Annotated in this window: 50 protein-coding genes and 1 tRNA gene (1 of these 51 running past the window's edge); 27 read left to right on the top strand and 24 right to left on the bottom strand. The window is 43.5% G+C overall.

The window, feature by feature from the left end:
* Nucleotides 1-249: the 5' portion of an LPP20 family lipoprotein gene (locus tag L2729_RS07305; protein ID WP_248987689.1), read on the bottom strand. Its footprint begins 207 nt before the window's first position; only the first 249 of its 456 coding nucleotides appear in the window; the start codon lies at nucleotides 247-249; its stop codon lies beyond the left edge, outside the window.
* The gene (locus L2729_RS07300) at nucleotides 250-879 is read right to left on the bottom strand and encodes a FlgO family outer membrane protein (protein ID WP_248987688.1); all 630 of its coding nucleotides are present in this window, start codon (nucleotides 877-879) and stop codon (nucleotides 250-252) included.
* Between the two features lie 502 nt (nucleotides 880-1,381).
* On the opposite strand from L2729_RS07300, the gene L2729_RS07295 reads away from it, so the two are divergent.
* The 13 genes from L2729_RS07295 (at nucleotide 1,382) to L2729_RS07235 (ending at nucleotide 14,922) form a co-directional block, all read left to right on the top strand.
* Nucleotides 1,382-2,548 (top strand): flagellar assembly protein FlgT, encoded by a 1,167-nt coding sequence (locus L2729_RS07295; protein ID WP_248987687.1) that lies wholly within the window; start codon nucleotides 1,382-1,384, stop codon nucleotides 2,546-2,548.
* Nucleotides 2,549-2,631: 83 nt separating this feature from the next.
* Nucleotides 2,632-2,707: transfer RNA gene (locus L2729_RS07290), tRNA-Arg, on the top strand.
* A 338-nt stretch (nucleotides 2,708-3,045) separates the two neighbouring features.
* Nucleotides 3,046-4,236 carry a UDP-N-acetylglucosamine 4,6-dehydratase gene (locus tag L2729_RS07285; protein WP_248987686.1) on the top strand — a complete coding sequence of 397 codons (1,191 nt, stop codon included), beginning with the start codon at nucleotides 3,046-3,048 and terminating at the stop codon, nucleotides 4,234-4,236.
* Nucleotides 4,237-4,260: 24 nt separating this feature from the next.
* Nucleotides 4,261-5,424 (top strand): LegC family aminotransferase, encoded by a 1,164-nt coding sequence (locus L2729_RS07280; RefSeq protein WP_248987685.1) that lies wholly within the window; start codon nucleotides 4,261-4,263, stop codon nucleotides 5,422-5,424.
* Nucleotides 5,417-6,580 (top strand): UDP-N-acetylglucosamine 2-epimerase, encoded by a 1,164-nt coding sequence (gene neuC / locus L2729_RS07275; protein ID WP_248987684.1) that lies wholly within the window; start codon nucleotides 5,417-5,419, stop codon nucleotides 6,578-6,580. The genes L2729_RS07280 and neuC overlap by 8 nt, the downstream gene beginning before the upstream one ends.
* 1 nt (nucleotide 6,581) lies before the next feature.
* Complete coding sequence (gene neuB / locus L2729_RS07270) at nucleotides 6,582-7,655, top strand: N-acetylneuraminate synthase (RefSeq protein WP_248987683.1); 1,074 nt, start codon at nucleotides 6,582-6,584, stop codon at nucleotides 7,653-7,655.
* Entirely contained in the window at nucleotides 7,648-8,298 is a 651-nt protein-coding gene (locus L2729_RS07265; protein WP_248987682.1) for an acetyltransferase, read from the top strand. The genes neuB and L2729_RS07265 overlap by 8 nt, the downstream gene beginning before the upstream one ends.
* Nucleotides 8,299-9,351, top strand: a complete 1,053-nt coding sequence (locus L2729_RS07260; RefSeq protein WP_248987681.1) for a nucleotidyltransferase family protein — start codon at nucleotides 8,299-8,301, stop codon at nucleotides 9,349-9,351. It abuts the gene before it with no gap.
* Between the two features lie 2 nt (nucleotides 9,352-9,353).
* A complete protein-coding gene (locus tag L2729_RS07255; protein WP_248987680.1) occupies nucleotides 9,354-10,334 on the top strand; it encodes a Gfo/Idh/MocA family protein in 981 nt (326 codons plus the stop codon).
* On the top strand, nucleotides 10,331-11,029 hold the full coding sequence (locus L2729_RS07250; protein ID WP_248987679.1) for an acylneuraminate cytidylyltransferase family protein: 699 nt from the start codon (nucleotides 10,331-10,333) through the stop codon (nucleotides 11,027-11,029). The genes L2729_RS07255 and L2729_RS07250 overlap by 4 nt, the downstream gene beginning before the upstream one ends.
* The gene (locus L2729_RS07245) at nucleotides 11,023-11,781 is read left to right on the top strand and encodes an oxidoreductase (protein ID WP_248987678.1); all 759 of its coding nucleotides are present in this window, start codon (nucleotides 11,023-11,025) and stop codon (nucleotides 11,779-11,781) included. Before L2729_RS07250 ends, L2729_RS07245 begins: the two co-directional genes overlap by 7 nt.
* 252 nt (nucleotides 11,782-12,033) lie before the next feature.
* The gene (locus tag L2729_RS07240) at nucleotides 12,034-12,351 is read left to right on the top strand and encodes an acyltransferase (protein WP_248987677.1); all 318 of its coding nucleotides are present in this window, start codon (nucleotides 12,034-12,036) and stop codon (nucleotides 12,349-12,351) included.
* A gap of 87 nt (nucleotides 12,352-12,438) precedes the next feature.
* The gene (locus L2729_RS07235; protein WP_248987676.1) at nucleotides 12,439-14,922 is read left to right on the top strand and encodes a 6-hydroxymethylpterin diphosphokinase MptE-like protein; all 2,484 of its coding nucleotides are present in this window, start codon (nucleotides 12,439-12,441) and stop codon (nucleotides 14,920-14,922) included.
* A 585-nt stretch (nucleotides 14,923-15,507) separates the two neighbouring features.
* On the opposite strand, the gene L2729_RS21815 is transcribed toward L2729_RS07235, so the two are convergent.
* The 4 genes from L2729_RS21815 to L2729_RS07225 all read right to left on the bottom strand — a co-directional run bounded on the left by L2729_RS21815 (nucleotide 15,508) and on the right by L2729_RS07225 (nucleotide 19,188).
* Nucleotides 15,508-15,657, bottom strand: a complete 150-nt coding sequence (locus L2729_RS21815; protein WP_428848232.1) for a methyl-accepting chemotaxis protein — start codon at nucleotides 15,655-15,657, stop codon at nucleotides 15,508-15,510.
* A 173-nt stretch (nucleotides 15,658-15,830) separates the two neighbouring features.
* A complete protein-coding gene (locus L2729_RS21655) occupies nucleotides 15,831-15,956 on the bottom strand; it encodes a hypothetical protein (protein ID WP_283104171.1) in 126 nt (41 codons plus the stop codon).
* A gap of 428 nt (nucleotides 15,957-16,384) precedes the next feature.
* Nucleotides 16,385-18,337 (bottom strand): FUSC family protein, encoded by a 1,953-nt coding sequence (locus L2729_RS07230; RefSeq protein WP_248987675.1) that lies wholly within the window; start codon nucleotides 18,335-18,337, stop codon nucleotides 16,385-16,387.
* 2 nt (nucleotides 18,338-18,339) lie between these two features.
* Nucleotides 18,340-19,188 carry an efflux RND transporter periplasmic adaptor subunit gene (locus L2729_RS07225; RefSeq protein WP_248987674.1) on the bottom strand — a complete coding sequence of 283 codons (849 nt, stop codon included), beginning with the start codon at nucleotides 19,186-19,188 and terminating at the stop codon, nucleotides 18,340-18,342.
* A 430-nt stretch (nucleotides 19,189-19,618) separates the two neighbouring features.
* Here L2729_RS07225 and L2729_RS07220 point away from each other — a divergent pair, with 430 nt between their 5' ends.
* Nucleotides 19,619-19,858 carry a hypothetical protein gene (locus tag L2729_RS07220; RefSeq protein ID WP_248987673.1) on the top strand — a complete coding sequence of 80 codons (240 nt, stop codon included), beginning with the start codon at nucleotides 19,619-19,621 and terminating at the stop codon, nucleotides 19,856-19,858.
* A gap of 253 nt (nucleotides 19,859-20,111) precedes the next feature.
* Complete coding sequence (locus L2729_RS07215; protein ID WP_248987672.1) at nucleotides 20,112-21,104, top strand: putative porin; 993 nt, start codon at nucleotides 20,112-20,114, stop codon at nucleotides 21,102-21,104.
* A 166-nt stretch (nucleotides 21,105-21,270) separates the two neighbouring features.
* Here the strand turns inward: L2729_RS07215 and L2729_RS07210 are convergent, their stop codons facing one another.
* Nucleotides 21,271-21,408 (bottom strand): hypothetical protein, encoded by a 138-nt coding sequence (locus tag L2729_RS07210; protein WP_248987671.1) that lies wholly within the window; start codon nucleotides 21,406-21,408, stop codon nucleotides 21,271-21,273.
* Nucleotides 21,409-21,482: 74 nt separating this feature from the next.
* Between L2729_RS07210 and L2729_RS07205 the strand changes: the two genes are divergently transcribed.
* Nucleotides 21,483-22,301, top strand: a complete 819-nt coding sequence (locus L2729_RS07205) for a DUF2797 domain-containing protein (protein WP_248987670.1) — start codon at nucleotides 21,483-21,485, stop codon at nucleotides 22,299-22,301.
* 244 nt (nucleotides 22,302-22,545) lie between these two features.
* Here L2729_RS07205 and L2729_RS07200 read toward each other — a convergent pair whose 3' ends face one another.
* Entirely contained in the window at nucleotides 22,546-23,112 is a 567-nt protein-coding gene (locus L2729_RS07200) for a DUF4136 domain-containing protein (RefSeq protein ID WP_248987669.1), read from the bottom strand.
* A 241-nt stretch (nucleotides 23,113-23,353) separates the two neighbouring features.
* Nucleotides 23,354-26,269 carry a M9 family metallopeptidase gene (locus L2729_RS07195; protein WP_248987668.1) on the bottom strand — a complete coding sequence of 972 codons (2,916 nt, stop codon included), beginning with the start codon at nucleotides 26,267-26,269 and terminating at the stop codon, nucleotides 23,354-23,356.
* Between the two features lie 754 nt (nucleotides 26,270-27,023).
* Here L2729_RS07195 and L2729_RS07190 point away from each other — a divergent pair.
* The 8 genes from L2729_RS07190 (at nucleotide 27,024) to L2729_RS07155 (ending at nucleotide 36,611) form a co-directional block, all read left to right on the top strand.
* Nucleotides 27,024-27,617, top strand: a complete 594-nt coding sequence (locus tag L2729_RS07190) for a LysE family translocator (protein WP_248987667.1) — start codon at nucleotides 27,024-27,026, stop codon at nucleotides 27,615-27,617.
* A gap of 20 nt (nucleotides 27,618-27,637) precedes the next feature.
* Nucleotides 27,638-28,201 (top strand): DUF1415 domain-containing protein, encoded by a 564-nt coding sequence (locus L2729_RS07185; protein ID WP_248987666.1) that lies wholly within the window; start codon nucleotides 27,638-27,640, stop codon nucleotides 28,199-28,201.
* Nucleotides 28,202-28,243: 42 nt separating this feature from the next.
* A complete protein-coding gene (locus L2729_RS07180) occupies nucleotides 28,244-29,008 on the top strand; it encodes a ribonuclease H family protein (protein WP_248987665.1) in 765 nt (254 codons plus the stop codon).
* 105 nt (nucleotides 29,009-29,113) lie between these two features.
* The gene (locus L2729_RS07175) at nucleotides 29,114-29,533 is read left to right on the top strand and encodes a hypothetical protein (RefSeq protein WP_248987664.1); all 420 of its coding nucleotides are present in this window, start codon (nucleotides 29,114-29,116) and stop codon (nucleotides 29,531-29,533) included.
* A gap of 138 nt (nucleotides 29,534-29,671) precedes the next feature.
* Entirely contained in the window at nucleotides 29,672-31,045 is a 1,374-nt protein-coding gene (locus L2729_RS07170; protein ID WP_248987663.1) for a leucyl aminopeptidase family protein, read from the top strand.
* A gap of 520 nt (nucleotides 31,046-31,565) precedes the next feature.
* The gene (locus tag L2729_RS07165; RefSeq protein WP_248987662.1) at nucleotides 31,566-32,000 is read left to right on the top strand and encodes a hypothetical protein; all 435 of its coding nucleotides are present in this window, start codon (nucleotides 31,566-31,568) and stop codon (nucleotides 31,998-32,000) included.
* Nucleotides 32,001-32,142: 142 nt separating this feature from the next.
* Entirely contained in the window at nucleotides 32,143-33,015 is an 873-nt protein-coding gene (locus L2729_RS07160) for a hypothetical protein (RefSeq protein ID WP_248987661.1), read from the top strand.
* 23 nt (nucleotides 33,016-33,038) lie between these two features.
* Complete coding sequence (locus L2729_RS07155; RefSeq protein ID WP_248987660.1) at nucleotides 33,039-36,611, top strand: zinc-dependent metalloprotease; 3,573 nt, start codon at nucleotides 33,039-33,041, stop codon at nucleotides 36,609-36,611.
* A 186-nt stretch (nucleotides 36,612-36,797) separates the two neighbouring features.
* Here L2729_RS07155 and L2729_RS07150 read toward each other — a convergent pair whose 3' ends face one another.
* Entirely contained in the window at nucleotides 36,798-38,390 is a 1,593-nt protein-coding gene (locus tag L2729_RS07150; protein WP_248987659.1) for an ABC-F family ATPase, read from the bottom strand.
* Nucleotides 38,391-38,916: 526 nt separating this feature from the next.
* A complete protein-coding gene (locus tag L2729_RS07145) occupies nucleotides 38,917-41,160 on the bottom strand; it encodes a heavy metal translocating P-type ATPase (RefSeq protein WP_248987658.1) in 2,244 nt (747 codons plus the stop codon).
* Nucleotides 41,161-41,269: 109 nt separating this feature from the next.
* Between L2729_RS07145 and cueR the strand changes: the two genes are divergently transcribed.
* A complete protein-coding gene (gene cueR, locus L2729_RS07140; protein WP_248987657.1) occupies nucleotides 41,270-41,659 on the top strand; it encodes a Cu(I)-responsive transcriptional regulator in 390 nt (129 codons plus the stop codon).
* Between the two features lie 22 nt (nucleotides 41,660-41,681).
* On the opposite strand, the gene L2729_RS07135 is transcribed toward cueR, so the two are convergent.
* The 9 genes from L2729_RS07135 to L2729_RS07095 form a co-directional block, all read right to left on the bottom strand.
* Nucleotides 41,682-43,718: a S9 family peptidase gene (locus L2729_RS07135; RefSeq protein ID WP_248987656.1), complete on the bottom strand. Its 2,037-nt coding sequence runs from the start codon at nucleotides 43,716-43,718 to the stop codon at nucleotides 41,682-41,684.
* A gap of 277 nt (nucleotides 43,719-43,995) precedes the next feature.
* A complete protein-coding gene (locus L2729_RS07130) occupies nucleotides 43,996-44,223 on the bottom strand; it encodes a hypothetical protein (protein WP_248987655.1) in 228 nt (75 codons plus the stop codon).
* A gap of 148 nt (nucleotides 44,224-44,371) precedes the next feature.
* Nucleotides 44,372-45,130: an SDR family oxidoreductase gene (locus tag L2729_RS07125; RefSeq protein WP_248987654.1), complete on the bottom strand. Its 759-nt coding sequence runs from the start codon at nucleotides 45,128-45,130 to the stop codon at nucleotides 44,372-44,374.
* Nucleotides 45,131-45,134: 4 nt separating this feature from the next.
* The gene (mmsB, locus tag L2729_RS07120) at nucleotides 45,135-46,052 is read right to left on the bottom strand and encodes a 3-hydroxyisobutyrate dehydrogenase (protein WP_248987653.1); all 918 of its coding nucleotides are present in this window, start codon (nucleotides 46,050-46,052) and stop codon (nucleotides 45,135-45,137) included.
* Nucleotides 46,053-46,113: 61 nt separating this feature from the next.
* On the bottom strand, nucleotides 46,114-47,265 hold the full coding sequence (locus L2729_RS07115; RefSeq protein ID WP_248987652.1) for an enoyl-CoA hydratase/isomerase family protein: 1,152 nt from the start codon (nucleotides 47,263-47,265) through the stop codon (nucleotides 46,114-46,116).
* The gene (locus tag L2729_RS07110; protein WP_101092267.1) at nucleotides 47,265-48,038 is read right to left on the bottom strand and encodes an enoyl-CoA hydratase; all 774 of its coding nucleotides are present in this window, start codon (nucleotides 48,036-48,038) and stop codon (nucleotides 47,265-47,267) included. The genes L2729_RS07115 and L2729_RS07110 overlap by 1 nt, the downstream gene beginning before the upstream one ends.
* Nucleotides 48,039-48,095: 57 nt before the next feature.
* Complete coding sequence (locus L2729_RS07105; protein ID WP_248987651.1) at nucleotides 48,096-49,253, bottom strand: acyl-CoA dehydrogenase family protein; 1,158 nt, start codon at nucleotides 49,251-49,253, stop codon at nucleotides 48,096-48,098.
* Nucleotides 49,254-49,457: 204 nt separating this feature from the next.
* The gene (locus tag L2729_RS07100) at nucleotides 49,458-50,957 is read right to left on the bottom strand and encodes a CoA-acylating methylmalonate-semialdehyde dehydrogenase (RefSeq protein ID WP_248987650.1); all 1,500 of its coding nucleotides are present in this window, start codon (nucleotides 50,955-50,957) and stop codon (nucleotides 49,458-49,460) included.
* A gap of 167 nt (nucleotides 50,958-51,124) precedes the next feature.
* Complete coding sequence (locus tag L2729_RS07095) at nucleotides 51,125-52,315, bottom strand: thiolase family protein (protein ID WP_248987649.1); 1,191 nt, start codon at nucleotides 52,313-52,315, stop codon at nucleotides 51,125-51,127.
* Nucleotides 52,316-52,829: 514 nt separating this feature from the next.
* Between L2729_RS07095 and L2729_RS07090 the strand changes: the two genes are divergently transcribed.
* Nucleotides 52,830-53,240: a DUF3568 domain-containing protein gene (locus tag L2729_RS07090; RefSeq protein WP_248987648.1), complete on the top strand. Its 411-nt coding sequence runs from the start codon at nucleotides 52,830-52,832 to the stop codon at nucleotides 53,238-53,240.
* 24 nt (nucleotides 53,241-53,264) lie between these two features.
* Here L2729_RS07090 and metA read toward each other — a convergent pair whose 3' ends face one another.
* Entirely contained in the window at nucleotides 53,265-54,209 is a 945-nt protein-coding gene (gene metA, locus L2729_RS07085; RefSeq protein ID WP_248987647.1) for a homoserine O-acetyltransferase MetA, read from the bottom strand.
* Between the two features lie 69 nt (nucleotides 54,210-54,278).
* Nucleotides 54,279-54,680 (bottom strand): YbaY family lipoprotein, encoded by a 402-nt coding sequence (locus L2729_RS07080; protein WP_248987646.1) that lies wholly within the window; start codon nucleotides 54,678-54,680, stop codon nucleotides 54,279-54,281.
* Between the two features lie 215 nt (nucleotides 54,681-54,895).
* Here L2729_RS07080 and L2729_RS07075 point away from each other — a divergent pair, with 215 nt between their 5' ends.
* Nucleotides 54,896-55,663 (top strand): SDR family NAD(P)-dependent oxidoreductase, encoded by a 768-nt coding sequence (locus tag L2729_RS07075; protein WP_248987788.1) that lies wholly within the window; start codon nucleotides 54,896-54,898, stop codon nucleotides 55,661-55,663.
* A gap of 86 nt (nucleotides 55,664-55,749) precedes the next feature.
* Here L2729_RS07075 and ompW read toward each other — a convergent pair whose 3' ends face one another.
* The gene (gene ompW / locus L2729_RS07070; protein ID WP_101092275.1) at nucleotides 55,750-56,430 is read right to left on the bottom strand and encodes an outer membrane protein OmpW; all 681 of its coding nucleotides are present in this window, start codon (nucleotides 56,428-56,430) and stop codon (nucleotides 55,750-55,752) included.
* A gap of 458 nt (nucleotides 56,431-56,888) precedes the next feature.
* On the bottom strand, nucleotides 56,889-57,476 hold the full coding sequence (locus L2729_RS07065; protein WP_248987645.1) for a nucleotidyltransferase family protein: 588 nt from the start codon (nucleotides 57,474-57,476) through the stop codon (nucleotides 56,889-56,891).
* Nucleotides 57,477-57,671 lie beyond the last annotated feature (195 nt).

Raw genomic sequence — 57,671 nt, 5'->3', positions numbered from 1 at the left:
TGCCAGGTGTTGTCCGTAGACCTGCTCGGCCAACTCGCGATACGCCGCAATTTTTGAAGCTTGCATCGCCATCAACACCCGTTGAGCGGGGTCGCTTGAGGGTTGATTCGCCAGCGTGGCATAACCAATAGCCGTTAATGTCGGAAAAGACTCTGGCGCTTCAGTCTCGTACTGCACATAACGGTCCTGCGCTGAGCAGCCACCTAATACAACCAGCAATAACGCCGCACATACCATAATTGCTTTCATCTACTGGCCTCCTTCAATCGTTACCGTACGTTGCCCTGCACTTTCAGACCGATACAACAAACCGTTTTCAGACACCACTTTTTGCGAGTGGGTTAACATGCCCGGCATCGCGGCAATGGGGACAAAGCTCTGCGCCACAGACACCACACGGTTATTACTCACATCAACAATGCGGCTATAGATAGCCACACCCTCTTTGTCTGGGCTCATGGTGGTCACTACTACATGCCTAACGTCGATATCAGCGGGTAACTGCTGCCAATCTCGGCTCAGGATAAACTCACCGGCGGGCGTCACTCGTAATGTTTTAGCTACGTTCATGTCGACCAAATTAAACTGATGGTCATGCAATGCCGCAATCAGTCCTTGTTGATACTGTAAACCCAATTCATTGGTGGTCGCTAAATCTGACAGCATCACTGGCGTGGCCACTAATAACGGCTCTGTGGGCTTTAAACTATCATTTTGCCTAACTAACTCGTTCACCATCTGCTGTGACAGATAGTTAATCGATGCTAAGTGCGGCAAGCCATTGCCGCTCACGAGCATCTGCTGCTCAGATGCCGCAGGCTGCATATTTTCACACCCAAACAACAGCAGTAACGGTAGCAAGATTAATGTCTTATACATCTTTTTATTCCTGTTATACAGACACAGAGATTGGCCTATTCAACCCAAAGCGCTTTGCTTTAAGTCAGTAGAACGTACTTTGCTCAAACGGCGGCCAATCGAAACTAATATGTTTATCTAAAGCTGTTATCGGCGCTCGCATCAATAACTTTATGGCTAATACTCATTGCATTCGCTATCGCTTTATTCATTTCGAATCACTCAAGTATTGCACTGCTAGTGACATCGCCTTAAAGCAGACTCGCCATTATCTCGTTGATGCACCTTGAACTGAAAAACCTGTGCCTTTCTCAATTGACGACCAGTTTAATGCAATCGCTATCTATTTAGTCTAATGGCCGTGAATCTAGTACCATCAGCAATAAAGGGCATAGATATTGCTTGTTAGAAGCCTATCGATTCAGACTGTCATTTTGTCGGCAAACCATTGCTTCCTCTTTTTGGCAAACAGTCACCTTTATAATTGCGCCTTAATGTTGGCGTAAAGACTTGGAAGATTAATATGAAACTTGGCTCATGCATCATCAAGGTTATTCTCGCTTGCTCTTTGGTTCTCACCGCGCCCGTGCAAGCAAAGTGGACCCAAGCAAGCGGCCAAGCCAAGATTGTAGACAATAACCTCGCTAAAGCCCGAGAAGATGCCATAGAGCAAGCTGTAAGCTATGCCACATTAAAAACAGGCGCACACTTTTCAAGTGAACAGACCGTCAGTAATGGTCAACTCGTGAATGACAGCTTCACCCTAAGCCGCAATGCACAAAGCCAACAGATTGAGATGGTCAGCGAGCTGGTAGAAGGCGGCTACATAACCGTTAATATTCGCATCGACATGATTGAACCGTTTGAGCAGGCTTGCCAAGCCAGCAATCTAAAAGCCTCTATTCTGGTACCGCAAGCCTCAATAAAAGACCGTTCGCAACTGAGGTACGGCAACCTAGGCTTATTCGAGCAAAACTTGTCGGAACAACTCGCTCAAGTGATTGAAGCAAACTCAAGCAGCAGCTTTACCCACCTGCACGCAAACGAGCGCTTAGATGTAGACCAGACGTTAGTGGATGTTCGCGGTTATAGGCTGCCAAGCTGGTTAGGTGAAATCACCGACAGCCAATACATACTGCTGCCAGAAATCATCGATATATCACCCGAGCCATCAACCCGTACTTTTGGCTTATGGGAAAACGACCCCATGCGAGTATTTCAGTTTAAGTTATCGCTGTTTCATGCGATTAGCGGGGAAAAGGTCTGGAGTAAGCAATACTCGAAATCTGCTGAATGGGAGTTTTCACTGCAGCAAACTGTAAACTCCAATAGCGACCAATTCTGGCGTTCTGAATATGGCGCCATGATTAGCACTGTATTGCTCGACGCTAGCCAAGATATTGACCAAGCCCTTAACTGTCGCCCGCTGTTAGGCCAAGTCGTTGCTAAGCAGGCTAATAGGATCATTCTCAACATCGGTCGCCGCAACGGTATTCGTGTCGGCGATACACTGCAATTGGTACTACAACAGAATATGCCCGACAGACTGGATAACATGCGTGCTGTAGCAGGAAAGAGCAAAGCGACTATCACTATCGACCAAGTCACTGAAGAAAGTGCCACGGCTGTGCTTAAAGGCATCAGCGCGTCACTTAATATTCAGATCAATGATCTGGCCATAAAACTCTAACCGAACAATAAACAAGCAAATGAATTCAAAGACTTTATATGCACTCTGTTCATCTGGAGTAAAACCAGTATAATCACTAACGTCTCCCTATAGCTCAACAGGATAGAGCAGTCGCCTCCTAAGCGATCGATCGGGGTTCGAGTCCCTGTGGGGAGACCATATAAATTCGACTAAATTTACATATAAAGCAAACCTAGCGCCAAATTTACGACACTATATCCTACAAAATTACTGCGATTCATTCAGAAGCCTTATCTAAATTCATTTTTTCATCAGTTTTATTTCTATAACACGTTGATAATATAACTATTATACCTTTCCGCTTTAATCTTAAAGAATAATACTTTTTGGATCGCTGTTTTGGCTCAATTATTGCTAGTCAAGTAATAGATTAAAATCATTTCTAGCTAAGAATAATATAGAATCAAAGCCATATTTATTTAAAGTATGACGACACTCTATTTGCTGTTGAAATACAAAGGTTAGTGAGAAATATTATGACAAACACCTTGAAACTGATAGGCAGAGAAAAGCCTTTGTTTTCATCCGACATTAGCGACAATGGACTAGCGCTTTTACAAGCGGTGAGTCAATCACGCTTTCTTGTGCTAGGTGGCGCAGGCTCTATTGGGCAAGCAGTCACAAAAGAGATCTTTAAACGCTCTCCTCTAAAACTGCATGTTGTCGACCTCAGTGAAAACAACTTAGCTGAACTGGTTAGAGATATAAGAAGTTCATATGGCTATATTCAAGGTGACTTTCAAACCTTTGCATTGGACATCAACTCTATCGAATATGACGCTTTGATAGCATTCGATGGTCAATATGATTATGTGTTAAACCTGTCAGCACTAAAACATGTCCGCAGTGAAAAAGACCCTTTCACTTTGATGCGTTTAGTTGATGTTAATGTGCTAAATACTGATAAAACTATTGAGCAGTCTATCGCTTCAGGTGTAAAAAAATATTTCTGTGTTTCGACGGATAAAGCAGCCAACCCTGTCAATATGATGGGCGCCTCCAAACGGATCATGGAAATGTTTTTAATGAGACGCAGCAAAGACATTAATATTTCTACCGCACGATTCGCTAATGTTGCTTTTTCTGATGGTTCATTGCTGCACAGTTTTAGGCAACGTCTCAGCAAACAACAACCAATTGTCGCTCCTAACGATATTCGTCGATATTTTGTCACGGCAAAAGAGTCAGGAGAGTTATGTTTGATGTCATGTATCTTCGGCGATAATAGAGATATTTTCTTCCCCAAATTGGATGAGTCACTTCATCTAATATCTTTTGCCGATATAGCAAAAAGATTCCTTATCGCTCAAGGCTACCAACCCATTGAATGTCAAAGTGAGGAAGAGTCAAGAACCTTAGTTAAATCACTGCCTGCATTAGGGAAGTGGCCTTGTTATTTCAGTGCTAGCGATACCTCTGGTGAAAAAGATATTGAAGAGTTCTTCACCGATAGAGAAACACTAGATATGGAACGCTTTAAAGAGCTGGGAATAATTAAAAACACGCTTCAATATGAGCAAGCATTACTTGAACAATTTACCTCTGAAATTCAATCGATGAAAAATAAAAAAGCTTGGGATAAAGCCCAATTAGTTACTCTATTTCAGCAAGTGCTACCTGAATTTGGACATAAAGAAACCGGGAAGTCCCTTGATGAAAAAATGTAACTTAACGCCATTATGGATACTCAAATGTTAAGCCAGTCGCTAATCGCTTTTATTCGGGATACTTACCAAACCAATGAGTTTATCCCTCTGCATGCACCACAGTTTACTGGCAATGAACAAGCTTACGTTGCCGATACTATCGCAAGCACTTTCGTGTCTAGTGTCGGTATATATGTCAATAAATTTGAAAGTGAGATCGAATCTTTTACTGGTTGTACAAAAGCGACAGCGACCAGCAGCGGTAGCAGCGCTCTACATACCGCACTCTATATGGCAAATGTGCAAAGTAGCAACTTAGTGATTACCCAAGCGCTTACCTTCGTGGCAACCTGTAATAGTCTTTATCACATGGGTGCAGAGCCTATTTTTGTAGATATTTCTCCAAAGAGCTTGGGGCTTTGCCCTGTCGCTACTCTGGCCTATCTTGAGCAGCATGCCTATATCAATGCTCTCGGACTGTGTGTCCATAAAAAGACCAAGCAGATTATTAAGGCCGTTTTACCTATGCATACATTTGGACACCCCGTAGAGCTAGATGAACTAAAAGCTATTTGCCTTCGTTGGAATCTTTGTTTAATTGAAGATGCAGCTGAGAGCCTTGGCTCTTATTATAAAGGCCACCATACTGGAACCTTTGGTGACTTTGCCGCACTGAGTTTTAATGGTAATAAAATTATCACCACTGGTGGCGGTGGTATGTTGCTGGCGAATAATCAAGTTAATGGTGAGCGGGCTAAACACATTACCACTACCGCCAAAGTCCCTCACCCTTATGAGTTTTATCACGATGAAGCAGGGTTTAATTACCGGATGCCAAACCTCAATGCTGCGCTTGGTTGTGCTCAGCTTGAATCGCTACCACTATTTTTGAAGCAAAAACGCAAACTTGCCGAGCATTATCGAGACTTTTTTAGTGGCAGCGATCTGCAATTTGTACAAGAGCCTGATTATGCCCGCGCTAACTACTGGTTAAATGCGGTGATCTGCCCCGATAAGCACAGCCGTGAACAGTTGCTGAAAGCCACCAACGAAGAAAACGTAATGACCCGCCCAGTGTGGCAGCTTATGCATCGTTTGCCTATGTTCAAAAATGCGATGAGAGGCCCATTAAGTCACTCTGAAATGATAGAGTCTAGACTCATCAACTTACCGAGTTCACCAACCTCAATAGGGAGCAATAATGGCTAAGAAAATAGCAGTTTTTAGCGGCACACGTGCCGACTATGGGTTACTTTATTGGCTGTTAAAATCCATTGAAGCCGATCCCGAACTGCAGTTACAGTTAATTGTTTCTGGCAGCCATTTATCACCTGAGTTTGGCGAAACCTATCAGCAAATTGAGGCTGATGGGTTTAATATCGACGAGAAAGTAGAGATCTTATTATCGTCCAACTCTGCCGTAGGCACCGCTAAAAGCATGGGGCTGGGGATGATAAGTTTTGCTGAATCGCTGAGTCGATTACAGCCAAGTGCATTAGTGGTATTAGGCGACCGTTTTGAAGCCTTAGCCATTGCCCAAACTGCAACGGTATTAACTATTCCGATAGTGCATATCCATGGCGGCGAAATTACCGAAGGCGCTTATGATGATGCCATTCGCCATGCGATCACCAAACTTAGCCACGTGCACTGCACCTCAACAGAGATCTATCGAAAGCGCGTAATTCAAATGGGTGAACAGCCAAAGCAGGTTCATAATATTGGTGCTATTGGCTTAGACCATATTCATCGCAGTACATTGTTAAGCGTTGAAGCCTTAGCCAGTTCAATTAACTTTGCGCTGACGCAGCCTTATTTTGTTGTGACCTATCATCCTGTTACGTTAGCCTCTGAACCTGCTGAAGCAACCTTTAACGCCTTGCTTGAGGCATTGAACCAGTTTCCGTCGCACCAAGTGATCCTCACTTATCCTAATGCTGACAATGGTGGCAGAGGGCTTATACCGCTATTAGAAGCTTATGCCGACCAGTCTAATGGCCGAGTATTGGCGATCCCATCGCTTGGACAGATCCGCTACCTCAGTGCGGTAAAACATGCTGCGGTAGTCATTGGTAACTCATCTAGCGGTGTTATTGAGGTTCCTTCTTTTAATGTGCCCAGTGTTGATATTGGTGAACGCCAAAAAGGCCGACTGGCTGCGAGTAGCGTGATTAATGCAAAGCCCAACACTGAGGCTATCAGTGATGCTATTGCGCAAACCTTAAACATGGGTGCCGCTTTAAAAATACAACCTGTCGATAACCCTTATCGGCAAGGTGATGCCAGTGGCAGCATAAAAGAGATTATAAAGTCGATGACAACAAGCTCGGCTAAGTCCTTCTTTGATATCGAGGTAACTGACTAAGATGCCCCTAATTATTGCTGAAGCTGGCGTTAACCATAATGGCGATGAATTATTAGCGATGGCGTTGATCAACGCTGCGCATCGTGCGGGCGCTGACATCGTCAAGTTTCAAACCTTCAACGCCAAAAGCTTAGTGACGGCAGATGCTAAACAAGCTGAGTATCAGGTGACGAATACCAATAAGGTTGAGTCACAGTTGTCGATGCTAAGTCGGCTCGAACTTAGCTATGATGCTCACCTGCGTTTAATCGCCCATTGCCATCGTCTTGGCATCGAATTTATGTCGACCGCTTTTGATTTTCAAAGCTTAGATTTTTTAGTGCAGCAACTTAAACTACCGCGGTTAAAGATTGCCTCGGGCGAGATCACCAATGCGCCCTTTATACTGGCGCACGCCCGCACTAGCTGCGAATTGATTTTATCAACGGGTATGTCAACGCTTGCGGAAGTGCAATCGGCACTGAGCGTGATTGCGTTTGGGCTGGTGTCTAACGCCAATGCACAACCCAATAATGCCGCTTTCAACGCCGCGTTTAACTCAGCTGAAGGCCAACTGGCGTTAAAAGCCAAAGTCACCCTGCTGCACTGTACCACTGAGTATCCCGCACCTTTTAATGAAATTAATTTGCGCGCCATGAGTACTCTGGCCAACGCTTTTCAATTAGCGGTTGGCTATTCGGATCACTCTCAGGGCTTAACCATTCCGATTGCAGCCACTGTACTGGGCGCTTGTGTTATCGAAAAGCATTTCACCCTCGATAACACCCTGCCCGGCCCTGACCATAAAGCGTCGTTAGAGCCTGATGAGTTGACCGATATGGTAGATGCGATTCGCGCTGTAGCATTGGCACTGGGTGATGGCATTAAGCAGCCACAAGCATCTGAGCTTAAAAATATAACCGTGGCCAGAAAGAGTTTGGTGACCAGCAAAACGATTAGTAAAGGCGAGCGCTTTTGTGCAGACAATATCGAGATAAAACGCCCTGGCACAGGCATGAGCCCACATAGGTATTGGCAGCTAATGAACTGCATCGCCGATAAAGATTACGCTGCGGGTGAGGTTATTTATGACTAAATCGATTGTGCTACTGGGTGCCGGTGGCCACGCTTGTGTGCTTGCCGACATGTTACTGCAACAACAGCGGGAAATAATCGCTGTCATTAGCCCAACGGCAAGCCCGTACCCGTTGCTTAGCAGTATTGACCTGCTCAGCAATGACAATGATGTTTTGCAGTTTGATATCGCTGAAGTTGTATTAGTCAATGGTATTGGCTCGTTACCACAAGCCAACAAAGCGGCGTTACTACGTCAGCGTCTTTTTAACGAATTTAGCCAGCTTGGTTATGAGTTTGACACGACCCTTAGCGGCTCGGCTATGGTGTCGCCCTACGCAACGCTTGAGTCTGGCGCGCAAGTGTTTAACGGCGCCATTGTACAAACCTATGCACAGATCGGCGCTAACAGCATTATTAATTCCGGCGCGATTATCGAACATGACTGCCAAATTGGTTGCCATAACCATATCGCTCCTGGTGCAACGCTCTCTGGCAGTGTGCACACTGGCAACAATGTGCACATCGGCACTGGTGCCAGCATCATTCAAGGGGTGTGCATCGGCGCGAATAGTGTGATTGCCGCGGGCGCCATTGTCACCAAAGATGTTCCTGAAAATTCAATTGTCTATGGTCAGCGTTCACACACCAAGAGTAGGTTTTAAATGAGTGATATTCTAAGCAAGGTCATCCTATCGCCGCAGCAGTCATTAAGAGACGCATTAGCGTTAATAAACTCACAAGCGCTGCAAGTGGCCCTCGTTACCGATGCGAAACTACACCTGCTTGGTGTGATCACCGATGGCGATATACGCCGTGGTTTACTGGACAATTTGTCACTCGACGCCAAGGTGACACTGGTAATGAATACTGAGCCAAGAACCGCCTCACCGATGGTGTCAAAAAAGCAATTGCTGGCGCTGATGCAACAACACAGCATTTTGGCGATACCGATCGTTAAAGATGGGATTCTGATAGATTTAGAAACCTTAAAAAGTGTCCAACAACAAACCCAATTTGAAAACCGAGTACTGATCATGGCAGGAGGCTTTGGCACACGCTTAAAGCCATTAACCGACTGTTGTCCAAAACCTATGCTAAAAGTCGGTGATAAGCCGTTACTTGAGATCGCAATCAGCAACTTTATTCAGGCTGGGTTTTCCAATTTTTATCTGTCGACGCATTATATGCCAGAGCAGATAAGGGACTACTTTGGCGACGGCAGCAAATGGAACATTAACATCACCTATCTGCATGAAGATACGCCATTAGGGACTGGCGGCGCAGTGGGCATGCTGCCTAAAGAGACACCTGCGCTACCGACAATTGTGATGAATGGCGATATCCTCACCAAGGTCGATTTTCAGCTGTTACTCAAGTTTCATGACGAAAACCAATCTGATGCCACCATGTGCGTGCGCGAGTACGACTATCAGATCCCCTACGGTGTCATTAATGGAGAAGGCAATAGGATCACACAGATGACCGAAAAACCTATTCAGCGCTTTTTTGTTAATGCGGGGATTTATGTTATCAATCCAGAGCTTATCGGTAACGTTGAGCCGAATGTGTATGTCGACATGCCAAGCTTATTAGAGAGTAAAATAGCCGATAATGGCAATGTACTTATGTATCCTATTCATGAATATTGGCTCGATATTGGCCGTATGGATGACTTTAAACAGGCGCAAGTTGATGTTTGTACCTTGGGCTTTTAAGCATGAATAACATTGCAGTTATTGGCCTTGGCAACATTGCACTGCGCCACAGAAAAAACCTAAAACACCTCTACCCTGAGGCGACAATTATTGCCGTGTCAGCCAGTGGCCGCACACCCAATATACCCGTTGAGTGCGCCGACTTTTTTTGCAATGACATTGACACCCTGTTAGGTCTTGCTCCCGACTTAGTCGTAATTGCCTCTCCTGCGTCTTGCCATTTAGCACACGCAATGATCTTTATCGAGGCTAATATTGCGGTTGTCGTCGAAAAACCATTAAGTGATAGCTTGGATGGTGCGCAGCTGTTACTGGATCTTGCCTTACAGCAGCAAAGCCCTGTCCATATCGGCTATTGCTTACGCTATTTAAGCTCGGCTATTGAGCTTAAAAAGCACTTAGGCAACAAGATTATTGGCGAGATCTACCACTGCTCAGCCAGTGTTGGCCAATACTTGCCTGACTGGCGGCCAAATAAGCATTATTCAGCATCTGTATCGGCTAATTCTCAGCTTGGTGGCGGCGCTTTATTAGAGTTAAGTCACGAGCTCGATTATCTGCAATGGTTTTTAGGGCCGTTAACCTGCCAATATGCGCAGCTCAGAACCAGCAAAGAGCTGGCCTTAGACGTTGAAGAGATTGCCGATTTAGTGCTGACCAATACCCAAGGCACTGTGTGTAACGTGCACTTAGACTTTTTGCAGAAACAACCTCAGCGTGAGTGTACCTTTATTGGCTCAACGGGGCGACTGCATTGGAACTTAATCAGTAACACACTCACCCTCTACAGCGCAGCTGAAACAAAAATACTTTATCAAGCCGCAGACTGGGACAAGAATAAGATGTATATCAATATGCTGAATGACTTCACCTCTCGCATTGCGCGCAATGACGCCAACCTAGACTCAGTCAAAGACGCCCATCAAACGCTTAGACTTATTAGCCAAATAAAACAGCAAGCAACTTGGGGGAAAGTGCAATGAAACAGTACGCATTCATCTTTGCCCGTGGTGGTTCTAAAGGGCTACCTAGAAAAAACATTAAGCCACTGTGTGGTAAACCGCTTATCGTTTTCTCCATCGAAACAGCGCTGCAAGTACCTGGCATATCTAAGGTCTTTATTTCCACCGACGATGCAGAGATTGCTGACATCGGCGCGCGCGCTGGCGCAGAGATCATCCATCGACCTGCGGAGTTAGCCCGTGACGACTCGCAAGAATGGTTAGCATGGCAACATGCAGTTAAATGGGTCACTGAACGCTACGGCGAGTTTAACCAGTTTGTTAGCTTGCCCGCCACCAGTCCACTGCGAAGTGTGGCGGATGTCGAGGCGGCAATCACTAAACTGCAAGACAGCGGCGCTGATATCTGTATCTCTACGACACCTGCAAACCGCAGCCCCTATTTCAACATGGTAAAAGAGACAGCATCCGGCGGCGTAGAGCTTGTCAACAAGAGTGCATCAGGCGTGTTTCGCCGCCAAGATGCCCCTACGATTTACGATATCACCACCGTGGTTTATGCGGTAAAACCCGCCTACATCTTGCAGCAAACCGCACTCTTCGCAGGTGATGTGGTACACACTATTGTGCCAAAAGAGCGCGCCATCGACATTGATGATATCTATGACTTTAAACTTGCAGAAGCAGTATTGAGTACCCCTGGAGCCTTATGTTAGAAAATACAACCATTTTAGTCACAGGTGCAGGCGGGCTGTTGGGCTCGCAAGTGACGGCGGCCATTCTGGCGCAAGGCGCTCAAGTCATCGCCACCGACCTGAATTTAGCTGCAATGTCAGCTCGGTTAGCACCACTCACCAACATTGATGAGCCATCGTTGTCATTGGTTGAACTGGATTCAACCGATGAACAAGCGATGCAGCAATTTTTTGTGCAACAACAAAAAATTTGCGGCGCGGTAAACTGCACCTACCCCAGAAACAAACAGTATGGCGCCCATTTCTTAGACGTGAGTTTAGCGAGCTTTAATGACAATCTATCGCTGCACTTAGGTTCTTCGTTTTTGTTTATCCAACAATGTGCAGCCCAGTTTATCAAACAGCAGTCTCCACTGTCTGTTGTTAACATATCGTCGATCTACGGCGTTTGTGCGCCGAAGTTCTCTATCTATGAAAAAACTCCGATGACGATGCCAGTAGAGTATGCCGCAATTAAATCAGCACTGTTGCACCTCGGAAAATATGCGACCTCTTATGTTAAAGACAGTCGCTTTAGAGTCAATAGTGTCAGCCCTGGCGGTATTCTTGATGGCCAGCCTGAAGCCTTTATAGCTGCCTATAGAGAGAAAACTCATGGGCAAGGCATGCTGTCGCCAAAGGATATCAATGGCGCTATCGTGTTTTTGTTATCAGCGCAGGCACAATATGTCACTGGGCAAAATATTGTCATTGATGACGGATTTACACTTTAAATTATGTTTAAGAAAATACGCTACTGGCTAACCGCCAAACGCCTTGGCCCAGATATTCCGCTAACACACCCGCTATTGCATTCTCAGCGTTTAGGGGCAAAGTTATGCCGCCGAAAGTTTGCCCACTTTGGCACCAACAGCACTATGAGACCAGGAAGTTACGCCATAAGTACCGATCGAATAAGCATTGGGGATAGCGTAGTCATAAGACCGGCCACGATGTTATTTGCATCTCCGCACGGGGAAAATATAGTGAATATTACAATTGAAGACTTTGTCTCCATCGGCTCCGGAGTGCATATATATACATCCAATCATGAGTTTAGTGATACTACTCGGCCAATTTTCGAACAAGGTCATAGGGAAGTGCAGCCCGTTGTTGTTGAAAAGGGGGCTTGGATTGGAGCTAATGCAATTATTCTCCCCGGTGTTACCGTCGGCATGAATAGCGTTGTGGGTGCAGGCAGTGTAGTCACCAAAGATGTAGTGGCTTTTACTGTAGTCGCAGGCCAACCTTCAAGAGTTATAAAACAGCTAAAACAATACCGTTACCCTGTCACAATAGTGTGATTATTACATCTTATAAATTAGAAAAAATAGTGCTTTCCCGACAAATAATTGGCCATGAACGGTTGTGAAATACATAACGAGGAAGATATGCAGTTAGCTGAATCCAATATTCAAAATACTTTTTCAATTAGCCCTTTTAATGAGTATTACTTACCTAGTGTTAATAGGAATATGTTTGAAAACATTGACTCTAAAACTCAATTCAACAAACGCTTTAAAGCAGATTTCAACTTGGAAGACAAGTTAAATATCGTTGTTGGTATGGATTCTGGTTTATTGGTTAATTACCTTCTAGATCAAGGTATCCCTAACGGTAGTATCTTTATTTTCATTGAACTCAACGCCGTCATTGACTTATTAAAAATCGATATCCCTAAGGATCTTAGAGACAAACTATTTGTTTGTACACTAGAGGAATTCCAGCAAAACATCCCTTCCGATACGTATTCGCTTTATATATTAAAAAGTGCTTTCAAGCATCACCGGAGTATAGCGGCTACCAATAGCCACCTTCCTGAATACAGTATTTTAAACACAGAAGTTATTAGAATACTTGAGGCTGAATATACTGTTCTTAAATTAAATTCTTCAAGAAAAAAATACTACGAAGAACAATTTAGAAATATATCTGAAAACATCTCCCCTGCATCATTGTTGAACAATCTTTTTAACGGTCAAAGCTGCCTAATTATCGCAGGTGGCCCTTCGTTAGATGAAAGTATTGGATGGATAAAAAACAATTACAACAACCTAATTTTAATAGCTGTTTCACGTGTTGCGGGAAAATTACTCCAAGAGGGAATAATTCCTCATATCATTGTCTCTGTAGACCCCTTTGATTTCAGCTTTGAAGTCAACCGAGACATGATGCAGTTAGCCCCTGTTAGTTTATTCGTTAACTCATATCACGTCAATTCTAGGCTGCTTGGACAATGGCAAGGTAAAAGCCTGTTTATGGATAATAAATATCCATGGCAAATAGAGCCAACTGATAATGTATCAACAAGAGGCCCTACAGTAACAAATGCCTCTGTCCATTTAGCAACCAAGATGGGGTTTTCACAAATTCTACTCACTGGAGTGGACTTATGCTTTAGCGATAACGGCCACACACACGCGAAAAACTCCGTTGAGGCTAAAATAGGGCCCAATCTAGGGATTATGGGTGAATGGATTGAAACCTATTCTGGGAAAAAAGCCGAAACAGTTATCCCACTAAAAATGGCAATCGAGGCTCTTGCCCAAGAAGCCGAAAATAGCCCAAGTATTGACTTTATAAACTTATCCTCCAATGCTGCCAAAGTCCCTTTTATATACTACAAAAAGACCAGCGACATCAAACTCAAGCTAATAAACTGTTCGCCAAAGCAGTTGCTTGACTTGATTCCCACTCTAAGTAATAGTGCGAGAAAGAATGATATTTTAACATCAAGAAAGGGATGTCAAGAATTATCTAACACGCTAGAAAAAATTATAAAACTTGCAAAAACTGCAAAAAATATTAATTCAAAAATTCAAAATAAATCTAGACACAATGCTGAACACAGCAAAAGATTAGATCAAATCGAACAGCAAATTAATCATAAATATGCTCACACAGCTAAGCTAATTAAAACTTATGGTTTAGCCGAATTTTCAACATTCCTGACAACCAAAAAAACGGTTGACTGGGATGAACCCCATATGCGCCTGATGACTAGAAAGTACTATGAAGCATTTATTAATGTCAGCGAACGGTTAAACTTACTAACTAAAGAAACGCTACGAAGGTTAAATCACAGACTCTCCGAAATAACAGTCAATACTAACTTTAGTGATTTAGCTCATTATTGGAGGAAAGAGCAACAGCATGGCCGTGTCAATATTTGGCTAAAAAATCATCCTCACTGGGAAAGATATTATGACAATGCTCTGCAAATCGAAGAGACACAGCAACTATTGACGAACCTGTTGGCGGAATATGCTGAGCAACTCACTATTATGCCTAAACTGTACATAGATACCGTAAAAAAATCAGCCTCTATGCATAATGTATTTGAAAAAATCATGGTACTGATCCGCGATGAAAGTTACGACGGTCTAGTGAAAATGGCAAAAAACCTCAGACTACAAGCAGCAAATGATGATTATGTAAAAGTACTTTATCATCTTGCTTTTTGTCATCAATTACGATTAGAAGGTAATGATGTAGAGGCCTTAGACACTTTACTAGCTTTGAAGGTAGAGTTGCGAACCGAAATTATTTTAAAGCAGATTTGCACTCTAGCACTGAAGTTAAGTCAAATTGATCTTGCACAGAGCGCTTTGGATAGCTTATGTCAATTCAGTGATGACTACACTCCTCAGCATGCGCATATATTAAGGCTACAGGGTAAATACCAAGAATCGCTTAATCTATATCTGGATTATCTAGAAAAGTACCCAGAAGATGTATCAGTTTGGCTAAAGCTAGGTATTTTCATGATAAAAGTCGAAGAGTTAGACAGTGCCAAAGCGACTTTTCAGCGGGTTCTAGAAATTGACCCTAGCAATCAAGTAGCACTGCTACATCTTAATAAACTCACATTGTAGATAAAGCCGTCATAGTAAGGGGACTCACGCTATTTCAAATGATAATAGTGATTCCTTTTAGTTTTCGCAATTGATTGTATTCAATAATCATCTTAACTATTATTCTTGAATACTTGTATGGATAGAGCTGTTAATAATAGCCAAACCTATCGATAATGTGTCTTCAATACGTTAACTTTTTATCTTAAACTGCGCTGTAAGCGAGTTGAGTTGTGGTGACAACTGTTCACTGGTGGCTGCAACTTGCTCAGCACTGGCGGCGCTTTGTAATCCAGTGTCATTAATCGCAGTGATGTTTCGGCTTATCTCTTGCGTTACTAACGATTACTGCACCGTTGCGGTGGCAATCTGTTTAGCGTTGGCTGGAATGCGCTACATCTCTTCGATCGCGAGGATAATTGACTCTTACAGAGCCCTGCCGTCTTGATCGTCTTTTATGTCTACTCATTACTATGCTTCATTATTGTGATCGCATTTTCAGCTCTAGCTGCTCAATCATCTTTTCGATGTCCACCGTTGACAACTGAGTTTTTTTAACGAATTACCAACCTCATGGGCGACGACGGCAAAGCCTCAGCCCTGATTTCAAGCTCTGACGACTTCAATCGCGACCATGAGCGCTAACAAATTAGTTTGCTCTGATATGCCTCTAATCACCTCTAGAATATAGCCTATGACCTGACTCTTTGATTCAATCTCAGCAATAACCTCGGTAGTCTTTCTTAATTCTTCGATCAGAACATGTGCATCATTAATTGTATTTGCAACACTGCCACTAGCATGCGATGAAGTTTCAGCGGCCTTTTCGGTAATTTTGCCACCAATCCTGCGTTTGTAGAGACACTTTCAATTATCTCCGTCATTTCGTAAATGGCTAAAAACACACCTTAGATACTTGCTTACTACTCTTACAGACTGATATTGGCTTGTAAACAGATACTGCGGATTTGTTCTGCTGTACTCGACAGTTCAATAGTCGCGTGGCTCAAGGTGGTTATCATTTTCGTCAAGTTCTTACTCATCGCTATCGTCATTCCAAAACGCCATATGACCTAAATCAAACGAACCTTATTACTGCTTACTGATCGATAACCTCTCAGTCGCCTAGCGATAGCTATCTCTTGCTCTGTATCTAATTCGCAAGCAATACCGGATATCAGCAAACAAACTTGCGTCAGTTTAAGCATTGATGAATACCATTACACACTCACCAGCAGTCAAGAGTGAGTAAGCCTTAAGCCAGGAAACCGATAGTCATTAGCTAGAAGCGCATGTAAACAGAACAGGGCCACAATTATTAGATGAGCTAATGACACGATTCAGAGACATTGTGTGTTTAGGGGGGAGCGTTATTAGAATCCATTGTTGAGTACGTTAATGGTCTATTATATTGATTAAGTTAAAAATTTAGCTAACTTGAACCTCTGCAATTATAGTTATCAATAAATGACTAGCCTTCAAATTAATCATCTGCCGTGGCATCCAAACTCGCCGGTTCAGTCAAAAAATCAGTAGCCGAATTTAACCAGTACCAGCCTAATAACAATTCTATATTTTCCTCTGACTTCGCTTCATAACGGATCATTTCTTGTTTCGAAAACTCCCTCACGACACTCTGTAGCTCAATATAGTCGCTATTTTTATACATTTTAATCCACTTTTTAAATTGAACACCTAAATCGTCATCGGGTTGTAGAATAAGTAATTTATCACTGGTACGTACAAGCTCATTTAAAAAAATCACTTTCTTTAACTCAGGGCTAAATTCACCATCCATATCAATATACGGTAAATAAGCAAAGAGTATCCCTCTTTCTAAGGCACTATTGTCATCATTAATACACCTGATGATTTTCCTCTCTGCGGCTTTTATAGCACGAGTTTCAATATAGATTGGAGAAGAAGGTTTAATCAATGAAAAGAACACTAATGGGACAAACATACCGACAAATGTACTCATAACAACATTTAAATATTTTAAAAAATCGTAACTAGGAATATTATTAACACTTATGTAACTTGTCCAAAAGAACAAGAAAAACATCATGATAATCTTTAATTTTGGATCTTTAAAAAAAACGTAACTTGCAATATACATATAAGATGAAAACAAAATAAAGATGACTAATGGACTATCAATTTGTGGCATCAAAAAATACTGAGTGACAAAACCTAACAATATTACATAAAGAGTCCCTTTCGCTTGAAGGATGATAGTGTAAGATGCTGGCATAGGTATGGTAGGTAGCATTACAGCAAGGATTGATGCATTTAACAGAGCATTAAAACCATAATCCCAGTTAGTACCTATCACAAAAGCAAAGAGTGTCAGTAAAACAAATAGAGTTCTAATACCATTATTTAACCCTTTTACAAAACTACCAGGTTCAAATGTTGGCAATCTATCAATCGTATTACTTCTTTTAACTGAGTTCCCATTAACAAGCTCATAATATTGATTAAGTATCAACTCTATTTGATTTAAAAGAAGTCTCCAGTTTTGACTTGTTTGTTGTATCTTTAAAGGTTGAATAAATTTAAGACTAAATGGTCTATCATGATCTATGTTATTCACTTGTTCGATAAAATCATCAGTGAAAAGTGACATATCAATGTCTTTATTTCGACATAAACGATATAAAAGTGCAGAGTCGAATACTAAATCAATGAGGTCAAAAAATGAATAATCTTCAGTTTGTTTTTTATCAAAGAAAGGGTCCAAGGCCATCACTTTTTTTAAATCAACGTACGCCTTTAACGACTTAGCATAGGATTTAAAAAATGCAGCGGTGCCACCAGTAGATGAATCCGTTACAGAAGATAATATAAAAGCTCTTATTTCATCTGTTTTTCCTGATATCAATCCTTCAAGGTGTTTACCCGTAGATTCATGGGGAAATATAACAATGGCCATTTCACAACAAATAATACTAATGAAAATAGCGCTACCACGAGATTGAGCCAAACTAAATATTTGAAATTCAGATAAATTATTAAGTGCAGGAAAGGAAATAATGGCAATGGTTAAACCAACAACCGCCCACATATAGGCCATGTAGCCATTTGCGACGGTGGAAAGAAAAGAACATAACGATAAAATAAAAATCAATATGAATATAAAAACATTGGCGTCGCTGATAAAAAAGGGGGCTATCGTGACGACTAAAATACAACCAATCGCAGTCCCGATCATTCGTGATACCAACTTAGAGATAAAGTCTCCACTTGAAGGCATCAATGCAATAATCGCAGCAGACATCATTGCGGTATTTGGTGGAACATTTAACCTCATGGAGATAACCCACGATAGCATAATGCTCACTGTGACTCTTAGCGCTGTTAACGCTATTTTTTTATCCAACCAATACGTTTTCTGCCCAAGCATCGCTGTATTTTGACTTTCATTTTTACTCATGATTAATCCAATATTTCAACTGAACAAGTCGTACCATGTATTAATTGTGTATCTGACAAATCATCTGTAATTTTTATGCGAACAGGGATACGTTGGGATAACCGAACCCATGGTATCGTCTGTGTGACATTAGGTATTAACCCTGAATCATTTGCACTATTATCTTGAACGGCATGCCCTATGCTTTCAACTACGCCTTTGAACGGCGGTAATCCCGATAAAGGTGTGATCAACACTTCTCGTCCAACGATTACGTTCGGGAGCTTTATCTCTTCAAAATAACCCAGAACATAGAATGACTTTGTTTCTACTAACGCAACTAAAGGCTCATTGACGCTAACGTAGTTGCCTAATCGTTGATTGAGATTGGTGATAAACCCCTCTTCTGGCGCATAAATCTTAACGCGAGAGAGGTTTAATTTTGCTTGTTCTAGCATGGATTTACTTACATCTAATGCCGCTTTATTTTGTTCAACAGCCAAAATATCTGATGTTACCTCTTCAGCAGAGATCAAATTTTCGGGTAATTTCGTATCACGCTTTTCGATGTTTAATGCTTGATTTAACTGCGCCTGCGAAACTTTTACATTACTAAGTGCTTCATTGAGGGCATTTTGGTAATCACGCTTATCAATCTCAAACAGTAATGTACCTTTTTGAACTTTTTGGTTGTCCTTCACATGAATTTTAACTATGCGACCGGAAATGTCTGCTGTAATTTGAGTGATTTCAGATTTAACTTTTCCGTCGCGTGTCCACGCCGAGTGCATGTAGCTTTGCCATACATAACTTCCTGATACAGTAGCTAAAATAATGGCGATGATGGGGATCAATATATTAATAATTCGCATCTGATTTTAGTTCCTGTTGCTAACGTAATAAAAAGTAACTTATATTAACCAGCGTAATTAATACGCAAATATCGCAAAGATATGGATGAACAATACTACTGCTGTAAAGATATGATGAGTACGTCCTGCGGAACAGTAACCACACCGAAAACCCAAACACAAAGAATCTGGCATAAGGTGGAAAATAATAACCGCTTAGAATGACCCAATCAGACATACTCTAGTCCCCTCTTCTATTACTTATCTTTAGTTAGCAAAGAACAATTAAGCTTTCAATACTAACTAAAGTCATGAAAAAATACGCTTAATATACATTTCAGTAGCCTAACAATAGTCCACTGCTTATGTTCTTGGAATATTATTTGAATGAGTAAAACATAGTTTTTCAAGCGTTAAATTGACCGCAGATAACAACAAACCAGGACCCTTGATGAGCAATAATCATTCTGTTCTAGTCCATCTGGATACCTTGGTTTTAGATAATAGAACCATCAATCGAAGTGAGCATGAATACGGCAAGACAGTACCGAACTTTTGGTGCTTAATATTAGAAATATGCCAGATATCGAGTAGTGGCTCTTTGGCACCTGTAGTGATAAATCCAACAGGAGTCTCGCAGGTTAACGCTGTTGACAATGAAGGCTACCCAAGCCCAATAGAACAGATTTAAGCTCACACTCTTGGGGTCTCGGCATCTAAAACTGGTGTTTGTTCAACAAGATCCTCTTACGCCTATCTTTTAATAAATTCTTATAAATAAGCTTGAATATTAGGCGTTTACATTAGAGTCATTATTCAGGTATATTATCCATGACAAGGAAGCTGTCATTTCGTTAAAAGGATTTTAATAATATAAGAGGTGACACCTCTTGATGCTTTATTTTATCCAGCTTCCTTGATAATAATTTAAACAAGGAAGTCATATGAACAAGAAAACCCTATCTCTTGCAGTACTATTAGCGCTTGTCGCTACGTCTGCCAACGCAAACGATAACTCGAGCAATACTTATCAGCATGAAGCCAATGTTACTTTTGGTAGCCACACGGATAATTTTGATAACGGACTCTGGAGCTTAGATTATCGTTTTTACTTTAGCCCTGTCGATACTGATAATGGTCCCTACGCACTCAATGGTTTTCTAGCACAAGAATCTAATCTTGGCGCACAATACACTCAAATTAGCACACTCGATGACAGTGCACTTTATCGTATCGACGGCACTTATGTGATCGATTCAAACTGGTTTGTCGCCGCCAATTACAGCGAAGTCGACTTAGACGACCAAGGGGCGCAAATTATCTCTCTTGCGGATGATATCTCTGAATATGGGTTTAGCTTAGGCTACTATTTCAATCAAACGTCTGAATTTTCACTGTCCTATCAAACTAGCTCAGCATCTGGCAGTAGCTCTTTTGACAATGATATCTACTCCCACTCAGCGAGTTCAGAATCCGACAATAAAAAATACTCTGCTCAAGTACATAGTTTTGTTCCATTAGCATCATTTTCAGGCTTGGATTTTCTCGCCAAATGGAGTTATATCGACAGCAGCAATGATTACATTAGCCAAGTGATTAATAACAAAGGTACTAGCAACTATAACCAGAACTCTCAAGTAGATAGCAACATAGTGAACTTAACGGCTGATTGGTACATTACAAAGTCATGGTCTGTTGGCGCTGGTTATTTATGGGGTCAATATGATGCCGAGAATAAGTTCACCTCTACTGATGGTGATTATCATCAATACAGTATTGATGACAGTAACAGCTCCTACTCTATTTCAACCGCATATTGGTGGCAGATCTCTCAACTCTTTGCCGCTAAATTAAGCGCAGCAAAACAGTTTGGTTTAGATGGGGACAACACCCCCGATGGTTTTGCGATTGGTGCCTCTATAAACGGCCGCTTTTAATCCCAGTGACATCCCACCAACATTGCTAAGTTAGCGGGATGTCTTTTGAACCAGCATGCTATTCACTCCTACTCCTTACTTAGCATTTCGAATAACCTGAGCTGTAGCTCTGCCTGTTCAAGATAATGCTGTCAATCAAACATCAACTCTTTAGCCATCTGACAAACTAGATAACCGCAATAGACGGCTGCACAACCAGCTTACTCAGCGTGCCAAACAAACTGCCTCGCTCAAGACCGCTGCCAAACAGATCGGGAAATACAATAATCGTTATCGATTTACTGCTTGTTATCTCTTTTAGCAATCGAAAAAACCATTCAAAGGCCGGTTTAACATTCTGTTAGACTAGAGCCAAATACTTATAAAAAATGAAATGTCATGCTTGGAACACTCAGAAAAATGCGCAGTCACCTTGATGAGAATCAGTTGGTGCAATATCAATTACCCGTCGGCGATGAGTTACTCGATTTAAATCCACTTATTGGCTCTGAACTTACGCTGACCCATACAGGGAAGATCCTCTGCTGTAACTGTGGCAAGAAAACGAAAAAGAGCTACTCGCAGGGCCATTGTTATGTGTGTATGCAAAAGCTTGCCAGCTGCGATATGTGCATCATGAAACCAGAAACTTGCCACTTTGCGGCGGGAACCTGTCGCGAGCCATCTTGGGGAGAAGCTAACTGCTTTGTACCGCATTATGTCTACCTGTCTAACACTTCTGGCATTAAAGTGGGCATCACCCGCCATACCCAATTGCCAACACGATGGATAGATCAAGGCGCAACTCAAGGTCTACCGATCTTTAAAGTTGAGACCCGTTTCATCTCAGGTTTAGTCGAAATAGCCTTAGCGGAAATGATTGCTGATAAAACCAATTGGCGCACCATGTTAAAAGGCAATGCTGACAATTTAGATCTCAAGCAGCAAGCCGCGACTTTAATCCCACAAATCACCGAGCGTTTGGCTGAAATCACCGCTGAGCATGGTGAATTTGCAGTGTCAAAACTTGATGAGCCAATCCAACAGATCCACTTCCCAGTGAACGAGTTTCCCACTAAGATTGCCTCACATAACTTTGATAAGAATCCTGAAGTGTCGGGTATTTTAAAAGGTATTAAAGGTCAATATCTTATCTTTGATACTGGGGTGATCAATATTCGTAAATTTGGCTCGTATGAAATCAGTGTGGCTTACTAAGTTAGCCTACTGAACCTTGAGTGCTTATAGTTAGTACTGACGTGGGTACTTATATTAGTGCTTACATGATCGGCACAACTAAAAACGCCCTGCAATTGCAGGGCGTTTTATTAATTTGTTCATCGATTGGGTCACTTGAGGCAATTAACTCGCGCTACGTCACTCGTCTTTTGGCTAAGACATGACTCTTTAAAGGCGCTCACTTAGCGGCTATTGCTCAGAGGCTATCACGCAAAGTGAATCTTTATACTATCGGGATCGGTTTTAGCATTCGCGATAATAGCTGCTCAAAGCGTTGCTCTCTCTCTTCGGGTTTGTGATCGAGTTCGGTAAATCCTTGCGCTAATACTCGCCAAATTGGCATCGGGCTATATGGCGAAAAGAAAGCCACCAGTACCGAACCTTTTTCATATTTATCATCAACCCCTTGGGTTGATAATCCTGGCACTAAGCCCGCTCTTTTTAAGATCTCTTTATCATCCATTTCAGATTCAAGTGCTAAACCAAAACCAACAATAATACTGGGTGTTTCAAATTGAGTCGCAAGACGGTATCCCTTCGCTTCCAATGCTTGAGTAATGGCATGGCGCATATGTGCAATCACCACTTGATCATCAACTTTGTCACTCGCGTGAACCGCAAACATCGTTGGGTGCCAGCCGAATACTTTTGAAGAACTAGTAAGCAGAGATAGATCCCCGCTAGTGACCATAGTGGTCCGAGTTGTGGGGATATCCGTTGTTGCAGAAGTGCTGCAGCCCGATAACGCCATTAAACCCATCAATATAACTGCTACATAGTTTTTTATCATCGCGTTTTAAAATCCATCTCTAAGATTACGTCACAGATTAACATTTGAAACATTAACCTAACCTGACCTAAAAACAATTGCACCCATTATCTGTTCTAGCAGTCTCAATGACGCTGCCAATAACAGCATTTCACTGAGATGACTGGGCTTCGATACTTTGTCACACACCATAAAAAAACCGACTCATGTGAGTCGGTTATCTTTGGATACAAAAATCAAATATCAATAATGGCTTAAGTCACTATTTAATATCCACAACTAAGCTTGCACCGTCACTTGATGGTGCGCCATCTGCACTAATGTAGTACCAACCTTCTACCGGCGCTGTAATCGTAAGACTTTCTACGTTACCTTGGCTTTCAGACTTCACCTCATATGAGTTTGAATTCGCCCAAGCTTGACTATTTCCGTAAAGATTTACATCACCGGTACCATGGCCACTTGCCACACTAATCTCTTCTGTTCCAGAGGGTACATAGAAGTAGTAGCTTGAGTGCCCATCAGCAATACAGATTGCTTCGCCGAACTCAACACCACCGTAGCTATAGGGAGATTGGGTTGCACAAGCATCTGCAACGGCTAACGGATTTGTACCTGCGTCACCGTCAGTCAAACTAACGTTTAAGCTAACACCTTGATACTCTTCGCTAGCAACAAGGCTGACATAGACCCAACCACGGTTAGCAATTACGTTTAGCTGTTCATTATTGCCCACGGTGTCCGCTTTTGCGGTGTAAGCCGATGGCTTTGCCCAAATGTTTTGGTTGAAGTAAACATCAACATCACCTTCACCACCAGCAGTCGAGATATAAAGCGCGGTATTGTCTTCTTCGATGTAGGTATAGAAGTAGTTAACATCATCCCCACTAACACATTCGAGCTTATCTTTCGTTAAGTTGCCATCGCTAATGGTTGCCACGCCGCAGTGTTCAACTGGCTCAACAGGGCCGTTTGTGTCGGCATTATCACCAATACCGTCACCGTCAGAATCGGCCCACTCAGTGGGGTCACTTGGGAACGCGTCACCATTGTCACCAAAACCATCACCATCACCATCACTATCAGCAGTTTCATTCGGGTCGGATGGGAAAACATCAGCGTTATCACCGACACCATCACCGTCAGTATCCGTGGTTTCGCTTGCATCAAATGGGAATGCATCTTGGCTGTCAATCACGCCATCACCATCTGAATCCACGGGGGCTACAATACCAGTATCGATTGAATCGTCATTACTGCTTACCGATGCCAACCAAGTATTCCATTCACTGTTATAGTGTTGACCCACTGTATTGTCGATATAAGCCAACCAACCATCAGCGTCGCCGCCACGAGCAAGCACCAGCAGTGCATCTACGTCAGTTCTGTGATTTTCAAATAAGAAACGTACCGCTAAGTAGCCCCAGCTATAAACACGCTCCGAACCAGAGTCATAAGTATTAGACAAGATATCACTTAAGCTGTAAGCCTGAGAGCGGCCTAAATCGATGGCGCCGTCATTACGATTTTGCTTAGAAATATATTCAGCTAATCCTTCAGACCACCAAACAGATTTACCCGTATTAATATCGAAGTAATTGAATGCACCGTATTGATTAAATCGACCATCGAGGTAGTGCACGTATTCATGGCGCAGATTCCACACTAGAATGTCATCAGTCCACGTTGCCTCGTGAGCAATAAATCGAGCTTGGTTACCGACTTCAGATGGCGTGCCTTCTAAGTACATACCACCGTTGTCAGTGCTAATACCAAAAATCACACCCGCATACTGCGCATAATCATCATAGCTATCGAAAATGTTCACTTCTAGACTTTCATTTAAGTCATCGGCAACAGGCTGATAGCCCGTGGCTAACACATTGTGGAATAACGATTCTTCACTGCCCATTAAATCACAAGAGCTTTGCAGTTCGTCATTTGAGAGCTGCTGCGCCCGAATATAAATAGTGTCACTACAGCTGTAGTTGATTGGTAACGCTGTTTGTTCTAACTCTTTTTCCCAGCCACAAATACCAAACTGTTCACACTCACCGGGGTTGTAATAATCGAGGTAACCCGCCCCATCGGCCCACTCAGCCGACATGCGCTCAAATTTGCTCATGTATAACTGCACGCCCTCGTTAAGGCGTGTTTTTAGACTCTCAGGCAAGTTCCAGTACTCTTGATATTCATAGAAGCGGCCAAATTCATGAAATGCATCGGTCGATTCATATTGATAAGCTGAACTGTAAATATACTCAGAGGTGGCTATAGTGAGTAGCCCATCAATCAACTCATCGTGATCCATGGTCTTCTTATTGTATTCTTCTTCCCAGCTACCGTAATAAAGCGTAGTAAGTGCGCTGGTCAGTGCTGCACGGTGACGGTTACTTGCCAAAAAGTCTGCATTAAACTTCTGCAAATAATCGGTAATAACAGGCACACTTTCTAAGATATGATCGGCACTTGCCCATGAAGTGAAAAACTCCGACAGCGTATCGCCAGCCGATTGGCTAAGGTCAAACAGATAGGGGTTCTTAGAATACTCAATCAACGCACTGTAAATAGCATCTGCCGCTTGAGTGTCACTGTAAGTTAAGTCATCGTTGTAGAACTCAATGTAAAATGCACCGCGTAAGAAGTAAAAAAGGTTGCGCATTTCATCGCCGTTACGGCTGTCATAAGTCGCAGCAATGCTGCTTGTTTGATTAGCCACCGCAACCACATTTTCAGGTTGGTAAGCTGCAACGGATACTGCATCATTTCTTGAATAAAGCTCAGAGATACAAGAAAGTTCAGCTTGCCTAACAAAATCGAAAAGCGCCTGGCCACTTAAATCTGCGAGTTCGCTGCTACAGCCATTATCTTCAGCTTCCGCTGTTGGACCAGATACACCCATCGGCCCTTCAATCTTTTTTGGTTGCTTACTCTTTGCAGGCATCTGTCGCTGACTTTTCTCGGTGCCGTTTTGCTGACCGGGGATATTGGCCCCTTTTTCAAAACGGTTGTTGAGCTCTTTTCCATGCGCAGGCTTTGAAGCTTCTTTAGCTGTAGGTGCGATATCTCCGGTCGCTAGTGCAGCACCAGGGAAAATAATGGCTGAGCAAGCGAGTGCTAAAACGTGAATTTTAAACTTGCCTCGTTGAGCTTGAGACTTAGACGATTCTATTGACATGTTTGACTCCAATTATTCGCGACTATGTCGTTAAACCACCTAATTCAGGGAAGTGGTGAGCAGACTTTTATAGGGCATTAACGTTGAGGTTGTTACTGTATTATTTTTATATTGTTAATCTTTTGTTAAAAAGATAATTAGATTTATAATTTATACAGTATCCAAAATCAAGTGCGAAAAATGTACAGCCATGGATAGAAAGTCACATTTAACGATCTGCACTGAATGAACAGTCAAGAGTCAAAAAAATGACTGAGGTAGGGGGATTTTGAAGATGGATAGTCAGCACTTATAGGCCGTTATATTACGACAAGGCTGGTATATTTATAGAGCATCATACTTTCGTATTAACCCTGCTAGGACGTTTTTAAGCCATAAAAAAATCGTTAGTGCAAACCAAAAGTGATAAACAGTTAGCAATATTGTTTCAAATTAAAAGCTGATTATTTTCAATACCTTAACTTTGCATTGTTCCATTGCAATCAAGTGAGTAAACCACATCAGTTAAATCTTACCCAAAGTGTCATTAACCGATGTCAAAAAAATCACTCCTAAATATTCACTGCCAACATTCGCATAACAAATTAATGTTATCGACTTATTATGCAATATTGATTTTTTTGTATTTTGTATATAACAAAAAGATATGATTTAGTTGATTAACGGTGAACGGCCTTAATCCACTCATAATGGTTTTGATCGGTGCACACGATCACGTTAGAATACGCGCCTTTCTATTCTGATTTTCGGACCTATGGAACTCATTTTAACGATTGCATTATTTGCATTCTCATCGGGGATCACTCCCGGCCCAAACAATATTATGCTGATGTCATCAGGGGTTAACTTTGGTGTAAAGCGCAGTTTGCCGCATCTCTTCGGCATTTGCATTGGCTTTCCGGCAATGGTGTTAGCCATAGGCTTGGGCTTAAGTGCGGTATTTCAAAGTTACCCTGTATTGCATGTCATTATTAAATATGTCGGTATTAGCTACTTGCTGTATTTAGCTTGGCTGATTGCCAATAGTAGTGCCAAGATGAACGGTAAGGTTACCGTTGCCCCGCTCACTTTTATCCAAGCGGCGGCGTTTCAGTGGGTCAATCCTAAAGCATGGATAATGGGCATTGGCGCTATAGCCACCTTTACCACGATGCAACAAGCACTTGCGCCACAAGTTATCACCATTGTGAGTGTCTTTTTCTGTGTTGCCCTGCCCAGTGCGTTTGTCTGGCTAGGGTTTGGCGTGGCATTAAAACGCATACTAAAGAATCAAAGACAGCAAAAAATATTTAACGTCAGCATGGCGCTCTTGCTTGTGCTTTCAATCATCCCTATGATCGCGCCATAACCCGCTATAGGCAGTAAGTAATGACCAATAATATCGATCCAGAGCTGCAAGAATACGCGACGCAAACCGAGAATTGGGTTAAGCAAGTGATTATGAAGTTCAACATTTGCCCCTTTGCTCGCCGCGAAGTTGAACGCGCTAGCATTCGCTATGCGGTTATCGATGAATCAAAGCTGCAGCTAGTGCTACACGCATTAATCCAAGAGTGTATTTATCTTGATAAGCACACTGATGTCGAAACGACGCTATTTATCTTACCGCGCGGGTTTGAGGGCTTTTATCCCTATTTAGATCTTGTCGATATCGCCAATGACCTATTACTTGAGCAGGGGTATGAAGGGCAATACCAATTAGCCAGCTTTCATCCTGACTACTGTTTTGACGGCGAAGCACAAGATGCAGCCGCGAACTATACTAACCGCTCTCCCTATCCGACATTGCACATCATTCGCGAAGTCAGCATGGAGCTAGCGTTAGCGAACTACGATGACCCTGAAACGATCCCCGAGCGCAATATTGCCTTTGCCGAGCGCAAGGGCAGCGAATTTTTTGTACAGTTGCTTGCACACTGTAAAAAGAGCTAACAACAATAGCCCTTACAGGGCTGGTCAAGGATTAAAAATTAAATGGCAACAAAGTACTATGTAGTATGGGCAGGACGCGAAACCGGTATTTTTACTAGCTGGGATCACACCAAGAAACAGGTCGATAAATTCCCGCAAGCCAAATATAAGTCGTTTAAGACCCAAGCTGAAGCTGAAGCTGCATTTAAGCGCGTTCCCAGCTATGGCGGCGCGGCGCAAAAAAAATCGACAACGGCTAGCACGGGCCCAAAAACTGAAAAATCCAGTAAAGCAATCGACCTAAGCCAACATGACGTATCGATTTTTACTGATGGTGGCTGCGAGCCAAACCCAGGTAAAGCGGGTTCAGGCATTGCAATCTATCAAAGCGGTGAGCTAACAGAACTTTGGTATGGGCTATTCAACGCTAACGGCACCAATAACTCTGCAGAGCTTAATGCACTGCATCAAGCTCTGCTGTTAGCAGGCAAAGCAATTAAAGCTGATCAATCGGTACAGATCTTAAGTGACTCTCAATACTCAATTAATTGCATTACTAATTGGGCGTATGGTTGGAAAACCAAGGGTTGGAAACGCCAAAAGGCTGGTGATATCAAAAATCTCGATATCATTCAACAGGCTCATGAACTGTATGACAATCTTAAAGAACAGCTGTCAATTAAGCATGTATCCGCCCATGTGGGCATCGAAGGTAATGAATTAGCTGACCGTATGTCAATTTATGCAATTGATAAAAAAGACAGCCAATTTTGCCGTTATGAGCAACCGATCGTGTTATCCAGCATCCTCAGTCTACGCGCTGGTTAGCCTTTAGTACCCGGTCAGTTTAAAACCGACTAAACTGACCTTATATCACTTAATTCCCCCTTTAATTAATAGGTTTAATCTAGCTGCTATGCGACAATCGCGCCCATGAATATCTACCTGCTTTTACACAAGGCTCCTATTCGCGTTATCCGTATTGGAAGGCGTCGTATTTGGCTGCGTATAAAACTGGATATGCTGGTTGTTAAAGAAGCCTTGGCTCAAGAAAAGCAAGAAACCAAAGAGATGCTGGTGACTTACACACGCTATACCCGTAAGCAAGCCAGTAAAGAAGAGTTAGTCGAGGCTAATAAGCAATTCGCCGACTTACTCAAGGGCCTAGGGTTAGGAATATTTGCCGTTTTACCTTTTGCGCCAATTACCATTCCGTTGGTGTTAAAGCTGGGGAAAGTGGTTGGCGTTGATGTGTTACCTAGCTCGTTCAATAATATGTCTGAGCGAAAAGCGAATGCTCGCAGAACCTCAACCAAAAACCGAGTTAAAGCCCACAATACCCAGTCTAAATAACCTCAGCCCAAGCCACCTCAGTTCGACTTAAGCAATCTAAAACAATCACTGTAAAATCATCTCTTTTCTTTCTAGAAAGTGACTAGCCTGATATTCTTGGGGCTATCTTTTAAACTCGTCACTATAAAGAGTCCCTACATGAGTAATATCATCGTTTCAGGTGTTTCAGGCATTCCACTTTCCATTTTTAACAGCGAAACATTTTCACAGTGGCGCGAAAAGCAAGCTAAAAGCGTTATCAACTGGCTAACCACAACCCAGTTTTCAGGCAAAGGCGTATGCTTAATTCCCAATACTGAAGGTGAATTATCTGAGGTCATTTTTGTCAGCAACAATGACGATTCCTACTGGCTTTGTGGTGATTTAGTCAGCCAACTACCCGCGGGGCAATACCAATTAACCGCTGACGAGAAACAGATTAAAACCGCAGCCTTTAGTTGGGGCTTAGGGGCTTATCAGTTTAATCGTTATAAAAAGAGCGATAAGCAGTTTCCAAAGCTTGTGGTTCCAACACAAGCTCAAGCCGATGAAGCCAATAAATTCATCCGCTCTGTGTCATTAGTACGTGACTTGGTGAATACGCCTGCCGCCGATATGATGCCACAAGATTTGGCCGAAACAATGTCAGCAATGGCCACCGAGTTTGGTGGTCAGCTTAGCCAGATTGTGGGTGACGAACTACTTGAGCAAAACTACCCAACCATTCATATGGTCGGCCGTGCCAGTGATAATGCCCCACGTTTAATCGACCTCACTTGGGGTGACGAATCAGCGCCTAAAGTGACGCTTGTCGGTAAAGGTGTGTGTTTCGATTCAGGTGGACTCGATTTAAAACCTGGCGCTGGCATGCGCTTTATGAAAAAAGATATGGGCGGCGCCGCGCATGTTATCGGTTTAGCGCAGCTGATTATGGCCAACAACCTGCCTATTCGGTTACGCGTACTGGTACCTGCCGTCGAAAATGCCGTTTCAGCGAATGCCTTTAGACCCGGTGACGTGATCACCACGCGTAAGGGTATTACCGTTGAGATTGATAATACTGATGCCGAAGGCCGCTTAGTCTTGTGTGATGCACTTGCAGAAGCTAACAACGACAAGCCTGAGCTAATGATAGATTTTGCCACCTTAACCGGCGCGATGCGCATTGCATTAGGCACTGAGCTACCTGGATTCTTTAGTAATGACGACCAAGTGGCAGCCGATATTACCGCCTCTGGTTTAAGTGTCGATGATCCTGTTTGGCGCATGCCTCTGCATAAGCCTTACTTTGATCTAACTGGCAGTGATATTGCCGATTTGGCCAATTGTGGTAAAACGCCATTTGGCGGTGCAATCACCGCAGCCCTTTATCTAGAAGCCTTTGTTGATACAGACATTAGCTGGAGCCACTTCGATGTTATGGCGTGGAATAACCGTAAACTACCGGGTCGCCCAGTAGGCGGAGAAGCGTTTGGGATCCGTGCAGTATTTGATTACCTGCAAAATCGCTTCGCACCCGTTGATTGCAAGTAACGATGTGTAATAATACTAGTGCTTGTCATTTGACTGCCTATATAGGCAATCAAACTCCACTATAAAGCAGCGCTATAACACACTGTAAAGCCATCATCCTTTGCAGTGTGTTTCTTTAAATGTCCTTTATCTAAACGTAAAGCCACCTAAACTTTCATTAAGCCAATCGATTAGCTAACAACAAGTCTCTTACTCCGCGACGCACAACAACAACAACAACAAGAAGAATATCACCTCTTAATCACTCGTTTTCTTAAAGTAATTTAAACAGTAAAAACGTAAACGACATCAATCAAACACCCCAAATGAAAGTTAAATGTTAACAGTCAGTTGGGCGTATTGAGCAAAATCGGCTTGTATTAAAAAAATAATGTGACCTACACCTCACTCTCGATTCGACTGTTAATTAGCCATTGAAAATACATTATTTATTTTCTATGCTGGGATTTGGTCCCAAATTCAAATGTATCAATTCGTATCACTCATTTTTAGAACGAATAAATACATCAACGAGTCTATTTTGAAGAAATTCAGCAGTGCTTTATCTTACATTATTATCTTGATTGCCATATTCATGGTCGGTCAAGTTATGTCCAGTAAGAGCGAAGTCGAGATTGCTTCATCTTCAAAAAGCCAATCGTTACAGTCACTACATAAGCACGAAAACATATTGTTTACAAAAGGATTTTGCCTGCCTCAAATGGTGATCCTTGCACCACTTTGCCGCTTATTAACAATACCCGTTAATGATAAAGCCATCGCTAACATCGTTATTGGTATAGAAGATATTGATCTAAATACATTATCTATTGAAGCAGCATTTTATTGTCTACTGATCCTCTTTAGCAGCTATTTAATCGTTAAAAAATTAAAATTTAGAACCCCAAAAATTATTATAAATCTGATATCGATTGTCCTCAGCTGGATAAAGCCGATTAAAGGTTGCCCCACTTAATTCACCTCAAATTATGTGTTTGCTCTAATCCACGACTAAACACCTATCAATAATAAGTAAATAGTTTCTCGATAACTTGGCGGCTGCACAGTTAGCTGAACAAGTTATGCCATCAACAACTGAACTCTCATAGGATGGAATAATGCCGTCACTGAATAACTGTGCCTTATTTTCGAATAAGTCCCGTTCAAAACATAAAAACACCTTAATTTGCAGTGCCGCTATCGGACTTTCATTGGCATTTACGTCAACAGCCTTTGCTGATAATGAAAATGTATCCGCTGCGAATACGTCCAACAAATCCCATTGGTCCGGTTACATCAGCGCTACGGCAACGAGCAATATCTTTGAACAATCTGCACCAAGTTCTTACCAATCAATTAGCGGAAATGGCCGTATTGCTTACCGTGACGACTGGGGAAGCCTACGTGTATCTGTCGGTGGTGAAGTAGAAACGCACCACGACCAATCCTATTACTACGACACCTTTCTTGAATATCGTACACCGAGTAAGGAACTCGCTAATGATTGGACTCTGTTAGGCAGTGCCGGTGTATTTCTACCCACCAGCCACACCAGCCAAGAGAACAAACTGCAAGCGGCGCCAAGAGTCGCGGGTTACCTATTTTATAGACCGAGCAAAGACTGGAATTTTTACCTATCTCCCAGGTTTAAATACAACGCATATAAATATGAAACCGGACGCCAAGGCGAACATTTTGTAGAGCACCAGATTGACATATTAGCCGATGCGACTTGGCAGTTTATAGACAACTGGTATGTGGATGTCAGTGGCTCATATGGTATGGCAAAAAGCTTTAATACTAATCGATATGACAACTTATTTACCGCGAGCGAAGAGATAGGCTGGGAATTTTCTCCCAGTTGGATCATCGCAGTAGGCCATAACAACAGTGGCGGATTCTATGACCCAGAAAGAGGTCAATCACATAGCTTTGAGCTTTATGACAAGCAAAGCTCAGTCTTTTATTTGTCGATGACAAAATATCTATAACAGTAATTTGAGGAGAGGTTTTCATGAATAAATCGACCATAACGTTGGCCATCCTAAGTGCGTTTGCACTGAGCGGCTGCGGGGCAGATGAACCGTATCAAGAAGTAAAAAAAGATGAGAAAATGGTTTCAGTCCAAGATCTCAAAAATGCTGCGACTGACAATACCGTCACCACAGACAAACAAACAACAGCAACTTCGTTATCAGAGTTAGCAGTAAAGCAGCCAGAACGCCTGTTTCTGTATACTCGTAGCTTAGGCGATGCGCCAAGATATTCAGCTCCAATTCATGGGTTTTCTCAAGGTGATGAAAAGCTCGTGACCTTACGCATGACAGAGAATGGCATACAGGTCAGACAAATAGATAGAGACAACATAGGCTTAGGCCATGAATCTCGCTATGATAATGAGTATAACAAGGCACCTGTATTAACCATTCCAGGGAATTATGTTGATTTCCAATGTGAGAAAGACAACTGGGATGATTGCACCAACAAAGAGGAGGAGATCAATGACCGAAACGTCACATGGGATCAAAAGAAGTACTTCATTCCTCACTTTGAAGCCGCGAAAATTGCTGAAGAGAACTACACAGATCTTGTGACATTCAAACAATGCACCACTGAGACCGAATCTGCACATTTAGTGAAAGACGGTAACTGGCAAGGTTATGAAATGGACTTGAGCAACGGGGTGATCAATTTTGAAATTGAACATACTTATCAAGCTAACCCAGCCTGTTTTGGTCAATTTTTTAAAGGCAACTTTGATAACTTATCTTTTACGACCACAGAATATATTTCTATCGTTGCACTTGATCAACTCGCGAGCAAAGACTTTGACGTTGTGCCCTACAGTGAAGATGAAAACGGCAGCTATGGCTTCTTTAGAACCCAACATAATTACCGCGATGGCAACCACTCTGACGGTACCGACGGCTATGTACGTCAATACCTAAATCACTACAATCCTAAAAAAGAAGCTATTACCTATTACCTCAGTAATAACTTTTTTGAAGATAAAAACAAGCCATTCTTAGATGCTGCCAATGAAAGCATCACGGCGATGAATATCCAAAATAAAATGTTCAACACCGGTTTGCCCCCAATCAAACTAGCGCAAGCGAGTCAGCATCGTCATGGCGATCTGCGTTATAGCAACATCACCCTATTTGATGAGCCACTAGATAATGGATTAGCGGGTTATGGCCCATCTGCTGCCAACCCACTGACCGGTGAAATTGTTAGCGGTCGAGTCGATCAGTACAGTGCCAACTTAGAACAAGGATCAACTCGTTACTATCGCCGTGTTCAACTCGATTATAACCGCGGTATGCTCGATGCTAATTCAGTAAAAGCATTAACGGGTGTTGACTATACGTCGTCACCCGAAGCACTAGCGCGTGCAACCGCGGTTGCAGCCAATCAGTTAGTGGCTGAACAAACTGCGACAAATGACAACTCAATGGCGCAACAGCCATCGCAAAAAGAGCAGCCACAAACGTTAATCCCTGCACTTTCCACCACTGATGCCAATAACGCATCATTTGAAGAACTTGTTAGTCAACACAGTAAAACGGAAGACTTTTGGGCTGAACATAACCTAATGAGTGTCAACGAAGCCTTTGGTTTAGGTGGCGGTGCACTGCGAGAGTTGCCAGGAGGCATTAAAGGTCATGAAATTGACTGGACAGATAGCCAGTTCTGGGTCGATGGTAATGTCGGTGAACAGTTGAAAGATATAGAAAAAATGCCCACTGCATTTCAATCTGAGCTTGTGACTAAACTTGCGGCGCAGGCCTTTGCAGGCACCTTAACCCATGAACTTGGGCACAACTTTGGCTTACGTCATAACTTTGCAGGTAGCCGAGATCAAGCTAACTTTTTTAACGAACAAGAGATTACTAATTTCCAAACTGCCTTTGCCGCTGCTGGTTACCCCGAGTTAACCGCAAAAGCTGACTTTTCCAGTCAAATGGATTATAACGCCGATCGTTTTGCGACCACATATCAAAAGTATGATCTTGCCGCATTGCGCTTTGGTTATGCTCGTAATGTAGAAACTGCCGACGGGTCTTTAGTCTCACTAAAAGAGCAAGATACTAAACGTCGTGAAGAGTTAGCAAATGGCAATCTTACTGGCACAACACAATATGGTGCACTGCATAATGTTGCCGCGGAAAATGACCTGCGTTACTTTGCATTTTGTACCGATGGCCATGTCTCATTAAACAGTAACTGTAATCGTTTTGACGCAGGGACAAATAATGACGACATCGCGCAATATTATGTCGATAGATACAATGATAGTTACGACACAATGAATGTGCGCCACAATCGTCAAACACTTTTTGAAGATAATGTACTGCCCTACACCATTAATCGTTTACAAGGCTTTAATGATATTCGCCAGTTCGTTGAAGACACGGCCACTGCTGAAGAGTTGTTCGCGTTTGACCAAAATGGTTTAGCCGAATTCTGTCCGTCTCATCAAGCTTATTGGTTCTGTGCATCGCAGCGCGCAGTCAATAAAGCAGCTGATACATTTTTAAAAGTTGCAGGCTTGAATGACATTAATCTACATGTCACCTATAGAATGAAAAGCGACAACAGTGTTGGCTTAACCAAGGTTCATTCACTAGAAGATGTACTATCACGTATTTACCGCCTCAATGGGAGTAATCTAGCGGAAGGTATAGATATTGGCAAAATCATTACCCATTTCGACCAAGATCCACAGAAGCTAAAAGAGTTACTCATTAAAGCGGATTTAACGCCCGCCTACCAAGATAAAGTCATTGCTGAAGTAACGGTCAATAAAGGCCACCTACTTAATGGTCTGAAAGCACCACAGTCAAACCCAAATCATCCTTATGTGAATGAAAGAGATGTATTAGGAATGTGGCCTGACAAGCTATTAGCGGTTCGCCAACTACTGACACGTACGTCGCCAAGAAGTACCACTGGGCGCACATATTATGCACTGGCAGATACTGCTAAAGTGCATGACCAACTTGAGAATATGCTGTGTCAGATGACTATGGGAGATACTGTAAACTCAATTAACCGCTACTTAACTAACCCAGTGCTAACCGAATCCTGCGGTGACGTAAACCCTGAGTATTACACTCAGGATATTGATTATGCCGACCAACAGATTGAAGCATTACCCAACTATGCGACCTCGTTAGGTCGATATTTTGGATTTACTCATCGTTCAGGAGAGATGAAAGGCAAGAGTAATTTACTGCAAATGATGTTAAAGCAGGTTGTACTTGCTTCTCATGACAATGACTACCGCGGCGAAGAAAAAGCACGGGTGTGGCGCGAGTTTGCAGGTATTCACTTAGCCAATGATGCAGTAAGTTCAGTGGCGACAATTTCGTTGCAGGGCAAAAATTATGCTGCAACGGCTGAAAATACCTTAGCACTTGAGTTGATTGAGCAATTGACTAAATTGAATACTTTGATCACTGATAGCCCTGGCTTGATGAACCATGTGATGAACGCAGATGGTGCTACTTTCAAAGAGCTTATTGTTGACCCTCTTATTGCCAGAGATGAGCGAGTGTTGACCTATCTTCCAGTCATATCATAAAAAGCGACATAGATATTGGCATGGAGTGTTGAACAACATTCATCGCTAAAACAAAAACGGCAGTTAATCTGCCGTTTTTTTTATCGTGAATGAGTCACACTATTGTATGAACAAGATCTTGAACCACTAGCGGATCTCAAGACACAAAAAAGCCCGACGAATCGGGCTTTTCTTTATTGCTGAAAGTTACCCTTCAATACCTTTACTCGCAAGGAACTCATCATAAGTTCCTCTGAAGTCATTCACGCCAGTGGGCGTCACTTCAAGAATACGGTTAGCAATTGATGATACGAACGCACGGTCATGACTGACGAACATTAATGTACCTTCGTACATTTCAAGCGCGTTGTTCAATGACTCGATTGATTCCATATCCATGTGGTTAGTCGGTTCATCAAGTAGCAAGATGTTTGGCTTTTGCATAATTAGCTTACCAAACAACATACGACCTTTCTCACCACCAGAAAGCACTTTGACTGACTTCTTAATATCGTCAGAACCAAACAGCATACGGCCTAAGTAACCGCGTACAGATTGGTCATCATCTTCTGGTTTGCGCCATTGGCTCATCCAGTCAAATAATGTCATCTCGTTTTCAAAGTCTGATTCATGATCCTGCGCGTAATAACCAATCGCAGAGTTTTCAGACCATTGAATCGTCCCTGAATCTTGTGGGATGTCGTGTACTAATGTGCGTAACAATGTGGTTTTACCCACGCCATTATGACCCAAAACAGCAATACGCTCACCGACTTCAACAATCAGATTAAGATCTTTAAACAGTTGAACGTCAAAGCCTTTTGTTAGGTCTTCAACAATTAATGCATTACGGAATAATTTCTTTTCTTGTTCGAAACGAATAAAGGGATTCACACGGCTTGAGGCTTTAATATCATCAAGCTTAATCTTATCGATTAGCTTAGCACGTGAGGTTGCTTGCTTTGCTTTAGACGCGTTAGCAGAGAAACGTGCTACGAAGCCTTGAAGCTCAGAAATTTGTGCCTTCTTCTTAGCATTATCTGAGATCAAACGTTCACGTGACTGCTGTGCAGCCATCATGTACTCATCGTAGTTACCTGGGAATACGCGCATTTCGCCGTAATCCAAATCAGCCATATGAGTACAAACAGAGTTCAAGAAATATCTATCGTGCGAGATGATAATCATGGTGCTGTTACGTTGGTTCAGCATATCTTGCAACCAACGAATGGTGTCGATGTCCAAGTTGTTGGTTGGTTCGTCAAGTAGCAGTACATCTGGATCTGAGAACAATGCTTGAGCCAATAGTACACGCAACTTAAAACCAGGTGCGATTGCGCCCATAAGACCAAAATGCTGTTCGACACCGATACCGACGCCCATTAACAGTTCACCAGCACGAGATTCGGCGGTATAACCGTCCATCTCAGCAAATTCCATTTCAAGATCAGCAACTTTAATGCCGTCTTCTTCAGTCATTTCAGGTAAAGAGTAGATACGATCTCGCTCTTTCTTCACTTCCCAAAGCTCGGCGTGTCCCATGATAACGGTATCAATAACGTTGAACTCTTCATAACCAAATTGGTTCTGACTCAACTTACCTAAGCGTTCATTAACATCCAGTGAAACGTTACCAGACGTTGGCTCAAGATCGCCCGCAAGGATCTTCATAAAGGTTGATTTACCACAACCGTTCGCGCCGATAAGACCGTAACGGTTTCCGCCGCCAAACTTTATTGAGAGGTTTTCAAACAGTGGCTTAGCGCCAAACTGCATGGTGATATTAGCTGTAGTAATCAAAGTGGCATTCCGCTTTTGGTTATATGACTTATAGAGATCATAGATAAAACAAAAACCAGTAAATCAAATAGGGCCATTAACCCTAAATCAACTCACTGGTCGAAGACTCGCGCAAGTCCGCGCACAGCCTATAAAATTAAGCGCGATATTATAGCATTTTAGCCTAAATTATCAACTGTGATTAGGGGCTATTGATCTTTCATGGTTGTTTTTGCCGCTGTTTATTGGCGATTTTAACAAGGCGGAGGCTATGTCGTTTAGTCATTCTCCACAAATAGCCTACAACACAGTAAAAATAGCCAAGAAACGCGGCCCTTCGGGGGCGTTTCAATGTTTCTATTCTTTATACTATTAGACTGCGTTACGAGCATTTTCCTTAGCAAGCTAAGTATTATCGCTCAACTTTCATACTGAAACCATCGAATTCGAACAAAAACCAAGCTCGAAAGATCAACAGTCCCAACTTATGTCAGATGACAATCATATTTAAAAGTTCGCACTAGGTGATGCTAATACAAGATGATGCTCAAACAAGCTTGGTTTTGCGCAATCGATTGGCGTTACTCACCACGGTTAATGATGACATTGCCATGGCTGCACCCGCGATGACGGGGCTGAGTAACATCCCAGTAAAGGGAAACAATACCCCTGCTGCTAATGGGATCCCTAAGCTGTTATAGATAAAGGCGCCAAATAGATTTTGCTTGATATTTTTCATGCTGGCTTTTGCCAGTAATAGTGTTTCGGCTACTACCATGAGCCTTGCAGATAACAAAGTAAAGTCTGCACTTTCGATGGCGATATCAGTGCCACTGCCCATCGCAAGGCCAATATCGGCGCTCATGAGTGCTGGCGCATCATTAATGCCATCCCCCACCATAGCAACCACTTCACCCGCTTGTTGCAACTCAATCACTTTTTGCTGCTTCTGCTGTGGTAAAACATTGGCAAATACGTTGGTAATGCCAACGACATTGGCAACAGCTTGCGCCGTTTGCTCGTTATCACCCGTGAGTAGCACCACCTTTAGGCCACTCTTTTTCATGGCGGCTACCGCTTCAACGGCATCCTCTTTTATCGGATCGCTTATCCCTATGATGGCAATGAGCTTTTGCTCTCTTGCCACAAAGACAGGGGTTTGCCCTTGACTTGCAAGTAACGACACTTGCGCTTGATAAGCGGAAAAATCATCTAGTCCAATCTGTTGCATCAGGCTCATGTTACCAATGGTATATTCGATACCAGCCACAACCCCAGTTATTCCCCGGCCTGGCACATTGGTAAACTGTTCTGGCTCTTTAAGCAGGATAGATGACAGCTTAGCCTTGGCTATGATCGCGCTGGCAAGCGGATGTTCAGAGTGTTGCTCTAATGCCGCAATATCACTGAGTAAGTCATGCTTGTCCACATCGGATTGCAACAGGATAAACTCAGTCACCTCTGGCGCACCTTGGGTAATGGTGCCCGTTTTATCAAGCACCACAGTGGTGACCTTGCTTGCCGTTTGCAGCGCTTCGCCATTTCTCACTAAGACGCCCATTTTCGCTGCGCGACCCACTGAAACCATAATCGACATTGGCGTCGCTAGCCCCAAAGCACAAGGGCAGGCAATAATCAGCACACTGGTCAACACCACTAATGCATGTGATAGCGCAGGCTCTGGCCCGAATAGATACCAAATGACTGAACTTAACAGCGCAATAATGATAACCACTGGAACGAAGTAAGCTGAGATTTTATCCGTTAAGCGCCCTATTGGCATTTTAGATGTTTGCGCTTGCTGCACTAGCTCAATAATTTTGGCCAGTTTGCTCTCTGTTGCACCCGCGGTCACTTGATAGATGACACTGCCATTACCGTTAACGGTGCCGGCACTGACGCTATCTGCAGGCGCTTTGTGAACTGGCACTGGCTCGCCGGTTAACATGGATTCATTGATCAGTGTTTGCCCACTGACTATCTCACCATCAAGCGCCACTCTGTCACCAGGTCGCAGGCGCAGATGATCACCTAAGCTAATCTGATCAATTTCGACCTCTTCATCGCCGGTATCGGTAACGCGTATTGCGGTATTAGCTTGTAGGCCCAGTAAGCGCTGCACCGCTTCACTGGTTTTTCCTCTCGCTCTAAGCTCCAATGCATGGCCTAAGTTAATCAAACCCAAAATCATCACACTGGCTTCAAAGTAGACATGACGCGTATCAGCAGGGAACCACTGAGGCGCGATGACAACCAGCATCGAATAGATCCATGCAGCAGAGGTCCCCAATGCGATGAGAGTGTCCATATTGGCGCTACGGGCTTTTATTGCACGCAACATGCCCTGAAAAAAATGACGTCCAGTTGTGGCCATCACGACAAACGTCACCACACCCACAACGCCCCATGCCAGTTGCTGGTTGGCGTTGTTCACCATCATTTCACCGCCGAGTAAGCCCCACACCATTAACGGCACACCGAGACCTAACCCTATTGCAGCTTGTATCACGCGAGTTCGATACTCTTTAACCTCATCGGCCTCTTTTTTCTCAACGCCTTTTCGAGCATCAAGCAACTGTTCACTGTCGTATCCCACATTTTTGATGAGCTCAATTGCTTTTGCAGGTGTAATATCACCGAACACCTGCACTTGCTTGTCCGCAAGGTTGACTCTGGCGCTAATCGTATTGCCATTGCCTCCTTTAAGGTTCACTTTGGAAAAAGCGGACTCAATTTTTGCCACACAACTTGCACAGCTCATGTTAGGGACATATAAATTAATACTTTGCATTGAAACACTCCCGATTCACTAAGGTTTGTATCTTTAATGCACTAAGAGTAATGTCTCCTACAAGGGGAGAGTCAAACGTTAATTAACATTATTTTGAGTAGGAGAGATCATGAAAATTGGTGCTGTCGCAAAACTGACGGATTTATCAGTAAAAAGTATACGTTACTATCACGATATTGGTTTGGTGGAAACTCGAAAAAATGAGAATGGCTACCGTGAGTACAGCCAAGCAGAAGTGGATGCCTTATGTTTTATACAACACTGTAGAGCACTGGGATTTACATTAGAAGATTGTAAGGCGCTACTCGATCTACAGCAAAATACCCAGCGTAATGCGGCGGATGTAAAAGCACTTGCCCAACAACATCTCGATGATATTGAGCAAAGAATTGATCAACTGAGTAATTTGAAGCAGCAGCTGCAGCATTTAATCAAAGATTGCCAAGGTGGCAGCCAGCCCAACTGCGCGATTCTAAAAGGCCTCAGCCCCCGATCTTAACTCAGGCGCTAACGATTGCAGCTTATCTGCGTATTAAATGTTCTACATTCTCAATCTTGAGTACAGGAATGTCTCCTGCGGGGGTAAAGCCAAACACCTGACCATAGAATGACAGCTCAGATTCCAGTGCGCGCTTCCTACTTTGGGGGGAGACACGATTAGCAGCATCATCATTAAACTCAAGATAGGCTACAGGTTTACCCTTTCGTTTTATTGCATTATAAAGCTGCAACGTTTGCTCTGCAGGGATGAGTGAATCGTTAACCCCTTGAATAAGCAGTAAAGGTTCATTGATCCCAGAGAGGTTATTCATTGCTGAACGGCGCTTATAATTATCAAATCCGCCAATGAGCGTCTCTAAATAATGACTCTCAAACTTATGAGAGTTGCGCTTAAATAACTCCATATCGCTAATGCCTGAGTAACTTACCGCTGCGCCAAACGTACTGTAATAGGCCACCGCTGATAGTGCAGTAAAGCCACCAGCACGAGTCCCTCTTATTGCCAGTTTTCGGCCGTCTACATCGCCATTATTGACTAAATATCCTGCGGCTCTGACCGCATCTTCTACATCTGACTTCCCCCAATTACCGTAAAGGCGATTGCGATAGTCCCGACCAAAACCCGTACTACCACGATAATTGAGATCAAAGACGGCAAAACCACGACTGGTCCAATACTGGATATCACGCCTAAATGCTCGACTTGCCTGAGCCGTTGGACCGCGATGCAGAAACATCACTAACGGTGGCTCTTGTCCAGCTGGTGCTTGAAAATCTGGATTTGCGGGTTTATATAAATAACCATGGGCCGTATCACTATTACCCGTTGTAAAGCTGACACTTTCGGCTGTAGAGATAAAACGGGGGTCCATAACGGTCAGTTCTGGCGCATAGATCAGCTGAGCTGAGCGGCCTTGAACTTTATAAATGCCTTTTTCAGGCGTCTCTTTAGCCCCAACGAAAACCACGCCATAGTCACTTTTAGTCACATAGGTAATGTCTGCAAAATCAACCGCGATAGGATCGGTCACACCACTTTCAGTATCAATACGAATAAGCCCTGCTTCGCCTTCGTGGTTATAGCTTGCGATTAACGTATGTTCATTTTCGAATGCGTAATTGTGATGACCTAGTTGCCAATCAGCAACGGCAAACTCAGCTTCTTGCGCTAACACAACCTCAGTTTGCTCAAACTCGTTTAGGCGATAGATATTCCACCAGTTAGTGTAATCTGCGACAAAATAAAGCTGTCCATTAGGGCTAAAAAGAGGTTGCGTGATTGACCCCTTTTGCTCTGTAGCGACTTGTTTGACATTGACTACCGCGCCTTTGTTATCCAGTTCTGCGAGCCATAGTTTGGTGTTGTCCCATGGCATATTTGGGTGATCCCATGTTATCCACGCCAATTTAGTTTGGTCTGGAGAGATCACTGGAGTGGAGTAAAAATCCGCACCGGTAGCGAGTACGGTACCTTCGTCTGCATAACTTAAGTTAATACCCACCAACTGATTAACCACTTTGTCTGCATCTCGATGATCTTCCCTGACACAGATTAAACGCGACGCTTTGGAATTGGATATACAGTCAGCATGTCGGGTGCCTGCGGGGGTTAATGGAAACGGTGCTTGATTTGGTGCAATACGGTACAACAGCTGATCTGATTGCTTGGTGGCAAAGAGGCTATTTCCTATCGCCACAAAAGGGGCTCCGCCATATTCATGTACACGGCTGCCAATATCAAAATTGGAGGGAATGGCATCAACAACAGTCCCCGCAGCTTCTATACGTTTGACCCCACGCCGCCCTTCATTGCTCGCATCAAGAATGGTAAAATAGAGGCTACCTGCAGTGACTTGGATTTCACCTATACTGTCTGACAAATCATAAACATGCTCAGCGGTAACAGGAGATGTCCAGCTACCGAAATCCGCTATTTGTACGCCAACCGGTAATGATTCGGAAACGACGGCGTCCGTATGCTTTGGCTTAGATACATCGCAGCCAACGGTTATCAATAACGTTGCAAACGTCAGTATCGATGCAATTAAAAATCTCATTAGCTGCCTAAGTATTGTCAAAGTAAAATATAAGTAATCGAATGCCATAATGCTTTAAAGCGCTAATAGCAATTATTAGCTAACGTGACGATGATATCAACTCCATTAGGTATTGGTGAATACCCCTTACGTTAAATGCGCTTAATCCAAGGAATATCAGCGACTATCTCAAATAAAATCACTGAGGTCCGCAGAGTATGGGGAAATAGATGCAACACTTTCCGTAGAGACTTAAATGACAAGCTTAGGTCGCGCTAAAGGCTGTGTAAGCGCGGCATTATTTACGCGTAAACTTTTTAATAAACCACTGCTTTATCTCAAATTGAGTCTGTTTTTTTAGTCCAAAATAGATGCAAACCCAAGGTGATAGTAATATGTACCAGGGAATAATGGCGGTACTTTTGCCGCTAAACATCAAATAAAAAAAGCCCAAATAGATCACTAACACTCCGCAACAACCGACCACGAGCATCATCACCTTGGTTATTTTCTCTAACCAGTCCATTGTAACCTTGTCTCCTCTTTTAAAATAACCGTAATTTGAAGTACGTCTATTATGACGTAAATCCTCACTATTGTTCAAATTCAAACGCTTAATCACTCTCATAAAAAAACGGGCAAAAGCCCGTTAGTTGTTATTGAGTGAGTCGATATTACAAACGGATACCGCCATCGATCTCAAACACGCGGCCGTTGACATAATCGTTTTCAATAATAAAACGCACGGTAGACGCTATCTCTTCCGCTTGACCTAAACGCCCGACTGGCACCATTTTTTCAAGACGCTCAAGCGCTTCAGGTTTCATTGCTGCCGTCATTTCAGTTTCAATTACGCCTGGTGCTACCGCTGCGCTGCGAATATTGTGACGTGCAAGCTCTTTAGCCCAACCCACACTCATCGCCGCAACACCCGCTTTAGACGCTGAGTAGTTTGACTGACCCATGTTGCCTGCCCGAGCAACACTAGAGATGTTGATAATCACCCCCTCTTGCTTGGTTTCAATCATTGCTACTGCCGCTTCGCGGCCACACAAGAATGTGCCGGTTAAGTTGACGTTAATAACAGATTGAAACTGCTCATAAGACATACGGTCTGTGACTTGGCCATCTTTGGCTTTTACCATTAAACCATCACGTAAAATACCCGCGTTGTTTACCAGTACGTTAACTTGGCCGAAGTCTTCTTTAATAAACTGAAAACCCGCTACGACATCTTCTTCATCAGTAATATCTAATGCGTAACCTTGTACTTCAGTTGTGTCACCAAGGTTTGCACAGGCTTTTTCTAACTTCTCTTGGTCAACATCGATAAGTGCTAGCTTGGCACCTGCTGCCGCAAAATTCTCCGCCATCGCGTAGCCTAGTCCGCCCGCACCACCAGTAATAACAACAACCTTATCTTTTAAATCCATCGAATTACCCTTTGTTTTTTATCTGTTGAGTATTAGCAAACTGCTCAAAAATGCTCGAAAAATCGCGTTTACCGTGACCATGGCGTGCATGATTCACATAAAGACTGCGCGCTAAAGCTCCCATTGGCGTGCTTGAATTTGATAACAAAGCCGCTTCTTGAGAAAGTCCCAAATCCTTCACCATCAAATCGACCATAAAGCCGCCTTGATAATCGTTTGAAGACGGTACCGATTCCATAACTCCTGGGCAAGGATTATATTTATCTAATGTCCAATTACCCCCACTACTGACTTTCATAATATCTGAAAGCACTTTAGGGTCGAGCCCATGGTCAACGCCCATTTGTAAAGATTCAGATGTGGCAACCATCAACACTGAGAGCAGCATATTATTACAAATCTTAGCGACTTGCCCAGCACCCGGGCCACCAGCATGGAATATATTGCCTCCCATTGCATTAAGTGCACCCTGCGCGCGCGAAAATGCGTTATCACTGCCGCCACAAATAAAGGTCAGCGTGCCTGCTGCTGCGCCTGCGGTGCCGCCCGAGACTGGCGCATCGATAAACTCTAGGCCCTTGTCTGCAGCATGCTTTGCCACAAAACGTGCACTGTCGGCATCGATGGTAGAGCAATCAATGAGTAATGTCCCTTTTGCAACCACATCCACTATGCCTTTATTTTCGGCATCGCCAATGTAGAGGCTACGAACATGTTTGCCCGCTGGCAACATAGTCACCACAATGTCTGCGCTAGCGGCAGCGCCACAGGCGCTAGTTGCCGTGAGTGCGCCTTGTTCGGCCAACGCTTGCATTGCAGCGGGAACCAAATCAAACACTTTAACGGTGAAGCCCGCTTTAATCAGATTTACGGCCATTGGGCCGCCCATGTTTCCTAAACCAATAAATGCAACAGTACTCATCTTTTGCTCCTGTGCACTTTAACAAGTGCAATAACGTATCCGTGTAAACCAGTCGTATTATTTAAAGCATATCCCTTAAAGGGTGATCACTTTCATCCCAAGGGGAGATCATCAGTGATGACACTAAATCACTCGGTATTGAAGCCACATTGCTAAATAACCATTTAGGGTTTCTATCTTTATCAATCAGTAACGCGCGCACGCCTTCAGCAAAATCAGCTTTAGCACAGCAATTAACGCTTAGGCCTAATTCAAACTTAAACACGTCCGCTAAGCTCATCTCAGTGCCAAGCTGTGACTGTTGGTGTACCAATGCTAGGCTGATTGGGCTACCCGCCAACATCACTTTGCAGGCTTTAGCTAACCAAGGCTGCGCCTGTTTAAGGGTGTCATCCAATGCACTTACCCGCGCAACGATGGCTGTTAACTCGCCATCCATTAAGTCATCAATCAGTACTTGATGCGTTTCAAGCTGACTCGGCGCGAGCGGCGTGTCGCACTCGAGTTGCATGTCATCGATAAGGGCATGCAGCATCTCATGGTTAAACGCTTTATCGTCTGCCCATGCAAGCGTTGCCATCGCATCAAACAGTAACTCTTTATCATCGCGATTTAAGTAGTGATTACCGATGCCAACATAGTGTGCATCAGCACCATTCATGTTGTATGCGGTCATCCCCAAAAACAGCCCTGTTTTACCAGGCATACGATTGAGGAAATAACTGCCGCCGACGTCGGGGTATAAACCAATGGTCACTTCGGGCATCGCGATACGCGAATGTTCGGTCACGACTCGGTGACTTGCGCCCGCCATTAGGCCAAGTCCACCGCCCATCACAATGCCATCGCCCCATACCAATACCGGTTTAGCAAACGTGTGTAACAGATAATCTAACTGGTACTCTTGCTTAAAAAAATCCGTGGCTTGAGCAGTCACTTCACCTGGCGTTGCCAACGCGGCATGATAAATAGCGCGTACATCGCCACCCGCACAGAACGCTTTTTCGCCTGCGCCATCTAACACCACAGCAACGATATTGTTGTCACTGCGCCATGCTGTTAACTGGCTGGTTAACGCCTGCACCATCTCAATATTAAGCGCGTTAAGGGCTTTTTCGATATTAAGTGTTGCTACGCCAATGTGTTTGCCAGATGCGGTGCCCAACGTTTGGAACACCACACTGTTGCTGTTTTCGGTTGTCGTCGTTGCCATTAGCCGTTCTTCCAAACTGCTTTACGCTTATTCAAAAAGGCACTTACGCCCTCGGTTTGATCTTCTGTATCAAACAGGTTAGCAAACTCTTCACGCTCTAGCGGTAATGCTTGCGTTCTTGGCATAGTGCGACCCGCTTGGATCAAACGTTTACAAGCAGCAACACTGCTAGGGCTTTGGTTGGCCACTCGCTCTGCCAGTGCCATTGCGGCATTAAAGCTGGTGCCCGTAGCAACCACCTCTTCTACCAGACCTATCGCTTCAGCTTTAGCGGATTTAATACGTTCACCGCATAGGATCATCCGCTTAGTCCAGCCTTCACCCACTAATGCGGTTAAGTTTTGGGTGCCACCCGCACAAGGAAGTAACCCTACCGTTGCTTCTGGTAATGCCAATTGCGCTTGCTCTTCGCAAATACGAAGATCACAGGCTAAGGCCACTTCCAGACCGCCACCCATCGCGTAGCCATTGATGGCGGCTATTGATACGCCGCGAAAGGCACTTAGCGCCTCAAATGCTTCACCAAAATAACGTGCCATATCTGCCGCATTATTTTTATTACCATCGGCAAATAGCTTTAAATCAGCACCGGCGGAAAAGAACTTGTCTCCTTCGCCAGTAATCACCAGTGCATAAACGGCTTTGTTATCATTGAGTTTGAGCACTTTTGCTTTAAGTTCTTGTAAGCTTTCTGCAGTCCATGTATTCGCTGGCGGGTTGTTCATGCTAATAACCGCGGTATGGCCGACGATTTTCTCTAATAGTAGTGACATGGAAACTCCTGTTAAATGATCTTAAATCTGTGATGAAACGGTGTTCAAATAAACGGCTTATAAAATCGCGCCGGCGTTTTCATCCAATAAACGACGAGAGATAATCAAACGCATAATTTCGTTGGTGCCCTCTAAGATCTGGTGCACACGCACATCACGCACATAACGCTCTAGCGGGTATTCACGGATATAACCATACCCACCGTGGATCTGCAGCGCTGCATCACACACCTGAAAACCGATATCGGTAGCAAAACGCTTTGCCATGGCGCAATACGCCGTTGCTTCAGGATCTTGCTGATCCAGTTTAAATGCCGCCAAACGCACTAATTGTCTGGCTGCCACTAACTCTGTTGCCATATCGGCTAACTTAAACTGCAGTGCTTGAAAGGTCGCTAAAGGCTTACCAAACTGTTTACGTTCATTCATATATTGAGTGGCACGTTCAAGCGCAGCTTGCGCAGTACCAATCGAACAAGTGGCAATATTGATACGGCCGCCATCAAGTCCTTTCATTGCAAACGTAAAACCTTGGCCCTCTTCACCAAGCAAATTGCTCACGGGGACGCGGACATTATCAAAGGTGATTTGACGCGTTGGCTGTGCATTCCAGCCCATTTTATCTTCCGCTTTACCGTAGATAACACCTGTTGCGTCGGCGGGGATGGCAATGGCCGAGATCCCTTTTGGCCCCGCTTCGCCGGTACGGCACATCACGATTAGCAGCTCTGTTGCGCCCGCGCCTGAAATAAACACTTTAGAGCCGGAAATAAGATAGTCATCACCATCACGCACCGCTTTGGTTTGCAGTGAAGCCGCATCGCTACCTGCGCCTGGCTCAGTTAAACAGTATGACGCTAGATTTTGACCGGTAGTCAATGATTCAGACCATTCGCTACGCAGCGCTTCTGAGCCAAAGCTGGTGACCATCCAAGTGGCCATATTGTGAATCGTCAACATAGCCGTCGTGGCGGTACATCCCATGGAAAGTTGTTCAAATATAATGGAAGAGTCTAAACGAGATAAGCCCATGCCCCCTTCAGATTCAGGTGAATACAAAGAGCAAAAACCCAGCTCACCGGCTTTTTGAATAACATCTTTTGGAAAGTGGTGTTCGGCATCCCATTGAGCCGCAAAGGGCGCGAGCTCTTCTTTTGAAAATTGAGCGGCTAAGTCGGCGAATTGGCGTTGATCGTCATTCAGATTGAAATCCATCGGGTGCTCCTGTTGTACTGTCGAGTGCCTCAATATTTTAGCGCTAGCTAGTCACTCTAGGGTGGTCAGCGCTAACAAGGCTGTGGGTCTTTGCATGCGTTTATCGCTGCCGACCTCTATTCGTTATTTGAGCGGGTGCGGTGCAAGCCTCACCCTCATTAACGCTCATTGCCATCTAACGGTGTTAGATGGCAATCTCTGGCATTACTTAAGGTCAATCGTCATATTAGGCGCTGATGCAACCGCAATATCAGACTCAAACCAACGTGCTGTAATGGTTTTAGTTTCAGTGTAGAAACGCACTGCTTGCTTACCGTATGCATGTTGGTCACCATAGAAACTGCCCTTCCAGCCGGTAAATGAGAAGAAAGGTAGCGGCACTGGAATTGGTACGTTAATACCGACCTGACCCACTTCAATTTCATGCTGGTATTTACGGGCTGCAGCGCCACTGGCCGTGAAGATAGCCGTACCATTACCGTAGGGGCTACCGTTAACAATCTCAATAGCTTGTTCCAATGATTCGGCATTCATACAACACAGTACTGGACCAAAAATCTCTTCTTTATAGACGCTCATTTCCGTTGTGACTTTGTCGAACATGGTTGGACCAACCCAGTTACCCGACTCATAGCCTTCAACAGTAAAATCGGTACCATCGAGTAAGCAGTCAGCGCCCTCTTCAATACCTTTTGCAATAAGGCTCACCACGCGTTGCTTAGCCGCTGGACTAATAACCGGTCCGTATGCCGCCTCTTTGTCATCCCAAAGACCGGGTTTAACCTTGGCAATCGCTGCTTTAAGTTCAGGGATCCACTCTTTCGCGGCGCCAACAAAAATCGCGACAGACAATGCCATACAACGTTGACCTGCCGCGCCAACCGATGCGCCCACTAAGTTATTGATCACTTGCTGCTTATTTGCATCAGGCATAATAACGCAGTGGTTTTTAGCCCCTGCAAAAGCTTGTACACGCTTAAGGTTATCGGTACCTGTCTTATAGATGTATTGACCAACATTAACCGAGCCGACAAAAGAGATGGCTTTAATGTCTGGATGACGCAAGACAATATCCACTGCCGTTTTGTCACCATGGACTAGCTGTATAACGCCTTTTGGCGCACCTGCTTCCACAAACAACTCAATAAGGCGTTGCGGTGTCATTGGATCTTGTTCTGACGGCTTAAGCACAAAGGTGTTACCGCAAGCAACGGCAAGTGGGAACATCCATAACGGGATCATCGCAGGGAAGTTAAACGGTGTAATGCCCGCACACACCCCAAGAGGTTGGATGTAGCTATAAGTGTCGATTGAACGCGCCACGTTTTCAACCGTTTCGCCCATCATCATCGACGCGATAGTACATGCATGCTCCGCAACTTCGATACCACGCCAAACATCACCCTTGGCATCATCAAATGTCTTACCCGTCTCTTGTGCCAGAATGGTGGCGATCTCATCATGATGCTCTTTTAGCAAGTGCTGATACCTAAGCATCACGCGTGCACGCTCAGAAACAGGTACCTCTTTCCAAGTTTTGAATGCTTTTTTGGCGCTGGCAATTGCCGTTTCAACTTCGCTTGGTAGCGCAGCGTTAACGACAGCAATGGTTTCGTTATTAGCGGGGTTTGTGACGGCGATCTGTTGCTCGCCATTACCTAAGATCCATTCGCCATCGATGTAGTGCTTAACTTGAATAGTCATATCGCTTCCTAAATTTTCATCGCCTATCATTGATAGTGATGAGCAAAATGATGATTTAAGCGTGGCCATTATTATTCTATGTTGCGGACCATCACTGATGTATACCGCTGGCTCACTCTTAAATCGAGTCTTGTTGATTACAGTCTATCTATCACTTAATGAATAATTTATAACTCAATTGCCATCGCAGTGGCTTCGCCGCCGCCAATACATAAAGAGGCAACACCTTTGTTAAGGCCGCGCGCTTTAAGTGCATGGATTAGCGTGACCAGTAAACGCGCTCCTGAGCAGCCGATAGGGTGACCCAAAGCGCATGCACCGCCGTTGACGTTAACCTTTTCAATATCAAGTCCAAGCTCAGACACTGCCAACATGGTGACCATGGCAAACGCTTCGTTTATCTCGAACAGATCAACCTCTTCTTTACTCCAGCTTACTTTTTCTAGAAGCTTGTTCATCGCCCCTACTGGCGCCGTAGTAAACATTGAAGGCTCTTGAGCATGGGTTGTATGGCCTTTGATTGTTGCCATCACTTCAAGCCCGAGCTCAGTTGCCTGTGCGCGTGTCATTAGCATCAATGCTGCTGCACCATCTGAAATTGAACTTGAGTTTGCAGCTGTGATAGTGCCGTCTTTAGCAAATGCAGGACGTAGTGTCGGTATTTTGTCTGGGCGGGCATTACCTGGCTGTTCATCAGTATCCACCACGATATCGCCGCGACGGTTTTCCACAGTGACGGGGGTGATTTCCGTTTCAAAAGCACCGGCATTAATGGCCACATTCGCCTTTTCCAGTGAACTCAGGGCAAAGTCATCCATCTGCTCGCGGGTCAATTTGAAGTCATCAGCGGTGTTTTGAGCAAAAGTGCCCATAGCGCCACCGGTATAAGCGTCTTCTAAACCATCAAGGAACATGTGGTCTAACACTTTTCCATGACCCATTCGCATACCGCTACGGGCTTTGTCGAGTAGATAAGGCGCCTGGCTCATATTTTCCATACCGCCCGCAATGACGATGTTGGCACTGCCGGCTTTAATTAAGTCGTGAGCAAGCATTACGGTTTTCATACCTGAACCACAGACTTTATTCACTGTTGTTGCAGCGACAGAAAGCGGCAAGTCCGCTCCCAAAGTGGCTTGGCGGGCAGGCGCTTGGCCAAGACCTGCAGGCAATACGCAGCCCATGAGTACTTCATCTACCAGATCAGCATTTAAGCCACTGTGCTGCATTAACCCTTTAATCGCAGTCGCTGCAAGTTTTGGAGAAGCGACGCTTGAAAGTGCACCTTGAAACCCACCCATAGGGGTGCGCTTAGCGGCAACGATAACGATGTCTTGGTTTGACAGTTCTGAACTCATATATACTCCAGTAATACTTTAAGGCTTGTTTTTTGTGCTCGGTCAACGATGTACTTCAATGGTATAAGGAGACTTTATATACGCTATTACAGCGACTTACCTTAAGGTGATTCGCTCGGCATAAATACCGCATTGTCGTAAAACCGTTAACCCATTAAATGTGATCTCGCTCAACATTTTCACACTGTGACGTTTACGCGAACGTAAAGCAAGCCAAGTTAGTCAAACATCTACCAAAGTATAAGGTTTAGATGTCACTTAAAATTTACACAAAGCTGAGTGAGATAGGGAGCAAAGGGATTAATACTGGCGACAAAGCGTAACGGCGGATAATAGTCGGTGATGATGTTTATCAAAGTCGTAAAATTAAGACTTCAACTTGCCTTATCACCTCTCTACGCTAGCCTATTATTAGGTTGTTTTATTATGCAACAAAACGTGACATGACTTTAATGGCCAAAATAACAATCGATTAAGAGCAACGACTGCTCAACCAAAAAGAGAAGGTATGCTTATGAGAAATGTACTTTTGATGAGTTTTATCGCGTTATCATTGTGTGCTTGTATCGCTGTAGGTGCAGCAACATTAGGCGCCGTTACCTATTATAAAAGCGCAAAACATGAAGTTGCCACGGTTAATATTAATGCGACACCGGACAATATTTACCGAGTCGCCTTACAAACCATCAAGAGTAATTCGTTGTTGAAAATGGTGTCTCAAGACGAGAATGATCATTTAATTGAGTTAACTAAAGGTGACCTTAGTGCCAGCCTTAAAGTGTCAAGGATTGATCCACAGATTTCGCAGTTGCTTATCACCTCTGAAGTAAATGCAGACCAAAGTACTCGATTGGTATTAGACGGTGTATTTAAAATTTGCCAACAGTTAAAAGTGGATTGCACCTTAGTGGTGGATGGCAGTTAATACCCAGCAATATAAACCGCGGCTTTAGTCTTTAGACTCCAAAGGGGTAATGCCAATCATATCGTCCAAATTGTAAGGCGTTAACTGATAAACATAATAGTTTAGCCAGTTACTGACTAACAAACTGCCATGACTATGCCAGCGAGCGATAGGCTGTTGACTCGGATCGTCATTGCGAAAGTAGTTCTGCGGTACCTCAGGTGATAATCCTTGCGACAAGTCTCTAGCGTACTCATCTTTTAATGTCGATTTTTGATACTCTGGGTGACCCATGACAAATAAATTACGGCTATTTTTGCTGAGAACCATATACGCGCCCGCTTGCTCTGACTCTGTTAATACTTGCAACTCAGGATGCTCACGCAGTTGTTCTACATTCATTTCAGCAAATCGAGAATGTGGCGCGTAAAATTCGTCATCAAAGCCACGTAACAATGGAAAATGTTCACTGGTACGTTTATGGACAAAGACCCCTGCACGCTTAGATTTTAGCAGCGTACGATTGAGTCCAAACAGGTGATAGAGTGCTGCATGAGCCGCCCAGCATAAAAACAACACTGATGTGACATGCTGCTGTGACCAGTCAATAATCTCTCGAATGTGATCCCAATATGAGACGTCTTCAAATTCAACCTGACCTAACGGCGCCCCAGTAATGATAAGACCATCATAATTTTTATTTCGTACCTGCTCAAAATCACGGTAGAAATTATTCATGTGATCGATAGAGGTATGTTTAGACTCCTTATCATGAATACGCAGCAGATCAACATCAACTTGCAGTGGCGTATTACCCAATAAACGCAGTAATTGGGTTTCAGTTTCAATCTTGTTTGGCATGAGATTGAGAATAAGCACTTTCATTGGTCGTATGTCCTGATTCGCAGCGCGCGTTTCAGACATAACGAATATATTTTCAGACTCCAAGATCTCTGCCGCGGGCAGATTGTCAGGGATTTTAACCGGCATACAGCGCCTCTTATTCAATGAGAGTAATAACAGAAAGAGGCGCTTGTAATACTAGCTATGCTAGTTAATTTATCGCGCTACTTTCTGTAGCAAAACTGACATAGGCTCGGCAGAGTCCAAATCAATTCTATAAGCTTGTTCGTTAATAAAAATAAGCTTGTCGTTAAGGCTGATACGAGCCCCAACCGTATAAGTGTGCCCTGCCTCAAACTGATCTCGGTTGATCAAAAACTGAAAAGGCGTAGGCGTACTGATATCACTGCGTTCAAATTCTGCTATCACAACTGCAGGTGCATCCATTAACGACACGTCTTGCACTTTAATGCTGATAACAGCTTCAGCTGGTAATGCTATACGCTCTTTGTACCAAACCTCTCCTTGGATCTCGACCACGGCATTTGAGGTCGCACAGCCCGATAATAATCCCGCTGCGACAACAAAAGATAATAAAGGCTTAAAGCAGTTTTTCATGTTAACACTCCTAATAATACATCAAGACTTCTAGAAGTCTATATGTCCGAACTTGAATTTATATAACTTTACCATTAATATCACTGTTATTAGCTCGTGATCCTCTATTTCGTTTGGCTGAACTCAGCATCCTTGTCACAGCAACAAACAATTAATCTTGTTCTAATACACTTATGTTCCTATGATAAGTGACCTATTTGAAGTCGAATACTTATATGACACAAGCAACTGCAATAATTGTGGGCGCAAGCTCATTGCTCAGCCGTGAAATAGCAAAACAGCTTGCTGACGATGGTGTAGAGCTCGCCTTATTAGCTCAAGATCCACAATCTCTTATGGAGTTTAGCCAATCGCTTCCGACTAAGTCTGAAGTATTTCCACTGCAAATAGATGATCCTCAAGCTATTATTTCAACTCTTACCGCAGTTTGGCACTCTCTAGGTGGTGCTCATCTTGTACTGGTCAATACTGGCTTAAATAGCTATGACCCTGAGCTGCCTTGGCAGCCAGAGCAAGATATCATCACCGTTAATGTGCAAGGATTTTCAGCTATATGCAATACAGCTTTTAGGCTATTTCGTGATCAAGGTTATGGCCAACTAGCGGCAATTAACTCAATTGCAGGCCTAAGAGGCGGACCAAACGTTGCCTATCATGCGTCTAAAAGTTATGCCGAGAACTACTTCGAAGGGCTGTGTATGCATGCTCAGCGACTAAAGCTACCCATAACCCTCACTGACATCCAACTGGGTCTGCTCGATAAAGCTGCCTTACAGCAAAGCCGTATTTGGCTTTCTCCCCCAGCTGAAGTTGCCAGCCAGGTCATTAAAGCGATGAAAGCCGGTAAACGTAAAGTCTATGTCACTAAGCGCTGGCGCCTCGTAGCATGGCTGACCAAATTGCTACCTGAGTTCGTTTACAATACGCGCCATTGGAAAACCAAAGAACAAAAGCAAGCAGAAAAAGCCGCTAAAAAAGAATAGTCGACTCACGGGAAGTGCCGTTAATCGATAAAAAAGGAGCCTGAAGGCTCCTTTTTTTAAGGGGTAAATCCAAGTCAACCTGCTGACTAGAAAGTATAGCCTATGCTAACCATGTAAACCCATGGATCGATGTCAGTTTCAATGGTCACTGGCACAACAGTGCTCGACTCAAGTACCTTATAGTTGAAGTTAGCATCAGTGCTAATTTTTGCATACCAAACCGAAGCATTTACAAGCCAACTATCGTTGATTTGATAATCTAAGCCAACTTGACCCGCTATTCCCCAAGAGTTAGATAAACTCAAATCAGATAGGCGCCCGCCTACATCATTAGTAATTTCATTATCGTAAAAATTGGTAAAGTTAACACCGAGGCCGATGTAAGGACGTAATTTTGAATCCGCTGAACCAAAATAATATTGCGCAACTAAGGTTGGCGGTAACTGCTTAGTTTCAGCGACTTTACCCACGCCGGCTAGAGAGATGTCATGTGTAAATGGCGATGCCGCTAGCAGCTCAATACCAATGTTATCCGTTAGCATGTAACCAAAGTTTAAACCTAACTGGGTATTGTTGCTTACAGAAAACTGACCTAGATCTCCAAGATCTGGCGTTATGATATTTTGGCTTGATTCATTCGGCGCTACGACTGCAACACCTGCTCGTATAATAATATCACCCGCTTGGTGTGCTAGTGCTGAAGAGGTAAAACCGGTAGTCAATAGGGCTGTAGCAATCAATCCTGAAACGATATTTTTGTTCATCATATTACTCCATCAATACAACATGAGCTGCTGTTTTTATTATCAATATCCATACATTTGCGTGTACCCTGCCAGAATAATTCAGCCACGCATTTGATCCAGATCAACACCATGGCTAAATACCCAATTAGTGGTACGTACAAGTGATCGCGATCACACTTCCATAAGGTATATTGAAGTTGCAGCTTATGATTCCGTGACGAAAGACCACTTAGGCCGTATATCGCACGAACTAGCGCAACCGTTTGGATTAACAATTAATTAACCATTAAATATTGTAATAAGTGACAGAGGTTGAACCATTGATAAAGGTATTAGGCAGTGAATAGGGACTTAATGATGACATTATTGTCCATCAATTTTATGCAGATAATTAGTGGTAGATATTAGCGGTAATCATGAGTGTTAGTCGTTATAGGTAAGCAACGGTTGCAACTATGGCTTGAGTTCAGCATTCGCATTCATTCACTGATCACTTGCAGTAGAGGGTAATCTTGTAACCAGTGTTTGTTATTCACTCGATGTTGGAAGAGTTGCTTAGATTTTTTAGGGTTATGGGTTAACGTCAATTGAAATAACCTTTGGCTACCAAAGGGTGTCACGATTTGCAGCGCTAATGGTAAAGACGCTACTGATACGACTCTATTTTCCGCCATTGTCCGATTAATAGTCACGGCAATAGCCGTTTCTTTTTCTGGCCAAAAACTCATCGCATCAAAACAAGAGGTATAAGCCTGGTCATTATTTTTAAGGTGCATTCGAGCTTGGTTCTTAACCGACCAAGGGTAGTCGGGTGCAAGCGCACGTAACTGCTCTTCATACTCACGGTCTTGGCTCGCACAGAGATTGCTGGCATCAAAGTAGATAAGGTCAATATCGTTAAGCGGTCTAGGCGCTGTCTCATGCAACTTATCCCATACGAGATTACGCACAAAGCCTGCAGCCAACATCCATTGCGGTAATTGCAGTTTTTCCGCCATCAATAGGGCTTGATAGCGGTATTGATCCTCTCTAAGCCATTGAGCAATTTGTTGGCTCGGCTCAATCATGGCAAAAGCCTCTTTATCATTCAGAGTGAACCCACTTAACACGCTAGCAGTTCAACTATCATCATAATAAAAGGAGCCTAAGCTCTAATGCCGATCAGTTAGTCAATATTTGATCGGTTGACCGATCTTCTCAGCATGCGAAAATCCGAATGTATTCCTTACATTCGGATTTTTTATGGACGTATCTCAAGCACT

Source organism: Shewanella gelidimarina (assembly GCF_023283945.1).
Taxonomy (GTDB): Bacteria; Pseudomonadota; Gammaproteobacteria; order Enterobacterales; family Shewanellaceae; genus Shewanella; species Shewanella gelidimarina.
The sequence above is the reverse complement of the archived record's forward strand: the minus strand, read 5'-3'. Positions and strand labels throughout refer to the sequence as shown.

Bases quoted from the DNA above. Each gene is read 5' to 3' on its own strand.
- L2729_RS07300 (WP_248987688.1), bottom strand. From the start codon at position 879: ATGTATAAGACATTAATCTTGCTACCGTTACTGCTGTTGTTTGGGTGT.
- L2729_RS07295 (WP_248987687.1), top strand. From the start codon at position 1,382: ATGAAACTTGGCTCATGCATCATCAAGGTTATTCTCGCTTGCTCTTTG.
- L2729_RS07285 (WP_248987686.1), top strand. From the start codon at position 3,046: ATGACAAACACCTTGAAACTGATAGGCAGAGAAAAGCCTTTGTTTTCA.
- L2729_RS07280 (WP_248987685.1), top strand. From the start codon at position 4,261: ATGTTAAGCCAGTCGCTAATCGCTTTTATTCGGGATACTTACCAAACC.
- neuC (WP_248987684.1), top strand. From the start codon at position 5,417: ATGGCTAAGAAAATAGCAGTTTTTAGCGGCACACGTGCCGACTATGGG.
- neuB (WP_248987683.1), top strand. From the start codon at position 6,582: ATGCCCCTAATTATTGCTGAAGCTGGCGTTAACCATAATGGCGATGAA.
- L2729_RS07265 (WP_248987682.1), top strand. From the start codon at position 7,648: ATGACTAAATCGATTGTGCTACTGGGTGCCGGTGGCCACGCTTGTGTG.
- L2729_RS07260 (WP_248987681.1), top strand. From the start codon at position 8,299: ATGAGTGATATTCTAAGCAAGGTCATCCTATCGCCGCAGCAGTCATTA.
- L2729_RS07255 (WP_248987680.1), top strand. From the start codon at position 9,354: ATGAATAACATTGCAGTTATTGGCCTTGGCAACATTGCACTGCGCCAC.
- L2729_RS07250 (WP_248987679.1), top strand. From the start codon at position 10,331: ATGAAACAGTACGCATTCATCTTTGCCCGTGGTGGTTCTAAAGGGCTA.
- L2729_RS07245 (WP_248987678.1), top strand. From the start codon at position 11,023: ATGTTAGAAAATACAACCATTTTAGTCACAGGTGCAGGCGGGCTGTTG.
- L2729_RS07235 (WP_248987676.1), top strand. From the start codon at position 12,439: ATGCAGTTAGCTGAATCCAATATTCAAAATACTTTTTCAATTAGCCCT.
- L2729_RS21655 (WP_283104171.1), bottom strand. From the start codon at position 15,956: ATGACGATAGCGATGAGTAAGAACTTGACGAAAATGATAACCACCTTG.
- L2729_RS07230 (WP_248987675.1), bottom strand. From the start codon at position 18,337: ATGAGTAAAAATGAAAGTCAAAATACAGCGATGCTTGGGCAGAAAACG.
- L2729_RS07225 (WP_248987674.1), bottom strand. From the start codon at position 19,188: ATGCGAATTATTAATATATTGATCCCCATCATCGCCATTATTTTAGCT.
- L2729_RS07220 (WP_248987673.1), top strand. From the start codon at position 19,619: ATGAGCAATAATCATTCTGTTCTAGTCCATCTGGATACCTTGGTTTTA.
- L2729_RS07215 (WP_248987672.1), top strand. From the start codon at position 20,112: ATGAACAAGAAAACCCTATCTCTTGCAGTACTATTAGCGCTTGTCGCT.
- L2729_RS07205 (WP_248987670.1), top strand. From the start codon at position 21,483: ATGCTTGGAACACTCAGAAAAATGCGCAGTCACCTTGATGAGAATCAG.
- L2729_RS07200 (WP_248987669.1), bottom strand. From the start codon at position 23,112: ATGATAAAAAACTATGTAGCAGTTATATTGATGGGTTTAATGGCGTTA.
- L2729_RS07195 (WP_248987668.1), bottom strand. From the start codon at position 26,269: ATGTCAATAGAATCGTCTAAGTCTCAAGCTCAACGAGGCAAGTTTAAA.
- L2729_RS07190 (WP_248987667.1), top strand. From the start codon at position 27,024: ATGGAACTCATTTTAACGATTGCATTATTTGCATTCTCATCGGGGATC.
- L2729_RS07185 (WP_248987666.1), top strand. From the start codon at position 27,638: ATGACCAATAATATCGATCCAGAGCTGCAAGAATACGCGACGCAAACC.
- L2729_RS07180 (WP_248987665.1), top strand. From the start codon at position 28,244: ATGGCAACAAAGTACTATGTAGTATGGGCAGGACGCGAAACCGGTATT.
- L2729_RS07175 (WP_248987664.1), top strand. From the start codon at position 29,114: ATGAATATCTACCTGCTTTTACACAAGGCTCCTATTCGCGTTATCCGT.
- L2729_RS07170 (WP_248987663.1), top strand. From the start codon at position 29,672: ATGAGTAATATCATCGTTTCAGGTGTTTCAGGCATTCCACTTTCCATT.
- L2729_RS07160 (WP_248987661.1), top strand. From the start codon at position 32,143: ATGCCGTCACTGAATAACTGTGCCTTATTTTCGAATAAGTCCCGTTCA.
- L2729_RS07155 (WP_248987660.1), top strand. From the start codon at position 33,039: ATGAATAAATCGACCATAACGTTGGCCATCCTAAGTGCGTTTGCACTG.
- L2729_RS07145 (WP_248987658.1), bottom strand. From the start codon at position 41,160: ATGCAAAGTATTAATTTATATGTCCCTAACATGAGCTGTGCAAGTTGT.
- cueR (WP_248987657.1), top strand. From the start codon at position 41,270: ATGAAAATTGGTGCTGTCGCAAAACTGACGGATTTATCAGTAAAAAGT.
- L2729_RS07135 (WP_248987656.1), bottom strand. From the start codon at position 43,718: ATGAGATTTTTAATTGCATCGATACTGACGTTTGCAACGTTATTGATA.
- L2729_RS07130 (WP_248987655.1), bottom strand. From the start codon at position 44,223: ATGGACTGGTTAGAGAAAATAACCAAGGTGATGATGCTCGTGGTCGGT.
- L2729_RS07125 (WP_248987654.1), bottom strand. From the start codon at position 45,130: ATGGATTTAAAAGATAAGGTTGTTGTTATTACTGGTGGTGCGGGCGGA.
- mmsB (WP_248987653.1), bottom strand. From the start codon at position 46,052: ATGAGTACTGTTGCATTTATTGGTTTAGGAAACATGGGCGGCCCAATG.
- L2729_RS07115 (WP_248987652.1), bottom strand. From the start codon at position 47,265: ATGGCAACGACGACAACCGAAAACAGCAACAGTGTGGTGTTCCAAACG.
- L2729_RS07110 (WP_101092267.1), bottom strand. From the start codon at position 48,038: ATGTCACTACTATTAGAGAAAATCGTCGGCCATACCGCGGTTATTAGC.
- L2729_RS07105 (WP_248987651.1), bottom strand. From the start codon at position 49,253: ATGGATTTCAATCTGAATGACGATCAACGCCAATTCGCCGACTTAGCC.
- L2729_RS07100 (WP_248987650.1), bottom strand. From the start codon at position 50,957: ATGACTATTCAAGTTAAGCACTACATCGATGGCGAATGGATCTTAGGT.
- L2729_RS07095 (WP_248987649.1), bottom strand. From the start codon at position 52,315: ATGAGTTCAGAACTGTCAAACCAAGACATCGTTATCGTTGCCGCTAAG.
- L2729_RS07090 (WP_248987648.1), top strand. From the start codon at position 52,830: ATGAGAAATGTACTTTTGATGAGTTTTATCGCGTTATCATTGTGTGCT.
- metA (WP_248987647.1), bottom strand. From the start codon at position 54,209: ATGCCGGTTAAAATCCCTGACAATCTGCCCGCGGCAGAGATCTTGGAG.
- L2729_RS07080 (WP_248987646.1), bottom strand. From the start codon at position 54,680: ATGAAAAACTGCTTTAAGCCTTTATTATCTTTTGTTGTCGCAGCGGGA.
- L2729_RS07075 (WP_248987788.1), top strand. From the start codon at position 54,896: ATGACACAAGCAACTGCAATAATTGTGGGCGCAAGCTCATTGCTCAGC.
- ompW (WP_101092275.1), bottom strand. From the start codon at position 56,430: ATGATGAACAAAAATATCGTTTCAGGATTGATTGCTACAGCCCTATTG.
- L2729_RS07065 (WP_248987645.1), bottom strand. From the start codon at position 57,476: ATGATTGAGCCGAGCCAACAAATTGCTCAATGGCTTAGAGAGGATCAA.